This window comes from Streptomyces sp. ISL-98 (genome assembly GCF_018614055.1).
Lineage (GTDB): Bacteria > Actinomycetota > Actinomycetes > Streptomycetales > Streptomycetaceae > Streptomyces > Streptomyces spiramyceticus.
In genome coordinates, this window is record NZ_JAGGPB010000038.1 from 56,212 (window position 1) to 102,346 (window position 46,135).

46 protein-coding genes and 6 pseudogenes (1 of these 52 cut by a window edge) are annotated in these 46,135 nt (G+C 68.7%); 26 read left to right on the forward strand and 26 right to left on the reverse strand.

The window, feature by feature from the left end:
- The 9 genes and pseudogenes from J7I98_RS25750 to J7I98_RS25790 all read right to left on the reverse strand — a co-directional run.
- A protein-coding gene (locus tag J7I98_RS25750) for a VirB4 family type IV secretion system protein (RefSeq protein ID WP_214926349.1) crosses the window boundary here: on the reverse strand, positions 1 to 1,039 show its 5' portion. 476 nt of this gene lie to the left of the window's left edge; only the first 1,039 of its 1,515 coding nucleotides appear in the window; the start codon lies at positions 1,037 to 1,039; the stop codon falls past the left edge of the window.
- Positions 1,040 to 1,081: 42 nt separating this feature from the next.
- Positions 1,082 to 1,624, reverse strand: coding sequence for a hypothetical protein (locus tag J7I98_RS25755; RefSeq protein WP_214926352.1), 543 nt, complete (start codon positions 1,622 to 1,624; stop codon positions 1,082 to 1,084).
- A 25-nt stretch (positions 1,625 to 1,649) separates the two neighbouring features.
- Positions 1,650 to 2,120, reverse strand: a complete 471-nt coding sequence (locus J7I98_RS25760) for a DUF6238 family protein (protein WP_214926354.1) — start codon at positions 2,118 to 2,120, stop codon at positions 1,650 to 1,652.
- A 76-nt stretch (positions 2,121 to 2,196) separates the two neighbouring features.
- Positions 2,197 to 2,805: a hypothetical protein gene (locus J7I98_RS25765; protein WP_214926356.1), complete on the reverse strand. Its 609-nt coding sequence runs from the start codon at positions 2,803 to 2,805 to the stop codon at positions 2,197 to 2,199.
- Entirely contained in the window at positions 2,802 to 4,274 is a 1,473-nt protein-coding gene (locus J7I98_RS25770; RefSeq protein WP_214926359.1) for an SCO6880 family protein, read from the reverse strand. The genes J7I98_RS25765 and J7I98_RS25770 overlap by 4 nt, the downstream gene beginning before the upstream one ends.
- An 82-nt stretch (positions 4,275 to 4,356) precedes the next feature.
- Positions 4,357 to 5,742, reverse strand: a pseudogene (locus tag J7I98_RS25775) (ATP-binding protein).
- A 36-nt stretch (positions 5,743 to 5,778) separates the two neighbouring features.
- Positions 5,779 to 6,465 carry a hypothetical protein gene (locus J7I98_RS25780; RefSeq protein WP_214926519.1) on the reverse strand — a complete coding sequence of 229 codons (687 nt, stop codon included), beginning with the start codon at positions 6,463 to 6,465 and terminating at the stop codon, positions 5,779 to 5,781.
- Complete coding sequence (locus tag J7I98_RS25785; RefSeq protein WP_214926372.1) at positions 6,465 to 6,779, reverse strand: DUF6112 family protein; 315 nt, start codon at positions 6,777 to 6,779, stop codon at positions 6,465 to 6,467. The genes J7I98_RS25780 and J7I98_RS25785 overlap by 1 nt, the downstream gene beginning before the upstream one ends.
- A gap of 379 nt (positions 6,780 to 7,158) precedes the next feature.
- Positions 7,159 to 8,292, reverse strand: a complete 1,134-nt coding sequence (locus J7I98_RS25790) for a C40 family peptidase (RefSeq protein ID WP_214926375.1) — start codon at positions 8,290 to 8,292, stop codon at positions 7,159 to 7,161.
- Between the two features lie 512 nt (positions 8,293 to 8,804).
- Between J7I98_RS25790 and J7I98_RS25795 the strand changes: the two genes are divergently transcribed.
- The 18 genes and pseudogenes from J7I98_RS25795 to J7I98_RS25875 all read left to right on the forward strand — a co-directional run bounded on the left by J7I98_RS25795 (position 8,805) and on the right by J7I98_RS25875 (position 22,134).
- The gene (locus J7I98_RS25795; RefSeq protein ID WP_214926378.1) at positions 8,805 to 9,560 is read left to right on the forward strand and encodes a site-specific DNA-methyltransferase; all 756 of its coding nucleotides are present in this window, start codon (positions 8,805 to 8,807) and stop codon (positions 9,558 to 9,560) included.
- A gap of 250 nt (positions 9,561 to 9,810) precedes the next feature.
- Positions 9,811 to 10,368 (forward strand): DUF4913 domain-containing protein, encoded by a 558-nt coding sequence (locus J7I98_RS25800; protein WP_214926521.1) that lies wholly within the window; start codon positions 9,811 to 9,813, stop codon positions 10,366 to 10,368.
- Complete coding sequence (locus tag J7I98_RS25805; RefSeq protein WP_214926388.1) at positions 10,365 to 10,847, forward strand: hypothetical protein; 483 nt, start codon at positions 10,365 to 10,367, stop codon at positions 10,845 to 10,847. The genes J7I98_RS25800 and J7I98_RS25805 overlap by 4 nt, the downstream gene beginning before the upstream one ends.
- Positions 10,848 to 10,866: 19 nt before the next feature.
- On the forward strand, positions 10,867 to 11,577 hold the full coding sequence (locus tag J7I98_RS25810) for a hypothetical protein (RefSeq protein WP_214926390.1): 711 nt from the start codon (positions 10,867 to 10,869) through the stop codon (positions 11,575 to 11,577).
- Positions 11,578 to 11,593: 16 nt separating this feature from the next.
- On the forward strand, positions 11,594 to 12,343 hold the full coding sequence (locus J7I98_RS25815) for a hypothetical protein (RefSeq protein ID WP_214926392.1): 750 nt from the start codon (positions 11,594 to 11,596) through the stop codon (positions 12,341 to 12,343).
- A 147-nt stretch (positions 12,344 to 12,490) separates the two neighbouring features.
- Positions 12,491 to 12,844, forward strand: coding sequence for an SH3 domain-containing protein (locus J7I98_RS25820; RefSeq protein ID WP_251021179.1), 354 nt, complete (start codon positions 12,491 to 12,493; stop codon positions 12,842 to 12,844).
- A 104-nt stretch (positions 12,845 to 12,948) separates the two neighbouring features.
- Positions 12,949 to 13,431, forward strand: coding sequence for a hypothetical protein (locus tag J7I98_RS25825; RefSeq protein ID WP_214926394.1), 483 nt, complete (start codon positions 12,949 to 12,951; stop codon positions 13,429 to 13,431).
- Positions 13,428 to 13,877, forward strand: a complete 450-nt coding sequence (locus tag J7I98_RS25830; RefSeq protein WP_214926395.1) for a hypothetical protein — start codon at positions 13,428 to 13,430, stop codon at positions 13,875 to 13,877. The genes J7I98_RS25825 and J7I98_RS25830 overlap by 4 nt, the downstream gene beginning before the upstream one ends.
- A 10-nt stretch (positions 13,878 to 13,887) precedes the next feature.
- Positions 13,888 to 14,298: a hypothetical protein gene (locus tag J7I98_RS25835; RefSeq protein ID WP_214926397.1), complete on the forward strand. Its 411-nt coding sequence runs from the start codon at positions 13,888 to 13,890 to the stop codon at positions 14,296 to 14,298.
- A gap of 40 nt (positions 14,299 to 14,338) precedes the next feature.
- The gene (locus J7I98_RS25840) at positions 14,339 to 15,184 is read left to right on the forward strand and encodes a winged helix-turn-helix transcriptional regulator (protein WP_214926399.1); all 846 of its coding nucleotides are present in this window, start codon (positions 14,339 to 14,341) and stop codon (positions 15,182 to 15,184) included.
- On the forward strand, positions 15,181 to 15,699 hold the full coding sequence (locus J7I98_RS25845) for a regulator (protein WP_214926410.1): 519 nt from the start codon (positions 15,181 to 15,183) through the stop codon (positions 15,697 to 15,699). Before J7I98_RS25840 ends, J7I98_RS25845 begins: the two co-directional genes overlap by 4 nt.
- Positions 15,696 to 16,927: pseudogene (locus tag J7I98_RS25850) on the forward strand (MFS transporter). Before J7I98_RS25845 ends, J7I98_RS25850 begins: the two are co-directional and overlap by 4 nt.
- A gap of 36 nt (positions 16,928 to 16,963) precedes the next feature.
- A pseudogene (locus J7I98_RS25855) lies at positions 16,964 to 17,262 on the forward strand (hypothetical protein).
- Positions 17,263 to 17,309: 47 nt separating this feature from the next.
- On the forward strand, positions 17,310 to 18,131 hold the full coding sequence (locus J7I98_RS25860; RefSeq protein ID WP_374225170.1) for an acetyl-CoA carboxylase biotin carboxylase subunit family protein: 822 nt from the start codon (positions 17,310 to 17,312) through the stop codon (positions 18,129 to 18,131).
- Positions 18,086 to 18,535 (forward strand): hypothetical protein, encoded by a 450-nt coding sequence (locus J7I98_RS42965; protein WP_374225171.1) that lies wholly within the window; start codon positions 18,086 to 18,088, stop codon positions 18,533 to 18,535. The genes J7I98_RS25860 and J7I98_RS42965 overlap by 46 nt, the downstream gene beginning before the upstream one ends.
- On the forward strand, positions 18,532 to 18,759 hold the full coding sequence (locus J7I98_RS25865; RefSeq protein ID WP_214926532.1) for a hypothetical protein: 228 nt from the start codon (positions 18,532 to 18,534) through the stop codon (positions 18,757 to 18,759). Before J7I98_RS42965 ends, J7I98_RS25865 begins: the two co-directional genes overlap by 4 nt.
- Positions 18,752 to 19,810 (forward strand): site-specific integrase, encoded by a 1,059-nt coding sequence (locus J7I98_RS25870; protein WP_214926420.1) that lies wholly within the window; start codon positions 18,752 to 18,754, stop codon positions 19,808 to 19,810. The genes J7I98_RS25865 and J7I98_RS25870 overlap by 8 nt, the downstream gene beginning before the upstream one ends.
- Entirely contained in the window at positions 19,807 to 22,134 is a 2,328-nt protein-coding gene (locus J7I98_RS25875; RefSeq protein WP_308377935.1) for a tyrosine-type recombinase/integrase, read from the forward strand. Before J7I98_RS25870 ends, J7I98_RS25875 begins: the two co-directional genes overlap by 4 nt.
- A gap of 119 nt (positions 22,135 to 22,253) precedes the next feature.
- On the opposite strand, the gene J7I98_RS25880 is transcribed toward J7I98_RS25875, so the two are convergent.
- The 4 genes from J7I98_RS25880 to J7I98_RS25895 are packed head-to-tail and all read right to left on the reverse strand — an operon-like array spanning position 22,254 to position 26,079.
- The gene (locus J7I98_RS25880) at positions 22,254 to 23,030 is read right to left on the reverse strand and encodes an SDR family oxidoreductase (protein WP_308377936.1); all 777 of its coding nucleotides are present in this window, start codon (positions 23,028 to 23,030) and stop codon (positions 22,254 to 22,256) included.
- Between the two features lie 13 nt (positions 23,031 to 23,043).
- Positions 23,044 to 23,868 (reverse strand): alpha/beta fold hydrolase, encoded by an 825-nt coding sequence (locus tag J7I98_RS25885; RefSeq protein ID WP_214926424.1) that lies wholly within the window; start codon positions 23,866 to 23,868, stop codon positions 23,044 to 23,046.
- The gene (gene uppS / locus J7I98_RS25890) at positions 23,865 to 25,268 is read right to left on the reverse strand and encodes a polyprenyl diphosphate synthase (RefSeq protein ID WP_214926427.1); all 1,404 of its coding nucleotides are present in this window, start codon (positions 25,266 to 25,268) and stop codon (positions 23,865 to 23,867) included. The genes J7I98_RS25885 and uppS overlap by 4 nt, the downstream gene beginning before the upstream one ends.
- Positions 25,261 to 26,079: an oxygenase MpaB family protein gene (locus J7I98_RS25895; RefSeq protein WP_214926430.1), complete on the reverse strand. Its 819-nt coding sequence runs from the start codon at positions 26,077 to 26,079 to the stop codon at positions 25,261 to 25,263. Before J7I98_RS25895 ends, uppS begins: the two co-directional genes overlap by 8 nt.
- Before the next feature lie 172 nt (positions 26,080 to 26,251).
- On the opposite strand from J7I98_RS25895, the pseudogene J7I98_RS25900 reads away from it, so the two are divergent.
- The 5 genes and pseudogenes from J7I98_RS25900 to J7I98_RS25920 all read left to right on the forward strand — a co-directional run.
- A pseudogene (locus tag J7I98_RS25900) lies at positions 26,252 to 26,983 on the forward strand (DUF317 domain-containing protein); the annotation flags it as partial.
- A gap of 30 nt (positions 26,984 to 27,013) precedes the next feature.
- A complete protein-coding gene (locus J7I98_RS25905) occupies positions 27,014 to 27,502 on the forward strand; it encodes a hypothetical protein (protein WP_214926439.1) in 489 nt (162 codons plus the stop codon).
- A 49-nt stretch (positions 27,503 to 27,551) separates the two neighbouring features.
- Positions 27,552 to 28,184 carry a DUF317 domain-containing protein gene (locus tag J7I98_RS41340; RefSeq protein WP_308377937.1) on the forward strand — a complete coding sequence of 211 codons (633 nt, stop codon included), beginning with the start codon at positions 27,552 to 27,554 and terminating at the stop codon, positions 28,182 to 28,184.
- Positions 28,185 to 28,371: 187 nt separating this feature from the next.
- Complete coding sequence (locus J7I98_RS25915; RefSeq protein ID WP_214926441.1) at positions 28,372 to 29,415, forward strand: SpaA isopeptide-forming pilin-related protein; 1,044 nt, start codon at positions 28,372 to 28,374, stop codon at positions 29,413 to 29,415.
- A gap of 211 nt (positions 29,416 to 29,626) precedes the next feature.
- The gene (locus J7I98_RS25920) at positions 29,627 to 30,367 is read left to right on the forward strand and encodes a hypothetical protein (protein WP_214926443.1); all 741 of its coding nucleotides are present in this window, start codon (positions 29,627 to 29,629) and stop codon (positions 30,365 to 30,367) included.
- A gap of 182 nt (positions 30,368 to 30,549) precedes the next feature.
- On the opposite strand, the gene J7I98_RS25925 is transcribed toward J7I98_RS25920, so the two are convergent.
- The 6 genes and pseudogenes from J7I98_RS25925 to J7I98_RS25950 all read right to left on the reverse strand — a co-directional run bounded on the left by J7I98_RS25925 (position 30,550) and on the right by J7I98_RS25950 (position 38,678).
- Positions 30,550 to 32,298, reverse strand: coding sequence for an AIPR family protein (locus J7I98_RS25925; RefSeq protein ID WP_214926445.1), 1,749 nt, complete (start codon positions 32,296 to 32,298; stop codon positions 30,550 to 30,552).
- Positions 32,299 to 33,002: 704 nt separating this feature from the next.
- Entirely contained in the window at positions 33,003 to 33,488 is a 486-nt protein-coding gene (locus J7I98_RS25930) for an SET domain-containing protein-lysine N-methyltransferase (protein WP_214926455.1), read from the reverse strand.
- 40 nt (positions 33,489 to 33,528) lie between these two features.
- Positions 33,529 to 33,795, reverse strand: a complete 267-nt coding sequence (locus tag J7I98_RS25935; protein WP_214926457.1) for a hypothetical protein — start codon at positions 33,793 to 33,795, stop codon at positions 33,529 to 33,531.
- Positions 33,796 to 34,183: 388 nt separating this feature from the next.
- Positions 34,184 to 36,622 carry an AfsR/SARP family transcriptional regulator gene (locus J7I98_RS25940; RefSeq protein ID WP_214926459.1) on the reverse strand — a complete coding sequence of 813 codons (2,439 nt, stop codon included), beginning with the start codon at positions 36,620 to 36,622 and terminating at the stop codon, positions 34,184 to 34,186.
- Between the two features lie 495 nt (positions 36,623 to 37,117).
- Positions 37,118 to 37,560: pseudogene (locus tag J7I98_RS25945) on the reverse strand (transposase); the annotation flags it as partial.
- A 143-nt stretch (positions 37,561 to 37,703) separates the two neighbouring features.
- Positions 37,704 to 38,678 (reverse strand): YafY family protein, encoded by a 975-nt coding sequence (locus J7I98_RS25950; RefSeq protein WP_214926461.1) that lies wholly within the window; start codon positions 38,676 to 38,678, stop codon positions 37,704 to 37,706.
- 137 nt (positions 38,679 to 38,815) lie between these two features.
- Here J7I98_RS25950 and J7I98_RS25955 point away from each other — a divergent pair, with 137 nt between their 5' ends.
- Positions 38,816 to 39,211 (forward strand): RidA family protein, encoded by a 396-nt coding sequence (locus tag J7I98_RS25955; protein ID WP_214926529.1) that lies wholly within the window; start codon positions 38,816 to 38,818, stop codon positions 39,209 to 39,211.
- 97 nt (positions 39,212 to 39,308) lie between these two features.
- Here J7I98_RS25955 and J7I98_RS25960 read toward each other — a convergent pair whose 3' ends face one another.
- The 6 genes and pseudogenes from J7I98_RS25960 to J7I98_RS25980 form a co-directional block, all read right to left on the reverse strand.
- Positions 39,309 to 39,455 (reverse strand): hypothetical protein, encoded by a 147-nt coding sequence (locus tag J7I98_RS25960; protein WP_214926464.1) that lies wholly within the window; start codon positions 39,453 to 39,455, stop codon positions 39,309 to 39,311.
- Between the two features lie 222 nt (positions 39,456 to 39,677).
- A complete protein-coding gene (locus tag J7I98_RS42970) occupies positions 39,678 to 39,917 on the reverse strand; it encodes a transposase (protein WP_374225173.1) in 240 nt (79 codons plus the stop codon).
- A pseudogene (locus J7I98_RS42975) lies at positions 39,898 to 40,233 on the reverse strand (transposase); the annotation flags it as partial. The pseudogene J7I98_RS42975 and the gene J7I98_RS42970, both read right to left, overlap by 20 nt.
- 108 nt (positions 40,234 to 40,341) lie before the next feature.
- Positions 40,342 to 41,175, reverse strand: coding sequence for a hypothetical protein (locus J7I98_RS25970; protein ID WP_214926468.1), 834 nt, complete (start codon positions 41,173 to 41,175; stop codon positions 40,342 to 40,344).
- A 991-nt stretch (positions 41,176 to 42,166) separates the two neighbouring features.
- Positions 42,167 to 42,949, reverse strand: a complete 783-nt coding sequence (locus J7I98_RS25975) for a PIG-L deacetylase family protein (protein WP_214926470.1) — start codon at positions 42,947 to 42,949, stop codon at positions 42,167 to 42,169.
- Positions 42,950 to 43,043: 94 nt separating this feature from the next.
- Positions 43,044 to 43,382: an NUDIX domain-containing protein gene (locus J7I98_RS25980; protein ID WP_214926472.1), complete on the reverse strand. Its 339-nt coding sequence runs from the start codon at positions 43,380 to 43,382 to the stop codon at positions 43,044 to 43,046.
- A gap of 266 nt (positions 43,383 to 43,648) precedes the next feature.
- Between J7I98_RS25980 and J7I98_RS25985 the strand changes: the two genes are divergently transcribed.
- On the forward strand, positions 43,649 to 44,395 hold the full coding sequence (locus J7I98_RS25985) for a site-specific integrase (RefSeq protein ID WP_214926474.1): 747 nt from the start codon (positions 43,649 to 43,651) through the stop codon (positions 44,393 to 44,395).
- Here the strand turns inward: J7I98_RS25985 and tnpA are convergent.
- Positions 44,289 to 44,717 carry an IS200/IS605 family transposase gene (gene tnpA, locus J7I98_RS25990; RefSeq protein WP_214926481.1) on the reverse strand — a complete coding sequence of 143 codons (429 nt, stop codon included), beginning with the start codon at positions 44,715 to 44,717 and terminating at the stop codon, positions 44,289 to 44,291. The genes J7I98_RS25985 and tnpA overlap by 107 nt on opposite strands.
- A 55-nt stretch (positions 44,718 to 44,772) precedes the next feature.
- Between tnpA and J7I98_RS41345 the strand changes: the two genes are divergently transcribed.
- Entirely contained in the window at positions 44,773 to 46,050 is a 1,278-nt protein-coding gene (locus J7I98_RS41345) for a transposase (protein WP_251021181.1), read from the forward strand.
- Positions 46,051 to 46,135: the final 85 nt, after the last annotated feature.

Sequence of the window (46,135 nt, forward strand, 5' to 3'; positions counted from 1 at the left end):
CGGTGTCGTCGCCGGACCCGCCGAGTCGGGACAGGTCGATGGTGAGCATCGGGGAGTTGGGGTCGAACGCCACGGTGGAGGGGGCGTCGAACATGCCGGCAAGGTCGCCGTGGACCAGGCGGCGCATGGCGTGGGCGAGGTCGCGGGCTGCTTCGCCGAGCCGTCCGGACATCATCCCGGCGGCCTCGTCGAGCGCGGTGGGGTTGTTGAGTGCGGCGGCGACGTCGCCGAGGAGCGGTGTACGGCCGGTGGCGGCGGCGCGGGTGACGACGGCGTCGAGGGCGACGTCAAGGGCGGTGTGCTCCATCGGCAGCAGGTCCCGCCCGAGAACGGTCCGGGCTAGAGAACCGAGCAGCAGCAGGCGCCGCTTGCGGATCTCGCCGATCCAGTCGGCCTCCGAGACGCTGTCGGGTCGCGGTGCGGCGTCCAACGGGTTGAGCTTGCCGGGCAGTCCGGGCCCGAGGGCGACGGATGTGCCGCCGAGTGCGGAGGCGACGGGCGTCCATTCGCCCTTGGGGTCACACGGGACGTAGATGCGGTAGCCGAAGGCGACCGACCGCAGCGCGAACGACTTCGCCAGCGCTGACTTGCCCTGGCCGATCACGCCTGCGAGCAGGATGTTGGGGTTGGTGAAGCCCTCGACCTTGCCGTACAGCGCGAACGGATCGAACACGAACGAGGCTTCGGCGTGGACGTCGCGGCCGACGTAGATGCCTTCGGCGCCGAGGCCGCCTTCGGCGAGGAACGGGTACGCGCCGGCCGCGATGGCGGTGGTCATGCGGTGGGCGGGCAGCTTCAGCCGGTTTCCGCGGGCGGAGGCAGGGCCGGGGCGCCCGCTCGGCGGGAAGAGAGGAGCGGGCATTTCGTGCTCCGCGGGCGCGGTGCCAGCGGGGTGGGCGGCGGCCTCGGCTCGGGCCTTGGCGGCGGCTTCGGCGAGCTGGCGGCGGGCTGCTTTGCGGCTGGCCCGGTCGGTGCCGTGCGGAGTGAACAGCGGGGAGGCGGAGGCGCGGCGGGCTCGGCGTGCGGGCCGGTGATTCATGGCAGGTCGGCTTTCACGTGGCGGCGGTCTCGGTGTGGGCGGTCAGACCACCGGTGAGGCGCTGAACTGGTGCTTCCAGTAGCCCTTGCCGTCGTTGTTCCAGTCGAGGTGGAGTTCGCCGTCGGCCAGTCCGCGTCCGGAGCCGATCGTGTAGCTGAGTACGGGCGTGGTGTAAGAGTTGTTGTAGTTGGCGTTGGAGTCGCTGTTTTCCAGCCGCGATTCGATGCCGTAGTAGTTGGCGGACTTCTTCACCGGGTCGGTGCCGGCCTGCGACTTCTTGACCTGGAGCTTGAAGTAGGCGCCGTCGAAGATGGTGCTGTCGTCGACCTGGCCGTACGCCGGTCCGTCCCAGCTGACCTTGGCGTACGTGTAGACGGTGGAGCCGGAGCGCTTGGCGCACAGGGTGACACGGACGTCCCAGTTGTCGGCCCAGGGGCCCGTGTACGCAGGGTCGTCGATGGACTTGGTGCTGGTCGTGCACTTGTAGCTGGCGGCTGCGGCGGGGTTGGCGGTCGCTATGGCGGCGGTGCCGGCGAGTGCGGCGATGATGACGGCGGTGGAGGTGGAGCGCTTCAGCTTGCGCATGGAGTGCCTTTCGTCGGGGTGGGGGTTACTGGCTGCAGGTGGTGGTGTGGCCGTGCAGCGGGGTGTTGAGATCGCTTGGGGTGGTCTTGCGGCGGACGATGTGACCGGCGGCGAGGTGGCGCTGGCAGATGGTCAGGACTGGGGGGCCTTCCGGCAGCCGTTCGGGATGGCAGTCCGCCTCCGCAGCGCTCTCGTTGGCTGCGGGCAGGAGGTGGAAGGCGTCGTGCAGCGCGGTGGTGGCCTGCCACAGCCGGGTGTGGGCAGTGGCCAGGTGACGGCCCGCAGCTGGATGCGGTGGCCGGGTGGTCTCGGCGAGCTGGTCGAACAGCCGGTGCAGGGCGGTGAGGTGCGCGTGCAGCACGTCGAGGTGCACGCGGTCCGCGGGCTGTGGCGCAGAGGGTGCCGCCGTGGTGAGGGAGCGGGTGTGGTGGCGGACGCCGGCGGTGGCGGCACGTAGGTAGGGGTGCGCGTCGCCGACGGGGGTGGCAGAGGTCAAAGGGGCAGGGGTCCTTCCTGCCGTAGCGGCAGGGGCAGTGACGGGCGATCCGCCAAAGACGGCGAGGGGCCGGTGGTCAGCGCGAGCGCCGGGGCGCTGCCGAGGACGGACCGGGAGGCGGGGGCGCGGGGACGCTGCGGGATGCGGTGCGGGAGGCGAGGATCTGTTCCTGCTCCTGGCGCAGGTCGAGGTACGTGCCGGGCGCCCGGGTGCCGACATGGCTGTGGTCGCTCACGACGTCCGCGTTGGAGGCGGAGTCGGTGTCGCCCGGGGCGCGGGTGTCCACCAGCCAGTTTTTGTATGAGGGCAATTGCGTGAGGGTGCGGTGCGCGTCGTCGAGGTCGGTGGCGTTGACGACGAACAGCCAGGGGCTTGCTCCCTCGTCGTGGCCGGGGCCCTTGAGGGCGATGGTGAAGGCGCGGTGTGCGGGGGCGGCGATCAGTCGCTCCAGCCGGTTCCTGATGGTGTCGAGGGTGTCGCTGGCTTCGATGGCCGTGGTGTAGCGGGCCTCCTCGTAGGCGGCGTGGTGGCCCTCGATGACGTAGCCGTCTTTGGTGCGGTGTTCGTCGAGAGCCGCTTGGTGGCGGCGGTGCATCTGGCGCAGCGGGTCCAGCAGCGCCTGGATGTCGTCGATGAGGTGCGAGGGGTGGGGCACGGCGGCACGGGCCGGAGGCTGGCGGGTCACAGGGCGGTCCGGGCGAGGGGCAGCGCGGTGAGGGTGAAGGCGTCGGGCTGCTGGTAGTTGAGGCGGCGCAGGTCGACGCCGGCGGTGACGGCGGCGGTCTCGATCTGCGCGCAGGCCGCGTCGAGGAGGGCATCGGTGTCGGCGGTGACGGTGACCAGGCCGGTCAGGGCGACGTCGGCGTGCCCGGCGATGAGCTGGCGCTCGCGCTGCTTGACGTCGGCGTACTCGACGGAGTCTTCCTCGCTGTCGACCTGTCCCCGGCGGGCGCGCTCATTCGCGTCGGCGATGATCGCCGCCTTCTTCCGCTGGACGTCCCGCAGTGCAGACTCGAGCCCCTGGGGCGCGTATATAAGGGACAGGCTGCGCCGCACACCGGCCGTGAACATGATGCCGTGGAGGAAGCCCGCTCCCATTTCGGTGCGCGGCCAGTTCTCCACCCAGTACGTGGCGTGGCGGGCGGAGTCGGTGGCGAGCCGGTCGTACTCCTCGAACTGGACGACGGGCCCGGCGGCTGCGGGGTCCGCCTCGGCGCGGCCGGTCTCGGACCACTGCTGGAGTGCGGCGAGCGCCTTCGGGTCGTAGGCGGTGCGGATCACGGCGGCGATCTCCCGGGCACTCAGCCACCCGGTCACCATGAGTCCGGCGTTGCGGGCGGCCTGGGCGATGGACGCGGTCGTCTGCTCCATGACGGTGAACGCACCCGGCAGCCCTCCGCCTGCCTGCGAGATCAGACGCTTGGCGGCCTTCAGGTCCAGGGAGATGGCGAGGTAGGTCTCGTGCGGGGCGGCGGCGGGACCGGCCGAGGCGACCAGTTCGGAGTAGATCTGCCCGGCGACCGGGGTCTGGGGCTGGCCGTGCTGGGTCCAGTGGCGGGTGAGGGTGTCGCCGCTGTCGGGGACGGTGCGCTCCAGTACCTGCACGGTGGCGATGTGCCCGGTGCGGGCGATGCCTGCCAGTGCGCGTCCCCAGCTGTTGACGTTGTGGTTCTGGGTGGCGGGGTCGAGGAGGGCGAAGGCGCGGGAGGTGACGCGGGCGATGGCGGTCAGGGTCTGGCGGTGCGGGTCGTGCACGGCTGCGGCGCCGTTGGCGGAGTCGCCGGGCGTGACCACCTTGAGGGAGGCGGCGGTGCCGGGCAGATGAAGGACGCCGTCCTGCCGGGGGCGGGTGACGGGCCGGGCGAGCCAGAGCGTGTGGCCGGTGCGCCGGCGCTGTGCGTAGCGGGCGACGATCGGCGCCCAGTCGATCAGGGAACGGCCGTGCCGGCGGATCGCGACGAGCGCACCCGACGCAGCCCACAGCGGGGTCAGGGCGACGGCGCCGAGCAGCCCGGTGGAGACCACCGACATCAGTAGCAGCGCCAAGGCACCGGACACGAGGACGAGTTGGGGCAGGGAGAGGCCGAGGAGGATGCCGCGGCGGGACCGGTGCGGGAATTTCACCGTGACCGGGGCGACGGAGAGGTCAGTCAAGGGGCGGGTCCTGGAGGCGCGGGTGGGGACCCGGGGGCGGGAGGCGCGGAGCACGTCCCGCCCCCGGGAAACGGGCAGGGGATCAGAGGCCGGTCGGGGGCGGCGGCGGCCCGGCCGTACCGCTGGTCGGGGTGGCCTGTGCACCGGAGGACGGCGGTGCGCCCTGGGGCGGCGGGGTCGTGGTCGGCGGAGCGGACTGCCATCCGCCGCCCTGACCGGACGCGGCGCTCTGTCCGGAACCACCCGGTCCCGGGCTGCCGCCCACCTGGCCGCTGGTGTCGGCGGAGACGCTCGTCGGCGGAGGCTGGACGGCCTTCTCCAGGCCGGACTTGATGGCATCTCCACCGGGCGAGACGCCAGCTCCGCCGCCTTGCGAGTCTTCCTTGCCGCCCCCGCCCCCGCCTCAGCCGGTCGGGTTGGAGGCGATGTCGCCGGGGAAGCCACCTCCGCCTGCGGCGTCGGCACCTTGCGGGGCGGCGCCCGCTCCGGCTGCCGCGCCGCCGGTTCCGGCGGTGGCGGCTGCCGCGGCTGCCTTGCGGGCGGCCTTCTCGGCATGTGCCTTGGCGATCTGGGCTCCGGCACCGCCGGCGCGGTGGATGGACTCGCCGTCGGTTCCGTCGGCCGCCCAGTGCACGAACTTGAAGACCGCGTACGGGCACAGCAGCACCAGGACCATGATCACGATGCCGGACATGACGTCGGCGAGGGCGGCGATGCCGTCCTTGGCTTCGGTCTTGCCCATGGCAGCGATGCCGAGCACGAAGATCACGGTCATCAGGAGCTTGGAGACCACAAGGGTGGCGGTGGCTTCGATCCAGCCCTTGCGCCAGCGGCGTGCGACCTCCCAGCCGCCACCGGCGCTGGCGAAGATCGCCAAAGTGACCATGACGAGGATGCCGACCTTGCGGACCATCATCACGCACCAGTAGAGGAAGGCGCCGACGGCGGCTCCTAGGCCGGCGACCACCGGGACGAGCCAGCCCAGGCCGGACAGGGCGCCGATCTGGTTGACCTTCACGATGCGGCGAACGGCCGACTCAATGTTCAGGTGCGCGGTTTTGAACAGGCCGTCGGAGACGGCGTCGACCACCTCGACGGCGACCGTGGTGAAGGCGATGGCGCAGAACGCAAAAAGAACGCCCGACATAGTGCCGGTGAATGCTTGTGTGAGGGCCTGGCCGTCGCGTCTGACGGCGGCCCGGATGAGCTGCGCGCAGAACGTCGCGACCAGCAGAACCAGGCCCAGCGGCAAGAGCATCTCGTAGTTGTCGCGGAACCAGCCGGCGTTCAGGTCTACCTTCGTGGTGGTGTTGACCGCCTTGGCCGCCAGGTCGGCTGCGGCTGCTGCCAGTTCACCTGCGGACTTCGCCATCCAGTCGCCGATGGCCTTGCCGGGGTCCGTGGCGAAGTCGACCGCGTCGCCGACGGCGCACAGCTTGTCTGCCAGAGGGAAATCACAGAAACCCACGGGTTGTTACTCCTCCTTTCTTGTGTCAGGCGCGGGTCACTGAGTGACGCTCGGAGCGATGGCGGCCAGGGAGCAGTCGTGGTTGGGGCGGCACTGCACGGCGAGGGTCACGGCGCGTTCTTCGGCTCCGCCGCCGCCCTTCTTCCAGGCGATCTGCTGCTTGCCGTTGACGGTGACGACGTAGATGTACGCCTCGGTGATCGCGGACGGGTCCTCGGCCAGGGCCTGCTTGAACGCGCCGGGGTAGTGGCCTTCGGTGACGGTGCCGGTCGCGTGCTGGTCCTGGTCGGCCATCCGCGACCACAGCACCGGATCGGGGACCTGGCCGGAGACCGAGGCCCAGTCGGCGTACTTGGTCTCTTCGGTCATCCACGCGCGCATGCCGGCGAGCTGCTGGTCGCGGCTGGTGTCGCGGGTGTCGTAGGACCACAGCATCTGTGCTGCGGCCTTGGCGTAGGCAACCGGCTCGGCGATCTGCGGGGGCTTGAGCACGGACCCCGATCCGGCGGCGGGCTTCGGGGCGGCCTCGGAGGAGGCAGGGCTGTTCGCCGGCGCCGGAACGGCGTGGTCCCGGTCCTGCTGGCCGCCACCGCTCCCACTCAGCCAGGCGACGGTGGCGGCGATGGCGAGCAGGACGGTGACGACCAGAGCGACGATCGCGATCCGCTTGTTGGCCGACCAGCCGATGCCGTAGGAGGACAGAGTGGGGAATCGGTTCCGCATCATTGGACCTGCGAACCGAGGGCCGAGAAGAACGCGACGATTCCGTTCGCGGCACCCAGGCCGAGGGCGGCGCCCGCGGCGACGACGGCGCCCTTCTTGCCGTTGGCCTCGGCCTGGTGGCCACCGGTGTGATGACCCCAGGCCCACACGCCGAGGGAGACGGCAAGAGCACCGACGACGGCGATGATCCCGAACAGGTTGATGCTGTTGACGACGTTCTTCAGCACGGCGAGGCCGGGCAGGCCGCCGCCCTGGGGTGTGATGCCTGGGTCGTAGGCCAGCTGGATGACGCGGTCGGCGAGAGGGAGGGACATAGGTGTGGCGGGGCTCCTTGCATACGAGGGCCAGGCGAGGGGCCGACGGAAAAGAGGAAAGAGGAAGGGGCGCGGCGCTCGCGGCAGGGGGAGTGGCCGCGGCGGCAACCCGCCCGGAGCGGTGTCCGGGTGTAGGTTCCGATTTGACTTGTCGTCTGGCATCGCGCTGACCAGCGTCTTTGGTCGGCTATCCAGAGGACTTGTCGGCGGATTCGTCCGGCCGATCTGTCGGACTCTTCAACCGAGACGGCCCGTTCGGGCTCTGCTGACAGATCTCTCGGACAGCCGACCTGCGGGTTTGCCCCAGCGGGTGACAAACCGACGACAGAATGGCCGGACAGCGACAAGTTGAACCGGAACCTACACCGGGCGGGTGCTGTCAGAGGACGCGGCGGGCGGCGAGGATGTCCCAGTCCTTGATCGGGGTGATCCGGACCGGTTTTGATGTGCGCGGCGCCTCGATCACCAGGCCCTTGCCCATGTACATGCCGACATGCTCGGGGCGGCTTGCGGTGCCGCGGCTGAAGATCAGGTCACCGGGCTGGAGCTTGCTGGGCGAGACCGCCTTGCCCTCGGTGACCTGCGTGTACGTGGTGCGGGTGAGGGTCACGCCGGCGTGGGCGTACGCCTGCTGCATCAGCGAGCTGCAGTCGCAGCGGCCCATCGGGTCGGGGCCGTGCGAGTCGGTGCAGCTGCCGCCCCACTGGTACTGCGTGCCGAGCTGGTGCATCGCCCAGTCGAGGGCTTTGCGGGCTTTGGGGTCGGCGTCCTTGGGGATCTTGTATCCCTTCGGGACGCTGCCCTCGGGGATGCGGCCGAAGCCGGATCCGTCCTTGGCCGGAGTGCAGCCGGTGGTGCCGGTCGTGGACTCCTTGCCCTGGTCCGGCTCCTTGTCGTCCTTGTCCTTGCCGGTGCTCGGGAAGGTCTTGGCGATGGCGTCCTGGAGCGCGGTGGACAGGTCCTCCCACTGCGCGTACGCGTTCGGCAGGCCGGACTTCTGGACGGCCTGCGCGGCCTGGGTGACGGTCATCTGCTGCCAGCCGTCCACCTTGAGTAGATGCTTGTAGAACTGCTCGGAGGCGTAGACGGGATCGCGGATCTGCTGGGCGGTGCCCCATCCCTGGGAGGGACGTTGCTGGAACAAGCCGAGCGAGTCCCGGTCTCCGTAGTTGAGGTTGCGCAGCCGTGATTCCTGCATCGCGGTGGCGAGCGCGATGATCTGGCCCTTCTTGGGCACGTCGAGGCTGATGCCGCTGGCCACGATGGTCTGCGCGTTGGGGACTTGCTCGGCGGGCTGATCCAAGCCCTCGATGTGGACGTCCTTGCCGGACGCTCCGTCGAGGATCTCGGTGACCTGCTTGGCGACCTCGTCGGAGTCGATGTCGGTCAGGCAGCCGCTGAATGAGCCAGCGTTTTGCACGGCATCGGCGGAGGAGGCCAGCATCATGGCCGTCCCGGCGAGCAGGAGTGGGGAGAGGAAGACGACGCCGATGCCGGCGGCGACCGCCTTCAACCGGCGCGGACCGCTCGCGCGTCAGCGATTTCGAGCATGGGTGGGTAGCGAGGCGTCATGGACGTGTCCTTCGGGGTGCGGTGTCCGGCGTGCCGCGTGCGCGTGGCGTGGTGGAAGGGCGCGACGGCCGGGGTGGGCGATCGTGGGAGGCCGGTGCGGGAGAGTTGCCGCTCGCTCCACGTGGCCGTGCCGTGAGCTAGGTGTGCCGGGGCAGGGGGTACCTCCGTGAGGCGTGGTGGGGATGTAGCCAGCGGCGGTGTGTGCCGGGCGGTTCAAAAACAGTAGGCCCGGATTGGCGGCTGACCAAAAAGTTGGCATGAGGTGCCGAAATCCGGCACCTCAGCAGCGGACTTCTTGGTCGTCGGCGCATTCGCCTCTACAGTTTTTTAACTCCCCTCGCCCTCCTCGGTCTGCGGCCCCGGGCTTCTTCATGCCCCATTCCGGCCTGACAGGAGTCGTATGCGAGACGGGTAGTTCCCTCCGTGCTTTCACACCCGAATTGGGGTCCCTCTTTGCCTTTTTCCCTGCACCAGGGTGACGCTCTCAGCGTCCTCGCCGGCCTTCCGGACGACTGCGTCGACTCCGTCATCACCGATCCGCCGTACAACTCGGGCGGCCGGACTGCGAAGGAGCGCACGACACGCTCGGCGAAGCAGAAGTACACCTCCGCCGACGCCAAGCACACCCTCGCTGACTTCACCGGCGAGAACATGGATCAGCGTTCGTACGACTTCTGGCTGACGCAGATTATGACCGAGGCGCACCGGCTGACGAAGACCGGCGGGACCGCGCTGCTGTTCACCGACTGGCGCCAACTCCCCATCACGACGGACGCGATCCAGGCGGCCGGCTGGCTGTGGCGAGGGGTGTTGGCCTGGCATAAGCCGCAGGCCAGGCCCCAGAAGGGCCGGTTCACGCAAAACTGCGAGTTCATCGTGTGGGCCAGCAACGGCCCGATCGACGCGTCCCGTAACCCGGTCTATCTGCCCGGGCTCTACAGTGCCTCGCAGCCCTCGGGGGCCAAGCGCCAGCACATCACGCAGAAGCCCGTCGAGGTGATGCGCGAGTTGGTCAAGATCGCCCCGCCGGGTGGCACGGTGCTCGACTTCTGCGCCGGCTCGGGCTCTACGGGCGTCGCCGCCCTGCTGGAAGGCAGGGACTTCATCGGCGTGGAGAAGACCGAGCACTACGCGTCCATCGCGGCCGACCGGCTCACCGAGACGATCCGCGAGACCCTCACGCAGGACGACGTGGTCCTCACCGTCTGAGGCCGCAACAGCGCTTCCTATGCCGGAAACCGGCGCCTTTCCCGGTCCTGGGTGGCATCCCGCCGTGGCGCGCCAGTAGTCCGTCGGCCGGTCCGCTCACCACCGCTTCCGCTTTCCCTATTTCCGAGGCTCGTAGGAGGCCACACTTTTCATGCCTGAATCCATAGAACTCTCGGACGGCGGGGAGCTGGAGCCGGTTCGTATTCCGGACCCCCAGCTGGAGGGAATCGAGGCGAGCGTCCGGAGGCTGATGGAGCAGTCGGCGCAGCAGGCCCAGCAGCTCGACCATCTCGCCTCCGCTCCGGCCCCGGGCGGATCGCCGTTCGCGGCGTTCGGCATGCCGGGGCTCGGCGGACCGCCTCCGGCTGCGCCGCCGGAGCCGCGCCCCATCTTGGAACTCGACGGGGAGGAGCGCGAGGACGAGCTCGACGCCTTGTCGGACTGGGTCGACGACTTCTTCCTCCCGGTCTACGGGGCGGAGGTCACCACCGCGGCGCCCTGGTGCCTGCAGTGGCAGGAGCACGACGACGTGGTGGCCTGGCTTCATGCCCTGTGGCTCGCGTACCAGCAGCACAAGGACCCCGAAGCCGGGTTGAGCGGCCTGTTCGTGTGGCACCGGGACTTCCTCACCCACGCCCTTGCGGCGATCCGCGCGCCGGGCGGTCCATTGTCGGCCTGCATGACCTCCCCCGAGCGTCCCGCGCACCGGATTCTCCCCGGCCCGCCGCCCTCAGCGCGTACGGAGAAGGCGACGGCGAGCGCGGCGGATGATGCTGGGCCCGCTGAGCAGGACGAGCCGACGTCGTGAACGGGGGCCAGCAGCCGGCTTTCGGCCTGAGCTTCGACCCCCGTGCCCTGACCGATCTCCTCCAGGCGCCCAGCGACATCCGCGATCTCACCCTCGCCTACCTGCAAGAAGTCGTGAACGCGCAGCGCTTCGGGCTCCGGCTCACGGGCGACCTGGAGGGCTACCGCAAGCTGTTCGTGGACTCCCGGAAGGACTGGCGCGTCGTCTACGGCGTCCGCCCCGCCCCCGCGGAGTCCGCTCACCAGCGGGAAATCCACGTCGTCGCGGTCCGCCCGCGCGCGGGCAATGACGTCTACGACGAGGTCGGACGCCGCCTGGGGATGCCCCGCCGGCCGCTGAGCGCCCGCACTCACGCTGCTCGTTCCCGCTCCCCGCAGCTCACGACCCGCGGCCCCGCACCGCGGCCGGGTCCGCCGTCCTTCGCGCTGCCGGGCCTTCCCCGTCCCGCGCAGAGCCCCTCGCACCATCACGCCCGCTGATCACCTGGAGGCCCCGCCTATGCCCCCTGATCCCGCGCCGGCAGCAGTCCGGCGTGCGGTCTCCCCGCTCGACCATCGCATCGAAGCCGTCACCGGCCATGACGTCGACACACTGTGGGCCTACCGCGACCGCGGCGTCCTCGACGAGCCGCATGTCCACCTGGTCGACCAGCACCGCGAGCTGGCCCAGGCCGAGATCGGCGTGATCTTCTACCTCAAACTTCTCAACCGCCTGTCCAGCGGCGAGTTTCCCGTCGATGGTGCCCTGTTCGAGCGCATCGATCGCACCGTGGACCAGCTGGAGGAGGCCGCCGACGTACGCGACGCTGCTGCCCGGAGGGTGATCACCGCCCTGGAGCCCATTGAGGCCGCCGCCGCAACGGCAACGGCATCGGCGCCCGGCCGACGACCGCTCTCGACTGCCGACCAGGCGGCGCTGCTCGCCATCGCCGGCGGGGCCAAGCTCTACGAGCATCTCCTGACCGGCCGGATGTCCGTGACCGCTGCCTCCGGCACCCGCATCCCCTACGCCGAGCTGCAGCAGCTGGAGGGCGCCGGCCTGGTCTCCCGGGATACCGGCCACCCCGTGCACGCCGGCCAACCCGTCGCACTGACCGACGCCGGACGCGCCGCACTGTTCGCCGCCCGTCGGCCGCCCACCACGACCCAGGTACCGAAGTTGCCAGCGCGGCGCGGCGCTTGGCCTTCCCCTACCAAACACCGGCGCTGACCTACCCGAAAGGCCCTTGTTGTCCCGCACCGAACCGGCGCCCGCCCGGAAGTCCATTCCCGAGGTCGACTTCGAACTGGACGAATTCGACGCCGACGAACAGGTCTACCTCGACTTCTACCGCCAGGTCGCCGTGCGCGAGGACATGCTCGTCCCCCTCGCCGAACACCACACCGCCAACGGCGTGCACAGCTACTACGTCCTGTTCGACCGCACCGCCACCTACGGTCACCCTGGCATGCCGCAATACGTCGCCGTGCACCTGCAACGGGACCAGGAGAAGGGGACGTTCGACTTCGAGCGGGCTCTGCTGCCGCTGCCCGCGATGGCGCAGTCCTGGTTGATCCACCGCAGCTGCCCGGCCGACTCCATCAGCCTCAACCCCGAACTGGGGCCACCGCCGGCGGATGAGGCGACGCGGGCGCTGGAGTCACGCCTCGCAGGCGATGGCGACCACTACGCGATGGGCTACTCCTACACCCGAGACGACCCGGACGACATGGTCACCGTCGTGGCACTGCGCGCTCTGGACGAGCGGGCCCCCTCTCCGTTTCGCGTCGTGGTCGAGGAGGTCGACACCGACGCAGGGACTCATACCCTGCGCGAGGGCGGCTTCGCCACGGTCGACGAGGCCCTTCAGTGGTGCGACGACCGGCTCACCGGCGAGGCCGGCCCCCTCCCGCCGGTCCGCCCGGCAGCGGCATTCAGCCGCCCGGCTGTCATGCCGAAGGCTTCGGCTCCACGTCCGCCCGGCCGCTCGCGCTGAGTGCCGAGGTCGGCGGGCGCGGCGAAACATAGCCGACGATCGCCGGTTAGCCAAACCGGCGATTCTCCGGACTCTTATACAGCCGCCGGGTCAAACCCGCGGCGCCTTTCCACGTAATCCCCTATGCCTCATGGAGGTTTCTTCCGCATGCGCTCGACCCGAATTGCCATATCCGCTGCGATGCTCGGGGCACTCGCTCTGCCGGTGGTGTCCGCCACCGCAGCGAGTGCGGCCCCCGCCGCCACCGCGGCAACTGCCGTCCCTGCGAGCAGCTGCTCGTCTCTCCCGCCGCTCCCGTACGAGGTTCACGCCAAGGCCGTGACCATCCGGTCCAAGGCCACCACGAAGTCCACCGCGGTCGGGGTGCTCTACCGCAGTCACAAGTTCACCGTTCACAAGAAGAGCGGCAACTGGCTCTACATCACGGACAAGACCACCGGCGTAAAGGGCTGGGTCTCCGGCACGTACGTCTACCGCGACGTCCGCATGTGCCTCAGCTGACAGGCACGCAGCAGTAACCCTCTTACTCCATAGCCGAGTTGCCCGTCCGCCCGCCAATTTCCTTCCCCTGCCCCCAGGTGTCGCCTTCCGGAACGGAGTTTCCCTTGTCCGACGACATATCCGACGGCACTGAGGATGTCGTGGGCGTGCTCACCGAACGGATCGAAGCCCACTTCGGAATGGGCATGGATCAGCTGACGGCCGCAGTCGCCGTCGCGCCGACCGCGAATCCTGACGCCACCGATGTCGTCAAGTGGCACGGCCTTCTCGTCGACTCCCAGACGGTCCTCAATCGCGCGGAGGATGACCTCCTCGCCGCGCTGGAAACGCAGCCCAGTGAGGTCGACGACCCGACGATGGGCCTCGCCCAGCGCGTCAACGCGGCCGTCACGGCACGCGACGGCCGGGCCCTGGTCGTGCGGTGGCTTCTTGATCCGCACGCTCCGGGGAAGAAGGACCTCGCCGCCGAACGCCTTGCCCGTCTCAATCGCGGGGCCCGCAAGGGCCCGGCGGTGCAGACCAGTGCTCCGCACCGCCCCGCGGTTGTGCCGGCGTCGGTGCCGCGAACGGGAAGGGCCGTCCTGTGAGTTTCCGGCTCAAGTCCAGTACCGCGGACGGCCAGCTGCAGGAGGTCTTCGGCGCCCCGGTTGCCGAGCTGTACGCGGGCGCAACCGGGCCCGATGCCCCCGCCGCGCTGGCCCGCGCCCTGGAGCTGCGTTCCTTCCTCGCCCTGGCCGAGGAACAGGTCGCCCGCGTCCGCGACCGCGTGCACGAGGCGATGGCACCCGACCGGGACATGGGCGAGTTGTCAGCCGGCGACCTCCGCTTTGACGCGCAGTGGCTGGAGGCGGCGCTCGATGCCCGCGACAGCTACCGCGCCGCGCTCGGCGAGCTGCTGCGCACCATGCCACCACCCGACCAGCAGTCCCGCGCCGTCCGCACGGTGCAGCCGATGGTCGCCGCCGTCCTGCCCCCGTCCCTCGCCGCCCCGGCACCCACTCGTGCCGGGGCGGCGAGGGCCCGCCGACCGTGAAAGCCCCCGCTTGCCCCACCTCACGTCCACCGAGATAGCCGGACGGATCGAGGACCTGTACGGCGCACCGCTCGCCGACCTCAAAGCCCACGCCCAGGACCAGCCGCCCGGCATGCTCTCCGCCCTGCTCGGCATGCACGACGACCTCGCCCTCGCCGAGCGCAGCATCGACTTCCACCGCGACCACCTCGCCCGGCTCGTCCACCCCGAGCGGCAGATCGGCGGCCACGAGGTCTCCCACCTTCTCGACGGCGCCCGCCGGCTCGCCGAAGCGGTCGCTGTCCGCGACGTCCAGGCCAAGTCGGTCTCCGCCGTTCTCCAGAGCCTCGCCCGCGTCACCGCGCCCGCGCCTTCCCCGCCGAAGCCCTCAGCTGTACCCGCTCCGCCCGTTCCGGCCACGAGCACGGCACCAAGCCGCTGACCCGCAGGCAATTCCCTTCACCCACTCAGGAGTTCCTCCCTTGGCCCTCACCGGTCTGCCCCCTGACACCGACGCTGACATCGCCCGGGTCACCGAGGCACTCGCCATGATCACTCCGCGATGGAACGTGCGGATCCTTCTGGCCCTCTCCGGTCCACCGCTGCGGTACAGCGAGCTGGCCGCCAAGGTGTCCTGGCTGCAGAACGGCCAGCTCCACCCCAAGCTGCGGGCCCTGTGCGACGCCGGCCTCGTCCAGCGCACCGAACACACCTCGCGGCACGTCACCTACGGCCACACCGACCGTGGCGCAGCCTTTCTGCCGGTGCTGCCGATGATCGTCACCTGGGCCGAGGAGCATCTGGAGAAGGCGGACCGACCGCTGCCCGCGATCGAGCAGATCGAGGACAGCCTCACCCTGCTCACTCGGCGGCACGCTGCCGCGATCCTGTGGGTGCTGAAGTCCCGCGAAGAGGTCAGCGGCCAGGCCCTGGCCAGGATCGTCATGCCCAGCAGCGACTGGACCAACATCTACCCGCCGCTGCGGCAGCTCGTGGCCGACGGCCTGGTCGACACCGAGGGCATAGGCCAGCCCTACCGCCTGTCCGTCGCGGGCGACGGCCTGGGGCCCGTCTTCGGCGCCCTGTCCGCGTGGTCCTCCGGGAACCCACTCACGCAAGCTGCCCAGCACCCGGTATGGGGGCGCCCGGGGGCCGCGCCCACGCCGAAACCGTGGGTCAGCAACCTATCCCTGCCAGCTGCCACCGCCCCGTCGGCTGTCCGGGCTGCAGGGGCCTCTCTCCCGACGTGGCAGAACCGCGACCTGTTCTCGCACACCGCGACGGCCCGCCCGAAGGCGGCGCTCCCGGCGGGAGGTCCGCGCCGATGACTGCCTCCTTCACTCCGGCCGAACTCCGCAACGCATGCGCCTTGCTGTCCTCGCCGGGCCTGATCCGGCTGATCACTGAGATCGACGACAACGGGCCGATTCCGACCAGAAGGCTGGCCGGCACCCTGCCCGACCTCTCTGCGCACCACCTTCGCCGGACCACCGACGCTGCCCGCGCGCACGGTCTCGTCCGGGTCGCGCCCGGCGTCGGCCTTGACCTCACCGAGTCCGGCTCGGAGCTGGCCGACTTCTACGACGCAACCGCCCGGTGGGCGCGGCGTCACGCCTATCCCACCCGCGTGTGCGACTTCACCAACCGCCTCCGGCACACCCTCAGCCTCCTGGCGCCCATGCTCGTCGTCGGCCCGGCCGAAGGCTCCCACCGTCCGGCGGGCGAGCACCTGCCCAGTGCCGAGGCCGACGCGGACCTGGCCCGCCCGCGCGCTCTGCTGGTCCAGTGGCTGCACGCCAATCCACAGGTCACCGTGCTCCTTGAACCCGAGCCCGTCGCGTGAGCGCAGGCGCCACACCACGGCATGCCCGCCACACCGCCGGGCTGCTGCGCAGCATCTACCTGCCGCGCACGGTGGACGCCCTCGCGTTCGCCATGTCCACCTACGGCATCCCGCTCCTGGTCCTGGCCATCACGCGCTCCGCAGCGCTAACGGGCCTGGCGTTCGCCCTGGAATGGATCCCCAGGCTGGCAGCGTTCGGGTGGGCCGGCGCGATCGTCGACCGGCGCGGGGCATCAGTCGTCTTCTTCCTCGCCTCCCTCGGCCGCGCACTGGTCATCGCCGCCGGCGCTGTCCTTCTCTACCTCCATCCGTCCGGCACCGTGGCGAGCGTGACGGTCATGGCGCTCGCGGCCACCACCGGTGTGCTCACCGAGTTCAGTTACATCGCGGCTGAAACCGCGGGCGCCACCGCAGGCCGCCAAGCGGGCGCGCGAGCCCACCGCGTCCAGGCCGTTCTGCTCGGCATCGACCAGACCGCGACCCTGGCCGGGCCGGCGCTCGCAGGACTGCTCCTGCTCACCGGCCCTCCGCAGATGCTCGCGGTGATCACGACGCTCTCGCTCCTCGCCGCGCTGCTCGCGCTGCGCACACCTCCCTCGCCCGTCGCCCCGGCCCGAGCGCCGAAAGGCAACACGAGCGCCGGGCTGCTCACCGGGTGGCGGACCATCAGGTCCCTGCCCGCGCTCGGCTGGCTCGTGACCGGCCTGACCCTCTCCAACCTCGCGATCGGCTTCCTCCAGGCCGCCGGCCCCGTGATCGTCGTCAACCACTACGGGCAGTCCACCACCGCCGTCGGCCTGGTCTGGTCCGCCGCTGCCGGAGCGACGCTCCTCAGCGTCACGCTCTGCCGGTTCGCGATCGACCGCCTGGGCCTGTGGCCGGTCGGCGCCGCCTGCGCCGCATTCGCCTCGCTCGCCTCTCTCGCCGCCGCTCAAGCCCCCGATTACCTGTCCTACCTGGTCCTGGTCGCGGTCCTGATGGCCGCAGAGGGCGGCATGACGGTGGTCCTGCGCACGCTGCGCTCCCGCCTGATCCCGCAGGACCGGTTCGGCAGCACCTTGTCGACGACCATCCTCATCCTCCTGCTGCCCTTCCCGCGGGCGTGCTGACCGCGCTCACCCCGCCCGACGCGCTGGGCCACGTCATCACCGCGTGCGCCGTCCTGCAGGCCCTCGGGCTGTTCCTGGCCTTCGCCCGCCTGCGCACCGATCCCGCCCTGCGCACCTGACCCGTTGCGCTTCCCCAGCCTGTGGAGAACTTCCCCATGTCCCTTGCCTGCCCCGGGGCGAACCGTGCGAGCGGTCGCACCATCACCGAACAGTTCCGCGCCTTCGATAGAACCCGCACGTCTACCGCGCGCTGGAACGCATGGCCGCCCGCCGGCTTGCCGCCGGCGCCACGCGCCTCGGTCTCAAGGACCTCTTCGAGGACCTGCGGCGAGAACTTCCGTACGGCGTGGCCGGGCTGAACAACAACTTCACCGCCCTCTACGCCAGGCGCTTGATCGCAGAACACCCCCAGTGGGCCAGCGCGTTCGAGCTGCGCCGCCGCCGCGCCGACTGACAGCTCCTTGCCTCGTCCTGCCGTCCACCGATTCGGAGAACCCCTTCTTGTCCGCTCGCCCCCTCGTACTCGTCGTCTCTCCCGGCGACGAGACGTATCGCGGCTACTGCCTTGAGCAGGTTGCCGCCGCGTACGACGTCGTTCTGCTGACCGGCACCGAGCCGTCGTGGGAGAAGCCGTACATCGTCGACCACGCCGTCGCCAAACTCAACGACGTCCCCGCCCTGCTCGCCGCCGGCCGTGCCCTGGCGGCACGCCACAACCTTGCCGGCGTCGTTACCTGGGATGAGTGGCACCTCGTCCCCACCGCCCGCCTGGCCCGGGCGCTCGGGCTGCCCGCGAACTCCGTCGAGGTGATGCGGGCCAGCTACAACAAGGCCACCGCCCGCACCCTGTTCGCCCGACATGGGCTCCCGTCGGCCGCCTCCATGAAGGCCCGGACCCTGCCGGAGGCAGGACTGGCGACGATGACCATCGGCTACCCCGCCGTCATCAAGCCCACCGCGTTCTCCGGAAGCATCGGTGTGATCCGCATCGACCGACCCGAAGAACTCCCCGGAGCCTTCGCGTTCGCCTCGGCCGGTGCGAGCCAGAGCCGCGAGGACACCGGCGTTCTGGTCGAGGAGTACCTCGACGGGCCGGAGGTCTCCATCGAGTGCGTCACCCACCGCGGCGTGACCACCGCCGTCGGACCCGCAAGAGTCTCGGACCCGCCCCGTATTTCGACGAGACCGGGCACACCGTCGATGCCGCCGACCCGCTCCTCGCGCAGGTCGCCCCGGTGGCCGCCGCGGCGGTCAAGGCCCTGGGGATCACCGACGGCGTGCAGCACGTCGAGATGCGGGTGGTCGACGGCCGACCTCGGCTGATCGAGGTCAACGCGCGGATCGGCGGTGACATGATCGGCCACCTCGTCCGTCTCGCCACCGGCATCGACCTGCCGAAGGCCGCGGCCGACCTCGCCTGCGGCCACAGCCCGGACCTCACCCCGACCCGGCGCGGGGCCGCGGGTATCCGCATGCTCTACCCGGCCGCCTCTGGCACGCTCACGGAGCGGCAGATCAACCAGCCGTTCGCCGCCCACACTCCCTGGCTGCGGCAGGTGCAGTGGGTTCGCCAGGTCGGCGATCAGCTCCTTCTGCCGCCCGAGGGTGACCTGTTCACCGCGCGGGCCGGGTTCTGCATCGTCACCGGCCGCGACACCGCCGAGGTCAACGAGCGCCTTGATACGGCCGTCGACGAGTTCACCGTGACCACGCAGGCGGACCGATGAGTCACCAGCCCGATCCGCGCTACGACATCGACGGGGACGTCTACGTCTTCCCGCGCTACCTTGCCTCCACCACCGGGATCGGCGACCCCGCCCTTGCCCCGCTCCTTGACCTCGGCTGGGACCTCCAGCACGACGACCTAGAAGTTACGTGGAATCACTTGCGAGGCTGGCGGTCTCGTACGAGCACCCACGGACTGAAGGGATCAGCGGTACCAGATGGTTGAGCTGAGAGAGAAGTGGCCGATACTTGGTCGGCACGAGCAGGCGGCGGCCTGGTTGCAGGTGTGGCAGGACTTGGGGCGGGCGCCGAGGACGATCGATGCCTACGCCCGGGGGCTGGCGGAGTACCTGGAGTTGTGCGAGCGGGAGAGACTGGATCCGGTGCGGGCTACGCGGGCCCATGTCGCTCTGCACGTAAGGGAGTTAGGGTCGCGGCCGAGCCGTCGGGGCGCCAACGTCGTGGCTCTGGACTCGGGTGCCGGGTTGTCGAACGCGACGCTCCAGCAGCGTCTGGTGTCGGTGCGGTTGTTCTACGACTTCCTGGTCGAGGAGGGGCTGCGCCAGGACAATCCCGTCGGCCGGGGCCGCTACACGCCTGGGGCCCGTGGCAGCGGACAGCAGCGTGGGCTGGTGCGAAGGCTGGTGAAGCTTCCCTGGATCCCCAGCGACGAGCAGTGGCGGGCCGTGCTGGCGATAGCCGCCGCCGAGCCGGTACGCACCCGGCTCATGCTGGCCTTGGCCTACGATGCGGCCCTGCGGCGGGAGGAGCTGTGCTCGCTGCGCACCGACGACCTAGACCCGGGGCGGCGGCTGGTGCGGGTACGGGCGGAGACCACCAAGAGTCGCCGGGAACGAGTCGTGCCCTACTCGGCGGCGACCGGGGTCCTGCTGTCGCAGTACCTGGTGCACCGGGCCACGGTCAGCCGGGCACGCGGTGGGCTGTTCCTCTCCGAGTCGCGGCGCAACTTCGCCCAGCCGCTGAGCCTGTGGACGTGGTCGAAGGTGGTGCGCCGCATCGCCGTGGAGGCCGGGGTGGAGCGCTTCTCCACGCACACCACGCGGCACCTGTGCCTGACCGACTTGGCACGGATGGGCTGGGAGGTGCACGCGATCGCCACCTTTGCCGGACACCAACACACCGACTCCACCATGCGCTACATCCACCTCTCGGGCCGGGACCTGGCCGAGAAGTTCGCGCGCGGGATGGAACACATCCATGCCCAGCGGGTCGCGCTGCTGAGCGCCGGCGCCGAGGGCACCGGACGGCCGCGGTGACCGCGCCTGCCCTGGCCGCAGGGAAGACGGCACCCGACTGGGCCTGGCCGCTGGAAGGCACGTCCTGGAACCAGGACCCGCAACTGAGCGCCGACGAGCGTGCGGTGCTGGTACAGGCCGGCCCAAGGCTGTTCCACTCCTCCCGACTGACCCGGACGGAACGCGGTGCGCTGGCGCGGTTGCTCGGGCCGCTGGAGCAGGTGCGGTCCTGCCTGTGGATCCCGGACAAGGCCGGCCACCACCGGTGGGTCGACTACCAGGTGGTCGGGATGCTGTTGGCCCGCACCGCCGAGACCGAGTCGGCGTGGTGGAGTTGGGACCAGGCCGCGTGGACCCGTGTGATCGGGCCCGACGCGCAGGAATGGAGCCGACAGTGGCCTACACAGGCATCGCGGGCATGCCGCCCCCGGCTGCTGGCCTACGCCTACCTCCTGAGCGCGCCCGTGGACGAAGCCCTGTTCCTCAGCTTCGAACGGCTGCGCCTGGCCCGCACGGTCTTCGGCCCCGAGATCGTGGACCGGGAGGTCGACACCGTCTACAGCTTGCTGCGCGGCTGGGGCTACCGCTTGGACACGGCGGGCAACCGATCGGTGCGCACCTTGATCGCACACGCGATGCTCCTCAACCGCAGCCCGTTGCTGGCGGACTTGGACGCGGCGTTGCTGGAGCGCCTGCGTCAGGCGGTGCGTTCCACCGGGAGAGCCTCCGGTGATCTGCACCCGTTGCAGCGGGCGCTGGCGGCGCTGGGGCGGTGCGAGCCGCCCGTCGCACGCAACGAGACGCTGCTGCGAGAGCTGCGGGCCCAGCGGTGGACGGATGTGCCGGCACCGTGGGCCGAGATGGTCCGCCGGTGGTTCGACACCTCCACACTCAGCCGCAACGTCCGTCTGGCCTACCGCCAGGACCTGGCCCGCATGGGCCGGTGGCTGGCCGCCGAGCACCCGCAGATCACCGAGCCCGCCCAGTGGACGAGAGCGAACTGCGCGGCCTGGGTGGCAACGGTGGACCGGATGCGAATCGGTGACTACGTCGAGCGCACCGCCACCCGCGGCGTGTTCGGAGACCCGATGTCCCCCTCCACCAAGGACAGTGCGCTCACCGCCAGCCGCGCGTTCTTCCGCGACCTTCAGGAATGGGAATGGATCCCGCGCCGGTTCAATCCCGGGCGCGCTCTGGAGACGCCCCGCAGCATCCGCGCACTGCTGGGCCCCAACCCCCGCGTCATCGCCGACGAGGTGTGGGCCAAGCTGCTGTGGGCCGGCATCAACCTCACCTCCGAGGACCTGCCCACTACCAGCAGCGGCCCGCGCTATCCCCTCGAGTTCTCCCGAGGCGTGGCGCTGACCTGGCTGTTCAGCGGCCAACGCAGCGACGAGATCCGCCGCCTGCGCACCGGCTGCATCCGCTGGCAGCACGACGGCACAGCCGTCAGCCCGGACGCCGCCGACGTCCTCGCCCGCGACGCCGTCTGCCTGCTGGACGTCCCGACCCACAAAACCGGCACGAGTTTCACGAAGCCGGTTGACCCGCTGCTCGGACAGGCCATCGAGGTCTGGCAGGCCGTCCGCCCCGAGCAGCCGGTGATGCTGGACGCCAAGACCGGCGAGCGCGTGGAGTTCCTGTTCGCCCACCGCGCCAAACGGGTCTCCAAGGACTACATCAACCGCACGATCATCCCGGCGCTGTGCACGAAGGCCGGGGTCCCCGCCAGCGATGTCCGCGGCAAAATCACCAGCCACAGGGCCCGGAGCACCATCGCCAGCCAGCTCTACAACGCCAAGGAGCCGATGACGCTGTTCGAGCTGCAGGCATGGCTCGGACATCGGTCACCAAGCTCCACGCAGTTCTACGCGAAGATCTCCCCCAAGACGCTGGCCAAGGCATACAGCGAAGCCGGCTACTTCGCCCGGAACGTGCGCACCATCGAGGTTCTCGTCGACCGTGACGCCGTCGCCTCCGGCGCAGCCGCCGCAGGAGAACCTTGGCAGTACTACGACCTCGGCCACGGCTGGTGCACGTACAGCTTCTTCGAACAGTGCCAGCACCGAATGGCTTGCGCCCGCTGCGACTTCTACGCCCCCAAGGATTCCAGCAAGGCCCAACTCCTGGAAGCCAAGGAGAACCTCCAGCGCATGCTCGCCTCCATCCCCCTGACCGAAGACGAACAAGCCGCGGTCGACGATGGGCAGACCGCGATCAACGCGCTCCTCGCTCGGCTCACCGACATCCCGACACCCGCCGGCCCCACACCACGAGATCTCGGTCTTCCCGCCACCGTCACCATGCTGCCCATCGTGGAAGTCCGCCAGGGTAGACAGACATGAGGTACAAGCTCGCAACCTGATCACGCTCCTCCCTCGGTCCTCGGGTTGGACGCGGACAGAAAAGTGCGCGCAGCGGTGGATTCACCCGGGGAATGCACGGGATCAACTGTGAGAGGTGGTCAGGCGACGTTCGGCCGGATGGTGGCGCCGCCGTCGACGACGAGGGTGTGGCCGGTGATCCAGCTGGCGGCGTCGCCGGCGAGGAAGACGGCGGCCTTGGCGACGTCGTCGGCCTGGCCCAGGCGGCGCAGGGGCATGCGGCGGGCGGTGTGGTCTTCGCGGCCAGCGAGGGCTTCGTGGGTTAGGTGGGTGTCGATCAGGCCGGGGGCGATGGCGTTGACGCGGACGGTGGGGGCCAGTTCCAGGGCGAGTTGGCGGGTGAGGTGGATGAGAGCGGCTTTGGTGGCGTTGTAGTAGCCGATGCCGTGCTCGGTGACCAGGCCACTGATGGAAACGATGTTGATGACTGCGCCACCGCGGTTGACCATGGAGGTGTGCCAGGCCAGTGCGGTCCAGGTGATGGCGGCGAGTTGGTTGGTCTGCGTGGTCTGGTGGAGCTGGTCGGGGTCGGCGTCGACGAGGTTGCCGAGGTCGGGGCGGGTGCCAGCGTTGTTGACCAGGATGTCGATGCCGCCGAACGCGCGGACGGCCGTGTCGAGGCAGGCGCGGGCGGCTTGGGTGTCTGTGACGTCCGCGGTGCAGGTCAGGACGCGTCCTGCGGCCGGATGGGCGTCGTGCAGGGCGCGGGTTGTCGCGTTGAGGGCTTCGCTGTCGCGGGCGGTGAGAACGAGGTTGCTGCCCTGGTCGGCGAAGGCCGCAGCGATGGCCGCCCCGATGCCGCGTGAGGCGCCAGTGATCAGGGCGGTCTTGCCGGCCAGACCTGTCTGCAGTGCCACGGCCATGCTCCCTTCACCTGCGCTTGTCGAGGAACGTCAGGGCGTGCCGGGCGATGGTGTCGAGGTGGGGGAAGTACAGGTGGGCCGCGCCTGGTATCTCGACGCAACGAGCATCGGGGATCACTTGGGCGGTCCGCAGGACATGAAACGGTGGGAAGAGGACGTCGTGCTGGCCGTAGAGCACCAGCACCGGACGGGTGAGGGTTTCCAGCTCGGTATGGTGATCGGCGGTCTCCCAGTCGACACAGGCCAGGGCGTGTCCGAGTCGTCCGGCGGGCGGGGCGGAACGGGGGTCGAGGACGTCGCGGGACAGGGTCATCGCCCGGGCCAGGGCGTCTGGGTCGTGGTATGAGGGCGCCGGGAGGTTGGCGATGACCACGGCCATGTTCACGGCCGCCATGGGTGGCTTGGGAAGGGCATAGAGTTCAGCGGTCGCTTCGACGATCACCCGGCCGGCCGGTGAGAAGTTCCCTAGGCCATTGATGAGGACGGCGGACCGGACCAAGTCGGGGCGGAGCAGGCAGACACGCTGGATTGTGAGCGCCCCGCCGCTGCCGCCGAGGAGGTGGCAGGGGCCGATGCCGAGTTCTTCGATGAGTCCGATGGTGTCCTCGGCCATCTGCTCGTAGCTGTACGGCGGCTCGGGGACGTCGGAGGGAAGGTATCCGCGCTGGTCGAACAGCGTGACCTGATATCCAGCGGAGGTGAATGCGGGCAGCAGCGGGTGCCACGCCCTGGCTGTGTGCATGCCGTTGACGAGCAGGAGGGGCTCGCCGTACCCGTGGGTCTGACAGGACAGGTGGATGTCTCCCACTCGGATACGCGTCGTTTCGGTCACCGGCCCTCATCCTCTCCAGTAGGCGCTACCTGCCGTGCTGGGCCGCTTGCGGTGTGCTTGAGGAACACGTCGGGATCGAATGACCGAGCATCGGCGTTGCTGCGCGGCCGTGGCCCGTTGGGGATGCTGCCGAAGTCGTCCGTCTGCCCCGGGTCCGGCAGGGCCTCTCGCCATCCTGGTGCCACATGCGCGCCGGCGAGGAGGTATGAGAGGCGGGCGGGGGTACTGGGTGGGGCGTTCCACCAGGTGGTGATGGGCAGGTGGTGGCTGGCGATCTCCAGGGAGAGTCGCAGGGCGCGCCACAGTTGTTCGCCCAGGTCCTGGCCGGGGTGACAGGAGTCCCAGGTGCCGAGGAGGAGCCACAGTGCGTGGAGGCGGTCTGAGCGCAGAGCGCGGTGGAGCGCAGTGGCATAGTCGGTGTCGTGGACGCTGCCCACGATGGCGTTCAGCGCGGTGAGGGTGCCCTGGACGTCGCCAGCCGAGAGCCGCGCGGCGATGTCGGCAGCATCCTGTGCGCCGGTGTCCTGGGCTTCCTGCCGAGAGGCATAGCGGGCCAGGTCGGCGGTCGGGACCTCCGGGGAATCGATGGGGTGAGTTCCAAGGCGCCGGTTTCGGCCGGTGAAGCTGTCAAGGGCTCGGCGAAAGCCGGCGCCGCCGAACTGCGGCCAGGGCACCGGGTCGAACACCATCTCTGCGTATGCCAGCTGCCAGGGCAGGAAGTTGCTGATCCGCTGTTCGCCGGAGGTGCGGATGATCAGGTCCACGTCGGGAACATCGGGCAGGTACAGGTTATCGCGCACCTGCTGCTCATCGACCCCGGCGCACGCGACGTGTTCGTCCTTAACGCTAGCGACCAGGCGGCGGACGCCGTCGGTGATCTCCGCGTGGCCGCCGTAGTTGACGCACAAGATGAGGGTGAGGGCGGTGTGGTGGGCAGTGGCGCGCTCAACCGCGCGGATGCTGCAGGCCAGGGTATCGGGCACGAGGTCCGCGCGCCCAGCCCAGCGGATCCGCACTTGGCGGCGGTCCGGGCCGTCGAGAACCTGATCGCAGGTACGCTGGAGCATCCCGAGCAGGTAGGCGACCTCCGGGCCGGGCCTGCGCCAGTTCTCGGTAGAGAAGCAGTAAGCCGACAGGTACTCGACGCCGGCCTGCTGGGCGGCGTCCACGGTGTCCAGCAGGGAGCACAGGCCAGCTTCGTGGCCGGCGATCCGCGGCAGGCCCTGCTCGCGAGCCCACCGCCCGTTGCCGTCGAGGATGACAGCAACGTGCCGCGGAACCAGCCTGGGCGCGGGGTCTTGTGAAGCATCCAGCGAGGCGGTCAGCTCGTTCAGGCGCGCCGCCGTCCAGTGGGCCGCCGCCCTCCCGGCCTGGAGCAGGGCGTCGAGGTCACTAGGCATTGCGCACCTCGACGCTCTCGTCCGCTGGCATTCGGTGGCGGACGAGGAACAGACCCGCGGAGGAGACACTGCGGCGTAACGGGCCGGGAATCGCAGCCAATGCCACGCCTCCGCCACGCATCGTGATCCGCAACAGTCGGTCCTGCCCTGTGGTCCAGCGCAGGCCGTACTGTTCACGTATCGGCGCGGGCAGCAGCCCTATCGTGACCTGCCGAAAGACTGGCATGGCCAGGTGCAGCGGCTCCGGCAGCCGTGCACCCGACAGCAGCGCGTTCCCGAGCCGCTTTCCGGCTGGCGAGACCTGCAAGTCAGTCAGCATCTCCGCAACGTACAGACGGAATGCGAAGTAGTCCGGCGGTTGTTTGTCGCGCGGTGTACCGAGCAACTCGCTCAGCTGCATCGCCTCGCGGTAGTACGCCTGCGCCATGTCGTAGGAGATGTGGCCGAATGCGCGCGTATAGCAGTGCAGCGCGGAATCGATCAGTGTCGCGTTCACCCAGGTCTGCAACGCGGGGTCGTTTGCCGAGTATCCGTCACCGGCGACTGAGTCGTGGATCCGCCGCACCCGGGCGGCCGCTTGCTCTGCCTCGGCGCGGCTCCCGAAGATCGCCACGCCCAGAAACTTCAAGGTACCCACTAGGCGCGCAAGCGGCGCGTCCTGGAAGTGGCTGTGCTCGTCCACAGCTTTAGCGATCTGTGGATGCGCCAGCTGTAGCAACAAGGCGCGACCTGCGCCCAGGTACACCGCTGGCTCGGTGGCGATGGTGCGGATTGCGGCGTCGCGCGGGAAAGCAGGCTGTGCTGTGTCCATTAACTCCCCGATCCCGGAGAAAGGTGCGCCCCCGGACAGGCCCGACTAGGCCCTCACCCGAGTCATGCCCCGGTGATGGCCCCGCTGCACCATCGAGAGCTCGTCAGTTTCCAGTCCTGGGTCCGGGCCCGCCAACTGACGCCCTGCGACTTGACATTTCTGATTCCATATAATCGGCAACGCCTACGTGAACGCCCCCGACCGGCGAGTGCGCCTGGGATACCTGCCCGAAGGGGAGGACGACGGGCTGTGGCGCATCAACGCGTACAAGGACCCGTTTGGCCCGCCGACCTGGGGCGTTTGCTTCAACGATCGCACCCCAACCGAGTTCGTCCGCGCCTTCACCAGCGCTGTCGCCTGGGCGTACGAGCAGGGGCCGGACGCCTACCTCGCCAGGCCGGTCTCCGGGGTCGACGAGAACGACCCCTTTCTCGCCGTAGTCCCTCTCCTCAAGCAGGGCTGGGAGGTCGACCGCCCCCGCTGGGGCGTCTTCGCGGTCCAAGCGCCGGACGGGCTCGCCGGAATGGAATTCACCACCGGCGACCTTGACCCGGAAGCCGAACTGACCACGCGCGACGCCCGCTGGCAGCTGTGGGCCGGCAAGTCCATCGACCGGCCCGCCTGGTACGCGACCGCCAGCACCGACACCCCCGTCGCCCTGCTCACCGCCGTCACCCAGTGCGTTTCCGACCCGGCCCCGCTGCCCCGGTGGCAACAGGACACCTACAGCTACATCAAGGGCATGGCCCAGCTCACCCCCATCCTCCCGCCGCAACCGCCGGCCCCCACCCCGCTCGACGTCCAACGGGCCGTCGCATCCCGCCGCCCGGCCGCGCTCCCCGCTCCCAGCGTCCCGCGCTGGAGCACCACCAGCCGCCCGGCCCTGCCCGGCCCGCGCCGATAACACCAGCTCGACCTCGACCGGAGACACTTCTTGTCCCTGCAGGCCCCTGAGTTCTTCGCCGAACTGTGCCTCCCCTTCCACGACAGCACCGTCGTGGGCAACACCTACTACGCCATCCCCATCCCGGGCGCACCGCTGCGGCTCCGGATCACCTTCACCGGAACCATCTACGCGGACACCTACGGCGGCCTGCGCCTGGCGGTCGTCCACGCGGACCGGGGCGAGCTAGACGCTGTGGCACTCAGCTTCGTGGACCACGGCACCTTCCACCGCCGCGACGAGGCCCACCGCACCTCCGCGAACACCAAGCAGTACGGCACGTTCGACACGTACCACCGCCCCGGCGAGCCACCGTGGGAGGGCGCCGTCACGACCGGGCTGCGCGATGCCATCGAGCAGTACACCGCCGTCTGGTTCCCCGGTGCGTGGACCGCGTCCCCGCCGAGCCGCGCTGCGGGCCGGACCGCCCGCAAGTCTCCCGCCCCGCCGGTCGCCCGCAGTGGTGCCCGCGCCCGCTGAACCTCAGTCCGAACCCATCCGCGCGGGCTTCCCGGCAGGAGCCCCCCTCGTGTCTCCCGACCCCTTCAACGACCTCAACCCCGCCCAGACCGTGAAGGTCCTCCCTCGCCATCTCGCCGGCCCCGGCCCGGTGGACCTCCGTACGGCATGGCCCTTCCCCTTTGACGAGGACTGGTCACTGCACCAGCCCGACGAGGGGACGGCCTACGCCACCAGCCCTTGCCTTCGGCTGTGGACCCGCTTCGTCCCCGAACCCGAAACGCGGGGCAAGGGGACGTGGACCATCGGCGCGAACCGTGTCCCGTTCGGGCCGACGGCCTGGCAGATCACGTTCGACGCCACCACCCCCATCGAGCTGCTGCACGACGTCCACGTCGAACTGCTCGACCTCTACCTGGAAGACCGGTACAGCGACCAGGACCGGCTGTTCGAGGACGCAACGGCGCCGCACGAGGCGTACGCGCCGCTGTTCGCCCGTGGCTGGAGCCACGACGTCAAGACCGATGGCACGCAGACCTTCCTCGCGCCGGAAGGGCTCGGCGGCGTGCGGCACCGGTACGCCATCAGCGGCTCCAGCGGACCGGCCTGGCGAGCCTGGGGCGGATACCCGAGCGAACCGCACTGGAATGCGCACTTCTCGTTCGGGACGCCCACCGCACTTCGGCCTTCACCGTCTCGCTGATCTCCACCGAGCCGCTGCACCGCACCGTCCAGGACGTCCCCTTCCATACCCGCCGCCACCTCTATGTCGCCACCACGGCGCCAACCAAGCAGCCGCCCAGCTACTCACCCGCCCTGCCGCCTGCGGCCCCGGTCTCTGGCCGGACCCGATGACCTCCCCACCACCTGATCAAGGAGCCCCTCTTCTCGTGCATGCTCGTTTCGTCCGTGGCGCCGTCCGATCCGCTGCCGTCGCCGCCGCGGTGACCGGCACCCTCACCTGGGCACCGACCGCGACCGCCCAACCGTCCGAGCCGACGCCCCCGGCCTCCGCTGCTCCCGCCGAGACACCGGCCCCGGATGCGGGCAGCATCGCGATCACCAAGAAGGACGCGGCCGGGGACGCCCTCCCCGGCGCCGCGTTCCTCCTGCTCGACTCCACCGGCCAGGAGTCCGGACGCGGGAAGACCGACGCGCAGGGCAAACTGACCTTCCCCGACCTCGCTCCCGGCGTGTACCGGCTGAAGGAAACGTCCTCCGGCAGCCCGCTCCACGAGGTCGTCGCCGACCAGGACGTCATCGTCACCCCAGGCGCGACCACACGGCTGACGATCACCGACCCGTTCAAGGCCGCCAAGGTCCTCCTCCAGGCCAAGGACGACAAGACCGGAAAGCTGCTGCCGGGCTCGACCGTGAACATCGGAACGGGCAGCGAGACCCTGCTCACCCTCACCACCGGGTCACAGGGCACAGCCACCGGAGAGCTGCCCGTGACGAGCCGGAAGACCGAATTCTGGGTCAAGCAGATGAAGGCCCCGGAGGGCTACGACCTCTACAAGCCCGCCAAGAGCTTCACCGCCGGCCCCGGCGCCCCGGTCACCGTGACCGTCACCAACGCCAAGACCGCCACCACCCCGAAGCCCGACCCGTCCGACAAGCCCACGGACAAGCCCACCTCCACCCCCTCTAAGCCCGAGGACAAGCCGACCCACAATTCCTCCGACGGTACGTCCCCCGCCCCTACCGGCTCCGCCACGCCGAGTGCTGACTCCTCGCTCCCGGCGGCAGCCGCGACCGAGGAAGCAACGCCGAAGACCCCGGACGGCTCCCTCGCCCACACCGGAGCCGACGCCACCCCGTGGCTCCTCGGCGGTGGCGGACTCCTCGTCGCCACCGGCAGTGGCGCCCTCATCGCCGCCCGCCGCCGCAAGTCGGCCGTGACCGCCCAGGACGACAACGGCGAGACCAGCTAACCCACGATCACCTCTCGACCAGTAGGCCCCCGGATCCCCGGGGGCCTACTGCGTATACCGGCGGCAGAACGGCCAACCGTGGGAACGGACACGCTGGCCGACGCCCGGCAACGGGCTGGCACTCCACCGCCGCGGATCTGCGAGGCGTGAGGCGTACGTGAGCCTCATGGCGGAGGAACTCCTCGATCGCGAGCATGGCTAGGCTGCCGCAGTGACTGAGGCCCTCCGACCGCCAGGCGACCCGTCCGAGCTCCATCTGCGCATCAGCTATGCGGATGCGCTGCTCGACACCCCTCATGCGGATGCTCTTGAGCGTTGGGACGTGGCTGTTCTCCACGGTCATGGCGTGCATGACGACTCCCGGTGCCCTGCCGCGCCCGGCGCGTGCGCCACCCATTTCTGCCCGGCGTACGCGCGGGACGGCATTGAGGTGGGGAGTATGACCTTCTTTCGTGTTCACGTTGATCGTGGCCAGAATGCCTTCTGGGCGCTGGAGGAGGAGACAGAAGGGCTTTACGAGATCGCCCAGGCCGTCCTTGACCCGGACACCGGAAACTTCAACGAGTCCGCCAACGAGGAGCTGGAGTACGTGGGGACCGGTCTGCTCGTCATGGATCGCGTGACCCTGGACGAAAACTGGCGCGGGCACGGGCTCGGCGCGGTCCTCGCACTGGAGGCGATCCTCCGGCTGATGCCTGGATGCCGGGCCATCGCGTGCTCGCCGGGCGTCACCGACCTCACCGGCGAGCGTCTGCGTGATCAAGCCGAGTGGGAGCGCGTGACGGCCAAGATCACTCGCGGCTGGGAGGGGCTCGGTTTCCGACGCCACCAGGGGACGGTCTACCTCCTCTCTCCGGCCTCCCAGGACCTGGAGGAGCAGCGTGATGTGCTGCGCCGACGGCTCGCTGAACTCGGCGCATCCTGGCGGGCGGCGCAAGCCGGGGCCTCGTAGTGGGCGGTTCACCGGTACGGCGGACAGAAGCAGAATCCGCAGGCGCAAGAAGGACGGAATCGCAGTTGTCCGCTGCATTCCAATCGGGCGTTTGACAGGGAACCTGTTCGCCTTGGCTTGCGTGCCAGGGAACCTAGTCGTGTGAGGTGACGTGCTGGGGGTGCTGGTAGGCGCCGCCTCCTCTACCGAGATACCACCTGGTCCTGGAAGACCTCGTACGTCATTCGGTTGGGCTTACGCGCCGCTACCACCTGCGAACGGAAGTTGCGCAGCGCCCTATCGACCGCCGACCGGTTGCGCAGTGTCGATGTCACCAGTGGGTCCCGCAGTTGGCCCGGAGCGAAGGCAAGCAGCGACTCCACGATGGGTTCCCACACCTTGGCTGCCCCCGACATGGTGAGGTTCTTCTTGAACCTCAAGACGTAAGCGTCGCTGACGGCCTCTCCGACGAGGGTCTCCCTTGCGGCTCCGATGGCCTCCGCGGCGAGCATGATCGACCCTCGCAGGCCGAACCACTCGAACAGCTCGCTCTCGTCCTCGGTCCGTGCCTCTGCCGCGATGCGGCCGAGCCTCGTCTTCTCCAGCTCGATAGCGCGCAGCAGACTGGCGACGAACACGATGTGCACGGCGCTGACGCGTTCGGGGAAGACCCCGCTGTACTTGGCGTCCTGCTCCCAGATCTTGCTCTTCTCGTGGTAAGCCAGCCCAGATTCCCCATGGAAGGCAGCAAGGGCCTGCGCCGCGACCTCGGCGGAGAGATGGTTTTCTCCCGGGCGCCGGATGACATCCTCGACGCCGCCGCGCCGGCCGCCCCTGTAGCCGACGACCCCCAACTCCTCGAACTCGCGGACAAGCCGCCTCTGCACGCTGTCGTTGCTGCGGAAGTCCGATGCTTGCGTGGGGTTCTGCCGGTTGTTGAAGCGAACGATGCTCCTGACGGTCTCAGGGTCGTTGCAGCGGATGAACCGGGTGAGGACGTGACTCTTCTGGCCTGTCCTCCTGACCGGGACCGAGCCGATCGCTCCGGTCGTCTGGGCGCCGTTGACGATGCCCAGCCCCGTGATCTCAACGGTTCCGTCGGAGAAGCTGAAGTCGTGCACCAGAGCGGTGATGCCGTTGTTGTAGGCCCACAGGTTCGTCGGCTCGTTGCGTACCGTTTCCTGGATGCCGTTGTTGATGTTGCTCTGGGACCTGCGGCTTCCCAGGTAGTCGCGGACGTTTGGGGAGAACAGGCCAGCACCGTGCTGCGCGAACTGTTCATGAAGCCAGCCCACTGGCACGCTCGTGCACAGGGCCGTCCACTTGTCGCCGCGTTCCTCGAATGCCCCCGGGACCTCGATCGTGAACTTATCCGCCACGAGGATCGGGGTCTGCGAGTTTTCGTAGCGCTCGGACAGCCTCGCGCGGCCCAGCTCTTCCCAGGAAACCTCGATCTCGCTGTCCGGGTAACCGTAGTTCAACTGGGCATATGCGGCGTCGCGAGCCGCTCGGAGCTCTCCAGTGACCTGCTGCGATTCCGGGAGGTTGTGGACGTACCAGATCGCGACATCTCCGATGGCGTCCTCTGTGAGCGCATCGTGAAGTTCGCGCCAGGCGACCCGCAGGGCATCCGGTACCCCGTCGGGCTCGCTCTTGTTGAACAGCCAGTTGACCGCCTGATGGAGGGTGGCGGCCTTCCTCGCGGGCGCCTGGAGCTTCGCGGTGTTCTCGGACTCGTACCCCTGGGCGAGGACAACACGGCCAGCGCCGCGGTCGATGTAGAGCAGATCGCACGACTTGTCGTTGGGATGGTCTGTCAGCGACGTGGCGGCGACCGTGCTGATGTCCTCGATGTCGAACATCAGTTGCAGCGTAAACAGCAGCCGCTTGTTCGAGCCGTACTGATCGAGATCAGCGCGCTTCTGGAGTGCCACTTCGAGGCCATCTGTCACGACATCAGGCTACCCGTTCACTCGTACCTCCAGCCGATGCTCCCGGTGCTCGTACTAGATGCCCCAGGCTACCGATGGCGCTTCCGAGTCGACTCGATTCGATGACACAGCGGCTGGGTTCGTTGTGTAGGGTCTCGCTGCCCGTGGTGTCCCGTCTCTGCCGATCTGGTCCTTGTCTCAGTTGGGCGGGTCCGATTCGCTCGTCGTCTCAGACGATCTGGTCCGCCAGATTGTCTGAGACGAGCTGTCATGGGGCACGGGCGGAAGTCGCCGACCAGCGGGCTTGGAGAGCATGCTGCGGATCCCGCGCTAAGGAAGATCGTTTCCCGCGAGGAACCGATGGGCCGCCGGCAGACCTACCTCATCCAGCGCCCACCGCGCCTGCCCCTCCTGCTGAAAGAGTTCCGCGAACGTCCGCCACAGGTGTACCCCAACCGGAGACGACTTCACCGCATCACGCCAGTGCAGTCGAGTTCGGTCATCTGTGCAGGCGACTTCGGACATTGACAGCGGTAGGCCGAGCGCCACCGGCTCCCGGTCTACTCCCTCCGGTCGTCCTCGTCGGCCCTGTTCCGTATAGCTACGGCCAGGTGGCGAGTAGCTCTGAGTAACCGTCTGGCAGCAGTCCCCGGTGAGGCCGATGGCTGACACGGGCCGCAGCGTCATCGTGGTCATGCAGGTCTCACGCCGCACGACCGGGCGGGTTACCCGCGGCTGTCTCGGCGGGCGGCCAGGGCCTGGTCGATCTCGATGAGGTAAGGGGCGACAAAGCCGTGGTAGTCCGCTTTGCGTTCGGCCGGTAGATCCCGCCAGCCGGTGATACGGCCACGGCAGCGGCGCGAGCCGCACCGGCAGCGGGCGGCGAAGTAGTCGACCGAGTAGTTCCGCATCGCATAGTCAAAAGTGATCTCGTCGCCTACGGCGATGGGTGCACGGGCGACGTAGTCGTGAGCACCACTGGCATTGAGGCGGATCCCGCAGTTCGGTTCACACGAGTGGTTCACCTTCGAGACGAGCCCGCCAAGCAACACGAAACGTTCCGCACTGACCTGGGAGGCGTGGGAGTGATTGCGGTCCAGTTCACGGTCGATGACACCAACCATCACCGTCTCATCGATCTGGAAAGGCCGGGTGGCGAAAACACCTTCTCCTTTTTCATGAGTTCCCCGGAGTTCGAAGCCGTTATCCATCGTCGCCTGCTCTCTGCGGGATCAGCACGCCCGCGGGTGATCAAGCTGCGGGCACGACAAAATCGATGCGCCGCCGAGGGGCTCCTCGACCACGGTCTGTTGATCCTTGCATCACACCCAGACTTTCCAGAGCAACGTGTTCAAGCACTATCGGGCGCTCCTGGCCGCCCTTCAGGAAGATCCTGTCCGGCACGGCCTCGACGTCGCCACGAACTCCGCCTTCATCCTCGGCTTGGACGCTGGGACTTCCTGGAACATGCTCACCGGCTTCCAGGAATGGCTCGTCGTCCACCTCGATCGCGGCCACGATCTCACCTGGCCCGGGGCGGTTCATCGTCCGCCACCTCACCCCCAGCGGCTGGATCCACCCACTTACCCCGCAAGCCGATGCCGAGGCCATCGCCACCCTCTACCGGCTTCTGCGCGAGTACTTCGACCAACGCGAACAGCCCGCCAGCCTCTCCACGATCTTCAAGGACTACCAGTCGTGGCTGACCACCCAGGCGTGGTATCAGTTCGAAACAGTGGAGCCGGACCAGATCAACTGAGACAGCACCGGACATCCTGGCCTCCGGGGCCAGATCGGCTGAGATTTCCAGCGGCGCAGCGTCTCAATTCTTCTGGTCGCCGCAGAACACAGCCCTGCCCTCGGGCCAGATCATTTGCGACGGGACACGTGGCACAGGTCGTGCGCGCTACCAGCGGTTCTTCCGCTGTCTCAGGCCGATGGCACAGCGGCTCAGTCTCAGGAAGCTGGCATTTTCTCGCGGTTCCGGCATTGTTTCCCGGCCCTGGTCATCGACGTTGCGCACGGCGGGCTCTGCCGCCTCGCCCCTCTGGTTTCCCTGTCGGCGTACCGCTTCGAGCGCGCGCTCGTGGGTGAGCCGCCAGTCATCGAAGTGAAAGCGGACGCTGAACAGGCATCGAGAGGTGGCGGCAAGATCCCATGCAATCTCGTCCGCCCCTCGCTCTGCCGCCTGCAGGCACAGCGAGGTGATGGTCCCTCGGTCGGACTCGTACCAGCCCAGTGGGTCGGCGGCCATCCTTTCGACCACGTCGGCGGATACTGGGGGCCGGTGAGCCAAGCTGTGTACTACGGTGAAGTCCCCTCCGCACACGGCACGGTGAGCAAGGTCGGCCAGCGCCAGTGTGGTCGCCGCGGCTCGGTCGAGAGCCGCCGCCTGTTCCGTCCGTGGTTCGGCCTCGGTCATTAGCTCCAGAGCAAAGAGCCTCACGAGGTCATGCATGCGGTAACGGGGCTGTGTGATCCCTGCCGGGCTGGTTACATCTACCAGACGAGCATCCAGCAGCTGCTCCAGAAGGTCTTCGGCGTCGCGTAGGGACGTATCCATAAGCGGGGCGCAGATCCAGTCCGGGAAGTCCGGGGTCACGAGGAGGGACAGCCGGCGAAGCAGCTTACGTGCCGCCGGACTCAGCCCCTGGTGCGACAGCTCCAGACTGCTACGCACCTCCAGGCTCTCGTGGGCAAGTTCATCCAGTCGGCACCGCTCGTCGGCCAGACGGGACGCCGCCTTCTGGAGCGTCCAGTGAGGCCTGGACGCCAGCTTGGCTCCCACGATGCGCACCGCCAGAGGCAACCGGCCGCAAAACTCGATCAATTGGGCGGCCACAGCAGACTCCGCAGACAGCCGCTGCTCGCCGACCAGCCGGTTGAGCAGGGAGTAGGCCTGCTGTTGCCCGAAGACTCCCAGCTCCAGCACCTGAGCGTTGGGAACGGTGGTCAGCCGCGTACGACTCGTGACGAGCACACCGCAGCTTCCCGTACCAGGCAGCAAGGGCCTGACCTGGCTGGCGTCTCCTGCGTTATCCAGGACGAGGAGCATGCGCCGGTCGGCGAGCAAGTTCCGAAACAGCGCGGCGCGTTCGTCCAATGAACCGGGTATGGATGCCCCCGACAGGCCGAGGTCCCGCAGAAACCGGGCAAGTACTTCCTCGGCAGCGACCGGATGACGGTCCATTCCACGGAGGTTGACGTACAGCTGGCCATCGCTGAACACAGGCCTCAGCTGGTGGGCCACATGGACGGCGAGGGCCGTCTTGCCCGTACCGCCGGGGCCCACGATCATCGCCACCGGCACGGTGGCTGTACCAGGAACGAGTACGGCGCGCATCGTGCGGATCTCATCCTCACGGCCGACGAACTCCGCGAGGTCCCCTGGCAATTGGCATGGAGCGTTTGGAGGGGTACTACGTGCATTGGGCTCGGCGCGTGAAGTGCGGTGCCGAGGTGTCTCGTGGGCGGGGTCGGCAGCGGAGTCGGCGCCACTCAGCAAGCGCTCGTGCATCCTCCGCAGCTCCTCACCCGGTGCCACTGCGAGTTCCTCCCGTAGCAGGTCGGCGGTGTCACGGTAGAGCTGGAGCGCGTCGGCCTGGCGGCCGGACCGAAAGAGAGCCAACATGAGTTGGGCTCGTGGGCGCTCCAGCAGCGGGTACTGTTGGGCAAATGCCGAGAGCTCGGTGATGAGGTCCTCGTACAGGCCCAGGCCGAGCTGGATGTCCGCGCAGGCCTCGCGAGTGGCAATGTACTCCTCTTCCCAGCGGCGGACCTCGGGCTGCCACGCCTGGGATGTGATGCCGGACAGAACGGGCCCACGCCACAATGACAGTGCCGCCTTGAGCCGCGACAAAGCCCGTTCGGAGTCGTTCGCCTCGGTGTGCCTGCGCGCTTCTTCCCGAAGCCCACGAAACTGGAGAGTATCGAGGTGAACGCCCTCCGTAACGAAACGGTAGCCGGGGCGTTGGGTGACAAGCAGATCCCGCCCGGCGCCGACTTGCCTCAACGTACGACGCAGCTTGGAGACGCAGGCGGCGATCTGATTGGCGGGATCGGTCGGCAGGTCTTCCCACGTGCAATCGACAAGATGCTGGACAGGGACCACTTCGCCGGCTCGCAACAACAGGGCGCCGAGGACGGTCCGCAGCCGCGGCGCTGACAACTCCCACAACTGTCCATCCAGCCGGATCTCGAGCGGCCCGAGCACCCGGAACTCCAGCAGCCCGCCCCCCGAAGGTGACGAATGCAACACTTTGCTCCCCCTTGCACGTAAACGTGTAACACCCCAAGACTTACCCACGCCTGTGACATGTCCGTCACAAGATGTGATGTTGATCATGATGGGGCGCGAGCTTGGCACGCAGGTTTTTCGCGCCGGGGGATCGAGGGTCCCGGAGTAGGTCTTCTCTTCCCGGCTCCTCGCAATCCGCTGCTTGGCGAGCAAGTACCGCGCGGGTCGGTACGCGGGCCGGTCGACTCGCCGACCTGCTCCCGTCCACGTACCGGGCGACATCCTGGTCCTGGAGAACCTCGCGCACGGCCGGCTGCCTCGCCCGAGGCACCGGCTCGCCCCTACCCGCCAATGCCCACGTGCCCCAGCCCACGCAGGGCGGGTGCCTCTCGCCCCAACGTCGTGTCAATTTCGGTGATACCGGCTCTGCGGCATAGGGCATCACCTTGACCAGCAGCATTGAGGGAGTCTCACGCCCCTGTCCGGGTGGTTGTGGTCTCAGTTCCGTGGCATTCCTTCAGGCGATCGGGCGCCTCCGCGGGGCGGGTGCCGGGCAGGCCTGCTTACTGATCGTTTCAGAATGAGGTGCGGAGGGCGTCGCAAGCAGATGATGCTGCAGGCGAGTTGGAGGAGCCCCAGGTGGAGGTCGGCTCGTATGTCGTAGCGGATCCGCAGTCGCTTGAACTGGTGGAGCCAGGCGAAGGTCCGCTCGACGACCCAGCGGGTCTTTTCCAGGCCGGAGCCGTGTGCTGTGGCTTTGCGGGCGATCTTCGGTGTGATGCCCCCTGCACGTAGAAGCCGGCGGTTGGGCGGGCGCGGTCAACCGGCGAAGGTCCGGTGTGAGCCTCCCTTTCAAGGCCCTCACGTGTGAGCCGTCGACCGCCGCGTCGTCCAGGTCCGCAAGGCTGGCCCGCCGCAGCTCCGTCAGAAGGACCGCGTGCAGGCGGGCCAGACGCCTGCTTCAGTCCAGTCCCGCAGGGCAGCCCGATCGCCCACCGGCAACCGCCCCAGTATCGCCGGCGCCGCGGTAGACGGGGCGGCAGCAGCGGAGCGACACGTTCCTACAGCTCATCAGGCACAAGATCATCCGACACCCGCAGAACTTGCCGTCGGCAACCTCAACCGCCAAGCCCCTGCACCCAACTCATTCCGAAATGATCAGTTGGCCAAATGAGTTGGCTTCTCACTCTCAGGATGAGTGTCCGTAGCGGGTGGCAATCGCGGCGGCGCGGTTGCGTAGGGAGGTGCGCAACGACTGCGGGGATAGGGCTTCCGCGTCCGTGCCGAGCTGCCACAGCGCCCATTCGGCGTGTCGTGAATCTTGGAAGGTCACCTCCAGTCGCAGCCAGCCGTCTGCGTCGGGTTCTTCTGCGCGGACGGCCAGCGCGGTGTCCAGCAGGTCCTCCCGCCGCGCCGGGTTCACCCGTACCAGCACGGTGATGTGGTCGCCGCCGGAGAGAAACTGCGCGGAGCGTTCCCGCCAGATCCGGTCCAGGTCGACCCGGTTTGGTCGCTGTGCCGTTTCGGGGAGTTCCTCGGCGGCCAACACCCGCGACAGCCGGTAGGTGCGGTCCGCGCCAGATCTCGTGGCCAGCAAGTAGACCCGGTCGCGTACGGTGACCAGGCCGATCGGGTCCACCGTGCGCCACTGTGGTGTCTGGCCTGTGGCCGCGTAGTGGATGCGCAGCTTGTGTCCGGCGAGCACCGCGCGCCTGACCTCGATCATTGTGGTGTTGGGTACCTCCTGAGTGCCGAGCCGGCGTGAGAGCAGGTCGGTCTCCGGGTCGACGAGAAATCGCTGGGCCGCGTCGCTCGCGGAGGCCCGGTGGCTTTCGGGCAGTGCGTCGACCACCTTCCGCATGGCCGAAGCGAGCGCCGAGCCGAGGCCGAATACCTGCTCGCCGCGCCCCGATCCGGCGGTCAGCAAGGCGAGGGCCTCGTCGTGGTTCAGTCCGGTGAGCTCGGTCCGGAAACCGGGGGAGAGCGCGAAACCGCCGTGCCTGCCGCGTTCGGCGTAGACCGGGACGCCGGCCGCGGACAGCGCCTCGATGTCGCGCAGCACGGTGCGGGTGGATACCTCCAGCTCGCGGGCCAGCGTGTCCGCTGTCAGCCGACCGCGCTGGCGCAGCAGTAGCACCAGTGAGACCAACCGGTCGGCACGCATACGAGAACTTTAACGGAATACATGACTGAGGGTGTCGTGATTTGTTGGGAGGCTCGTTGACGCGACGTCAAAGCCGGCGGCTACCGAGCCGATGGACGTACGTACTTCCCGATGAATCAAATGGAGCTGATGTGGCAGTGGAACGAACGGCGGTCAACCCGGTGACGTGGTCGGTGGAGATGGGATTCAACCAGGGTGAGGTCGTCTCCGGGCACACACGGACCCTGTACATCTCGGGGCAGACCGCGATGAGCGGCGACGGCAAGCCCCAGCATGACGGTGACATGGCGGCGCAGTTGACGCTGAGCATCGACAACCTGGAGGCCGTGCTCGGCGAGGCCGGCATGTCTCTCGCGAACCTCGTCCGGCTCAACGTCTACACGACCGACGTCGATCTGCTTTTCCAGCACTACGGCGTGCTGGCGGGCCGGTTGGGCGCCGCCGAGGTGGCGCCGACCACCACGATGCTCGGCGTGATGCGACTGGCGATCCCCGGCCAGATGGTCGAGCTTGAGGGAACCGCCGTCGCGTAATGCGACCTCGCCGCCCCTGCTACTCGTGCCGGTCGAACCGGCACGAGTAGCAGGCAGATGGGTGATTACCTGTGCTCAGAATGGTGACAATCGGCGTCTATGGCTCGACGGCGAGTCCTTCCTGCAACGACTGCGACACGCAGACGTCCGCCCGCTGCTCGACGTACGTCAGCGCCGCGGTGTCCGACGGACCCGAGTACGCCTGGGCGAACTCCACACCGACCGGAAGAACCGGCCCGACCAAGCCACCTTCACCTGCAGATCCTGCGGCTTCGTTGAGCACGCGGATCTGAACGCATCCCACCACATCAGCCAACGCGGATGGTCGACGTGGTCCGCGGGGGTCGAGTCACAGGGCCCTGCCCTCACGCTCATCGCGTAGGGCTGGACGCAGCCGGGACCCATCACCGCCAGCGATGACCCGAGCAGCAAGCCCGGGACTTCACGACTTTGTTGGCGGATTCGGTCAGGCGGCCAGTCTGAGTCCGAGGCGGGCGAAGCGGCTGATGTGGGTGGTGCCGATGGGAGTTTCGGTCCACCAGGCATCGAGGCGACGGAAGTTGAGTCCGGCGGCGATCAGGACATGACCGAGGCGGGTCTTGTGCAGCCCACGGTAGGGCGTGGTCGGTGTCCGTGTCGCCCGGACGGCTTGGGAGACGGCGCCTTCGACTCCGGCGCGTGTGCCCGTAGGCGGCCCTCCACTCAGCGGTTCCCTGTTCGCGCCGACGCTGGTCGAGAGCTTGCTGCTGGGGTTGGGTCAGCAGGGTGAGGCTTCGGCCGTACTGGTGGTTGGTGGCGCTGGTGCACCGGGCGCGTACCGGGCAGGCGTCGCAGTCCCTCTTGGCGAAGAGGACCCGGATGATCTCGGTGCCGGTGGGTTTACGCTGTGCGGACCAGCTGACGCTGCGCCGACCGCGGGGGCAGGTGACCGTGCGGGCCGGCCAGTCGACGGTGAAGGCGCCCTGCCCGAGGCCGTCCCCGGCCCGGCCCTGGGCGGTGGTGTCAGCGAAGACCGGTCCCATCAGCTCGATGTTCTGCTCGGCATGCCAGTCGTTGCGGCCTACCCAGGTGGCCCCGGCGTCGGCCGGCGGAGCGGGTGACTTCCTCACCCCGCCGGGAGCTGGTTGTTGTCAGATCGACTGCAGTAGGTCGGCCAGCGGTGTTCGCGCCGCGTCCGCTGCGGGACGTGACAGGAACAGCGCGGTGTGGAAGTAGCCGTCTGTCTCTTTGCCGCGCGGGTCTTCGCCAGCCGCGGTGACCGCCTGGATTGCGTACTGCTGCTCCTGTGCGCTGGTGAAGCGGCGCTGGGGGAAGGTGCGGTCGGCCGCCTTCTCGGTGACGAGCCCGTACAGCTTGAGGCAGTCGGCGATGGGCTGGTAAGAGCCGGTGCGCAGCACGAACGCGGCGACCCAAACCGGGCCGGGGATGCTGTCCAGGAGGGGCTGGAAGGTGCGCGGGGAGAGGAAGCTGGATCCGCCGGTGACGGTGATCAGGCGGGTGCGGCGGGCGGCGTGGAGCAGAGCCGTGCTGGCGGGCGCGGTTTCCAGATTCTCGGCAAACGCCTCGTCCAGCAGGCCGACGGCGCGTGCGTAGGAGACGGCGTGGGGAGCGGCGTCGAGCCCGATGACGCGGACCGGGTCCGGGCGGCGGTGGGCCGCGTAAAACTCCCGGTCCCACTGGATCAGCTCGGCGGTGGACAGGGCGGTGGCCTGCGCGGATGTGTAGTGGGCGTAGAGGTCGTCGAAGGCGAGGTCGTGGTTGAGCAGGGCGGCGTTGATGCCGTACGAGCAGCAGATGTCCAGCACCGTTGCCGGACCTTCGGAGTCCTGTGAGGATTCGCAAAAGGTGAGCATGCGACGGAAGACGCCCTGCGCATGGTGTGGACTCTGGTACTCCCAGGGACCCAGTGCTCGGAAGTACGCGCGCGGATCCGGCTGGTTGTAGATGTCGTCGAACGAGGTCATGCCCCCGCCAGCGGAGACAGTCCCCTCCGGGGAGTCGTGAACCGCAGGTGCTCCTGAGTCTTTCGACTCTCCAGGGGGCATCGCAATGTCCTTTCCCGCGATCCGGCACCACCTTGCGAGTCAGTCGCCGCGCAGCATTCTGCCGCGCGGCGAACCGCCTCGTCAGCGACGCAGGGAGATACTTCCGGTGTGTTCGAAGCCGAGCCTATTTGGCGTGAGCTGCATTCTGCCGCCCGTGACACGGAATCTGCGCGGATCGTCGACGTCGGCCGGGCGGCGTCGACGGCGGGATGAACAGCGGCGATCCCACCAGGCGGAGCGTGCCCGCCTAGAGTTGACCTCGCGCCGCGGTCTGCGCAACAGAGCATCGCTGCCCCGCAGATCGGCAGCGCGCGAGCGGCCGCCGTCGGCAGGCGAGCAGCACCGTGAACACCGCGTCCCCCGGAGTACGCCGCCGTGGGCGTGTGCATCGAGCAGCCCGCGTGGTGCCTCGAACTCGTCGTGGCGGCCAGTGAAGAGGCCGGGCCGCGCGAAGCTGGTGGTGCGCAGGTAGCGGATGACGTCCTCCGGCGGGCGGGATACCGGAAATTGATGTTCGGTGATGTCGCTGAACGCAGAGGCCGCGAGGTCATCCTCGTAGGAGCGGCGCCTTCCGCGCGACCTCGGTGGCCTGCCGGCGACGGTCACGAACGGGTGCGGCGTGCTGGTGCCGATCAGGTCGGGCGCCGCCGACTGAAGGAGGACTGGGGCGAGGGGGGTACCGGATAGCCCCAGTTCAGGCCCAGCACACACAAACTGACGAGTACGTCGGCCACTTACCGGGGGGCACAGTGCCGCGACGACCAGTTGGCTACCCGCCCATCCGTAGGACCCCGTTGAGCCCCGAGCACAGTCCAGGAGAGGCGCCCGCCCCAGTAAGCCGGCGCCTCCTATGGCTGACTGGGTTTGACCGGAAGCAACGCCGGGAGTAACCAGTGGTGGGCGGGTGGCGTCAGGTCGTGAGCCGATGCGGATCGTCCGGGACGGGCCCGGGCGTGAGCCGTGTGAAGTGCTCGGTCTGGATGATCTTGCGGCGGGTTTCTTCCGGCAGGCGGGCGAGGAGGCCGGGCAGGGGGCGTTCGCGGGCGGCTTCGCTCTGGTGCGCGAGGATGGCGCGCCACTTGTGGTCGCACCAGGCACTCACGTCGACCGTCGCGGTGACGAACTCGTCCGGCACGCTCAGCACCTTCTTGCCGACCCGCGTCAGGAGTGGGCTCAGCTCACCGATGCCCGAATGCGGATGTGTGGCCGCATACAGGGCCCGAGGCTGCCACGGCGCTCCCGCCTGCGGGTAGCGGTGTTCGAGGCCCGCGGCGTGGAACGCGAGCACGGTCACCTGATGGATGCGGACGTGATCGGGATGGCCCGTCAGCTGGCCGTACGCGTCGTGTGTGACGACGACGTCCGGCCGTGCCGTGCGGATGTGCCCGACGAGCAGCTCCACCACCTCGTCGAGCGGCGCATCGCACAGCCGGGGTTGGCCGGGAGCGGAGTCGGGGATGCGGGCGTCGGCGAACCCGAGCATCCGCGGACGCTCGGCTCCCAGGACCTTCAGGGCGTCGGCCAGCTCGACGGCCCGGTGGCTGTCTGGGGCCCAGGTGGCGGTAACGACGGCGGTGGCGGCGCCCGAGGCGGCGTGCTGCGCGAGGACGCCGCCGGCCAGGAGCGATTCGTCGTCCGGGTGGCCGAAGATACCGAGAAGGGACGGCCGGGGCGAAAGACGGGGTGGGGTCACGGGGGTGGAGCCTTCCTCTGGGAAGCGCCCAGAGCTGTCCGGCCTGTGGTGGGGGCCGGGCCAAAGTGCACGTCAGCAGGTGCGTTCGCCGTAACTAGGCACGCTCGGGATTGCTGTAGCGCTGGAACGTGGCGGGTGGATGATCGAGCGGGAGGTTGGCGTTCCAGGCCGTCAGCCACTGGCTGCTGGGCACGAACAGCGGTTGAGGCAGCGCGCCCAGGGGCCAGAATCGCCAGGCTCCGATGGTCTGCTCCCGCTGCTGCGGGATGCCGGTCCAGCTGGTGACCAGGACGGGCACCGTCAGCCGGACGACGTCGCCCACATGATCGAGGAGGGTGCCCAGCAACTGCAGGCCATCGGGAGCCGCCACAAGGCTGGCTTCCTCGGCGAGCTCGTGTGCCGCGGCCTCGGCGAGCGTCTCGCCAGGTTCCACGGAACCACCGGTTCTCTAGGCTGTCGGCACCTGTCGGATTGATCATGTTCTGCTCGGAGCTGATACGTGAACGACCTGAGGCGCTGGACTGTCGACTTCCACGATCTGACTGTCCCCTCTCCTGTCATGGATGACCCTGACATAGCCGGGTTCGGGGACATATCTGCCAGAGCGATATCAACGGGGTCAGCCATGGAACTCCGGTTATTCTCTCGCCGTCGGGGTGGCCGGACTGGCGGATCAATCTCTTCTTCCGCGAAGGCGCCATGGCCGACGCAGAGCCGGGCACTTGGCGTCGTTACGCGTACTCGTTGATCGTCTGGCTGGACTTCTTGGACGCGATCGACGTCGCGTGGGATCGCGCCACGGTACGGCACATGAACGCCTTCAAGGACTGGCGGATCACCGACCGGCGCAACGAGGAACGCGTCAGGGCCACGTCTTTCGACACCGACCGCGCAGGTCTGAACACTTTCTACAGGTGGGCCAACAGGCGCTTTGGGATCGCTAATCCGGTCGCGACGATCCAGGTCGGAAAGGAGCGGTCGCAGCCCTTTGGGTACGGTGTGCCCCGGCGTGACCCCCTTCGGCCGCCCGGCTCGACTCGGCGGCAGGTGAAGTGGCTGCTGCGATCTGCGCTGGAGCAGTGGCGAGACGTCGGCTTGCGCGGCTATGACTTCCACGGCCACCGGCCTGGCCGGTGGAGCGGGTTCAACGAGGACCGGGACATCGCCTTCGTTGACGGCCTGTACGGAACGGGATTGCGGCTTCGGGAGTGGGCCAGTCTCCTGGACGTGGAGCTTCCGAGCCACGCTTCGGCCCGGATGACTACCTCTGATCTTGGCCAGTGCCCCCGCCTTCAGGCGGGGGGGTGTGGGCCATCTCAGGGTTGCTCTGACTCTCGGGTCAGTACGGGTGTTTCTGCTGCTCGATGTATTGACGGACCATCGTTATCGGGGCTCCGCCGCATGAGCCGGCGAAGTACGAGCGGGACCAGAACCGGCCGTGCATGATGGCCCGGTTCACCTCCCCGGTGTACTCGAAGCGCAGCCGCCGGGAGCTGACGCCCTTCAGACTGTTGACCAGCTTCGAGAGCGCGACTTTCGGCGGGTAGTGCACCAGCAGGTGCACGTGGTCGCGTTCGCCGTTGAACTCTTTCAACTCCGCCTCGAAGTCCGTGCAGACGTCGCGCATGATCTCCTCGCAGCGCGTCAGCATCTCGGACGTGAATACGCCGTGCCGGTACTGCGTGACGAACACCAAGTGCACGTGCAGGTTATAGACGACGTGCGCTGACCGGCGGATATCGGGATCCGCTTCCCATCGTGGTGACATGCACCAACGGTAGTATGTTCAGCGCAACGGCCAACGGCCGGATGGGGGTGGGGACTTGAAGCGCCAGCGTGGACATAAGGCGAGGCTCGACCTCACCCCCGTTCAGTTGTGGAAGGTCGAGGATCAGGGCCACGCCGCCCGTGCGATGTGGAACCTGATCCATGATCTGTGGGCGATGACGCCGAAGTGTCAGCGGTCGCTGTCCCGGATGGACGCGGAGATCCGCCGCGCCCGGAAGGAAGTCGACTGGCTCGCCAAGCTCCCCGCCCAGGCCGCGCAGCAGGTACTCAAGACGTATATGCGGGCCTGGGTGAACTGCTGGGAAGGCCGGGCCCAGGCCCCGAGCTTCAAAGCCCGCTTCCGCACCCGCGCCTCCATCGACATCCCGCAGGGCCGCGACCTTCGCGTCACGCGAGTGACGCGGCGTTGGGGCCAGGTGTGGGTGCCGATGGTCGGCCTGGTCCGCTTCCGCTGGACCAAAGGCCTCCCCGGCGTCACCAAGAGCAGCCCCGCGGGCCGGGTGACCGGCGCGCGTCTGGTCAAAGACGCGCTCGGCTGGCACATCGTGTTCCGCACCGAAACCCTCGTCGACGAGCCCAAGCCCCACACGGGTCCCGGCGTCGGCGTCGATGTCGGCATCACCAAGCCCCTGGCCCTCTCCGACGGATCGTTCCGCGACCACGACGAGTGGCTTCGCCCGAAGGAAGCCGAACGGCTGCGCCGTCTGGAGCGCACCCGCGAACGACAGAAACAGCACCGCAAGCCGGGCGAGAGGACATCGAACCGGCTTCGCCGCACGAATCGCCTGATCGCCGGGTACCGGGCAAGAGCCAAGCGCCGCACCCTCGACTGGCAGCACAAGACCACCACCGGCATCGCCGACCTGTTCGGCGTCGTCGGGGTGGAAGCACTCAAGATCACGAACATGGTCAAGTCAGCCAAGGGAACCATCGAGGAACCAGGAAAGAACGTCGCGCAGAAGCGCGGACTGAACCGGTCGATCAGCGGCGAGGCATGGGGCCGCACGGTCACCCTGCTTGAATACAAGCTGACAGACCGGGGCGGACACCTGGTCAAGGTCCCCGCCCCGAACACCTCGCGCCGCTGCCACGCCTGCGGCTTCATCACCGAAGGCAACCGCGAGAGCCAGGCCGTGTTCGTGTGCAAGAACAAGACGTGCGGATGGTCCGGCAACGCCGACACCAACGGCTCGTGCAACATCGAGACAGCCACCAAGCACCAAACGCCCCAGGACATTGCGGGTGTCAGGACGTGGAGCCTTAGCCGTTGGGCAGGCCGTGAAACGTCAACCACTCATCCAGTCGCACTCTGACACGGATGGGATTCTGCCCCGTCTACGGGGCAGAGGATTTCAAGCGAGGTGCTTTCGGGCCCGGGTGTTCGAGCACTGCACGGCG

Excerpts from the sequence above, each read along its gene's own strand:
- J7I98_RS25755 (WP_214926352.1), bottom strand. The coding sequence starts at position 1,624 with ATGCGCAAGCTGAAGCGCTCCACCTCCACCGCCGTCATCATCGCCGCA.
- J7I98_RS25780 (WP_214926519.1), bottom strand. The coding sequence starts at position 6,465 with ATGCGGAACCGATTCCCCACTCTGTCCTCCTACGGCATCGGCTGGTCG.
- J7I98_RS25785 (WP_214926372.1), bottom strand. The coding sequence starts at position 6,779 with ATGTCCCTCCCTCTCGCCGACCGCGTCATCCAGCTGGCCTACGACCCA.
- J7I98_RS25800 (WP_214926521.1), top strand. The coding sequence starts at position 9,811 with ATGGAGCAGTCGGCGCAGCAGGCCCAGCAGCTCGACCATCTCGCCTCC.
- J7I98_RS25810 (WP_214926390.1), top strand. The coding sequence starts at position 10,867 with ATGCCCCCTGATCCCGCGCCGGCAGCAGTCCGGCGTGCGGTCTCCCCG.
- J7I98_RS25820 (WP_251021179.1), top strand. The coding sequence starts at position 12,491 with ATGCGCTCGACCCGAATTGCCATATCCGCTGCGATGCTCGGGGCACTC.
- J7I98_RS25845 (WP_214926410.1), top strand. The coding sequence starts at position 15,181 with ATGACTGCCTCCTTCACTCCGGCCGAACTCCGCAACGCATGCGCCTTG.
- J7I98_RS25865 (WP_214926532.1), top strand. The coding sequence starts at position 18,532 with ATGAGTCACCAGCCCGATCCGCGCTACGACATCGACGGGGACGTCTAC.
- J7I98_RS25870 (WP_214926420.1), top strand. The coding sequence starts at position 18,752 with ATGGTTGAGCTGAGAGAGAAGTGGCCGATACTTGGTCGGCACGAGCAG.
- uppS (WP_214926427.1), bottom strand. The coding sequence starts at position 25,268 with ATGCCTAGTGACCTCGACGCCCTGCTCCAGGCCGGGAGGGCGGCGGCC.
- J7I98_RS25895 (WP_214926430.1), bottom strand. The coding sequence starts at position 26,079 with ATGGACACAGCACAGCCTGCTTTCCCGCGCGACGCCGCAATCCGCACC.
- J7I98_RS25930 (WP_214926455.1), bottom strand. The coding sequence starts at position 33,488 with ATGGATAACGGCTTCGAACTCCGGGGAACTCATGAAAAAGGAGAAGGT.
- J7I98_RS25940 (WP_214926459.1), bottom strand. The coding sequence starts at position 36,622 with ATGATCAACATCACATCTTGTGACGGACATGTCACAGGCGTGGGTAAG.
- J7I98_RS25950 (WP_214926461.1), bottom strand. The coding sequence starts at position 38,678 with ATGCGTGCCGACCGGTTGGTCTCACTGGTGCTACTGCTGCGCCAGCGC.
- J7I98_RS25970 (WP_214926468.1), bottom strand. The coding sequence starts at position 41,175 with ATGACCTCGTTCGACGACATCTACAACCAGCCGGATCCGCGCGCGTAC.
- J7I98_RS25985 (WP_214926474.1), top strand. The coding sequence starts at position 43,649 with ATGGCCGACGCAGAGCCGGGCACTTGGCGTCGTTACGCGTACTCGTTG.
- tnpA (WP_214926481.1), bottom strand. The coding sequence starts at position 44,717 with ATGTCACCACGATGGGAAGCGGATCCCGATATCCGCCGGTCAGCGCAC.